The organism is Corallococcus macrosporus, from assembly GCF_017302985.1.
GTDB lineage: Bacteria > Myxococcota > Myxococcia > Myxococcales > Myxococcaceae > Corallococcus > Corallococcus macrosporus_A.
Map to the genome: position 1 here is coordinate 516,999 of NZ_JAFIMU010000006.1, position 57,255 is coordinate 574,253.

General features: G+C 69.7%; 47 protein-coding genes and 2 tRNA genes (2 of these 49 running past the window's edge). 17 read left to right on the forward strand and 32 right to left on the reverse strand.

The features are described 5' to 3' along the window. Positions 1-4,063 carry the 3' portion of a kelch repeat-containing protein gene (locus JYK02_RS11870; protein ID WP_207051035.1) on the forward strand. 920 nt of this gene lie to the left of the window's left edge, so 4,063 of the gene's 4,983 nt are visible here — the last part of the coding sequence; the start codon falls outside the window, past its left edge; its stop codon occupies positions 4,061-4,063. A gap of 110 nt (positions 4,064-4,173) precedes the next feature. Here the strand turns inward: JYK02_RS11870 and JYK02_RS11875 are convergent, their stop codons facing one another. Next, positions 4,174-4,947: an HAD family hydrolase gene (locus tag JYK02_RS11875; protein WP_207051036.1), complete on the reverse strand. Its 774-nt coding sequence runs from the start codon at positions 4,945-4,947 to the stop codon at positions 4,174-4,176. Between the two features lie 106 nt (positions 4,948-5,053). On the opposite strand from JYK02_RS11875, the gene JYK02_RS11880 reads away from it, so the two are divergent. Next, on the forward strand, positions 5,054-5,614 hold the full coding sequence (locus JYK02_RS11880) for a sugar O-acetyltransferase (RefSeq protein ID WP_207051037.1): 561 nt from the start codon (positions 5,054-5,056) through the stop codon (positions 5,612-5,614). 6 nt (positions 5,615-5,620) lie between these two features. Here JYK02_RS11880 and JYK02_RS11885 read toward each other — a convergent pair whose 3' ends face one another. Further along, positions 5,621-7,192: an FAD-dependent monooxygenase gene (locus tag JYK02_RS11885; protein ID WP_242588662.1), complete on the reverse strand. Its 1,572-nt coding sequence runs from the start codon at positions 7,190-7,192 to the stop codon at positions 5,621-5,623. A gap of 86 nt (positions 7,193-7,278) precedes the next feature. Here JYK02_RS11885 and JYK02_RS11890 point away from each other — a divergent pair, with 86 nt between their 5' ends. Further along, a complete protein-coding gene (locus JYK02_RS11890) occupies positions 7,279-8,034 on the forward strand; it encodes a TetR/AcrR family transcriptional regulator (protein WP_207051038.1) in 756 nt (251 codons plus the stop codon). Here the strand turns inward: JYK02_RS11890 and JYK02_RS11895 are convergent. The 3 genes from JYK02_RS11895 to tgt all read right to left on the reverse strand — a co-directional run bounded on the left by JYK02_RS11895 (position 8,006) and on the right by tgt (position 11,383). Continuing rightward, positions 8,006-8,713, reverse strand: coding sequence for a transglutaminase domain-containing protein (locus JYK02_RS11895; RefSeq protein WP_207051039.1), 708 nt, complete (start codon positions 8,711-8,713; stop codon positions 8,006-8,008). The genes JYK02_RS11890 and JYK02_RS11895 overlap by 29 nt on opposite strands. Positions 8,714-8,890: 177 nt before the next feature. Next, complete coding sequence (locus JYK02_RS11900) at positions 8,891-10,084, reverse strand: nuclease (protein ID WP_207051040.1); 1,194 nt, start codon at positions 10,082-10,084, stop codon at positions 8,891-8,893. 129 nt (positions 10,085-10,213) lie between these two features. Then, a complete protein-coding gene (tgt, locus tag JYK02_RS11905; protein ID WP_207051041.1) occupies positions 10,214-11,383 on the reverse strand; it encodes a tRNA guanosine(34) transglycosylase Tgt in 1,170 nt (389 codons plus the stop codon). Between the two features lie 234 nt (positions 11,384-11,617). Here tgt and JYK02_RS11910 point away from each other — a divergent pair, with 234 nt between their 5' ends. Continuing rightward, the gene (locus JYK02_RS11910) at positions 11,618-13,216 is read left to right on the forward strand and encodes an ABC-F family ATP-binding cassette domain-containing protein (protein ID WP_207051042.1); all 1,599 of its coding nucleotides are present in this window, start codon (positions 11,618-11,620) and stop codon (positions 13,214-13,216) included. A gap of 125 nt (positions 13,217-13,341) precedes the next feature. On the opposite strand, the gene JYK02_RS11915 is transcribed toward JYK02_RS11910, so the two are convergent. From JYK02_RS11915 to JYK02_RS40900, 3 genes are all read right to left on the reverse strand, one after another. Beyond that, positions 13,342-13,767, reverse strand: a complete 426-nt coding sequence (locus JYK02_RS11915; protein WP_207051043.1) for a hypothetical protein — start codon at positions 13,765-13,767, stop codon at positions 13,342-13,344. Positions 13,768-13,917: 150 nt separating this feature from the next. Continuing rightward, complete coding sequence (locus JYK02_RS11920) at positions 13,918-15,906, reverse strand: ATP-dependent nuclease (RefSeq protein WP_207051044.1); 1,989 nt, start codon at positions 15,904-15,906, stop codon at positions 13,918-13,920. A gap of 2 nt (positions 15,907-15,908) precedes the next feature. Continuing rightward, entirely contained in the window at positions 15,909-16,121 is a 213-nt protein-coding gene (locus JYK02_RS40900; RefSeq protein WP_207051045.1) for a KTSC domain-containing protein, read from the reverse strand. Positions 16,122-16,545: 424 nt separating this feature from the next. Between JYK02_RS40900 and JYK02_RS11930 the strand changes: the two genes are divergently transcribed. Next, a complete protein-coding gene (locus JYK02_RS11930; RefSeq protein ID WP_207051046.1) occupies positions 16,546-17,994 on the forward strand; it encodes a hypothetical protein in 1,449 nt (482 codons plus the stop codon). Here JYK02_RS11930 and JYK02_RS11935 read toward each other — a convergent pair. Further along, the gene (locus JYK02_RS11935) at positions 17,981-19,054 is read right to left on the reverse strand and encodes a protein kinase domain-containing protein (RefSeq protein ID WP_207051047.1); all 1,074 of its coding nucleotides are present in this window, start codon (positions 19,052-19,054) and stop codon (positions 17,981-17,983) included. The two genes, JYK02_RS11930 and JYK02_RS11935, sit on opposite strands and share 14 nt — an antisense overlap. Positions 19,055-19,156: 102 nt before the next feature. On the opposite strand from JYK02_RS11935, the gene JYK02_RS11940 reads away from it, so the two are divergent. The 3 genes from JYK02_RS11940 to JYK02_RS11950 all read left to right on the forward strand — a co-directional run bounded on the left by JYK02_RS11940 (position 19,157) and on the right by JYK02_RS11950 (position 22,385). Continuing rightward, on the forward strand, positions 19,157-20,839 hold the full coding sequence (locus JYK02_RS11940) for a serine hydrolase domain-containing protein (RefSeq protein WP_207051048.1): 1,683 nt from the start codon (positions 19,157-19,159) through the stop codon (positions 20,837-20,839). Between the two features lie 391 nt (positions 20,840-21,230). After that, entirely contained in the window at positions 21,231-21,851 is a 621-nt protein-coding gene (locus JYK02_RS11945; protein ID WP_207051049.1) for a hypothetical protein, read from the forward strand. A 48-nt stretch (positions 21,852-21,899) separates the two neighbouring features. Next, positions 21,900-22,385 carry a hypothetical protein gene (locus tag JYK02_RS11950; RefSeq protein ID WP_207051050.1) on the forward strand — a complete coding sequence of 162 codons (486 nt, stop codon included), beginning with the start codon at positions 21,900-21,902 and terminating at the stop codon, positions 22,383-22,385. Positions 22,386-22,442: 57 nt separating this feature from the next. On the opposite strand, the gene JYK02_RS11955 is transcribed toward JYK02_RS11950, so the two are convergent. From JYK02_RS11955 to rfbB, 5 genes are all read right to left on the reverse strand, one after another. Continuing rightward, a complete protein-coding gene (locus tag JYK02_RS11955) occupies positions 22,443-23,504 on the reverse strand; it encodes a YihY/virulence factor BrkB family protein (RefSeq protein ID WP_207051051.1) in 1,062 nt (353 codons plus the stop codon). A gap of 142 nt (positions 23,505-23,646) precedes the next feature. After that, on the reverse strand, positions 23,647-24,192 hold the full coding sequence (gene rfbC, locus JYK02_RS11960; protein ID WP_207051052.1) for a dTDP-4-dehydrorhamnose 3,5-epimerase: 546 nt from the start codon (positions 24,190-24,192) through the stop codon (positions 23,647-23,649). After that, positions 24,189-25,070: a glucose-1-phosphate thymidylyltransferase RfbA gene (gene rfbA / locus JYK02_RS11965; protein WP_207051053.1), complete on the reverse strand. Its 882-nt coding sequence runs from the start codon at positions 25,068-25,070 to the stop codon at positions 24,189-24,191. The genes rfbC and rfbA overlap by 4 nt, the downstream gene beginning before the upstream one ends. Further along, positions 25,067-25,981, reverse strand: coding sequence for an SDR family oxidoreductase (locus JYK02_RS11970; protein WP_207051054.1), 915 nt, complete (start codon positions 25,979-25,981; stop codon positions 25,067-25,069). The genes rfbA and JYK02_RS11970 overlap by 4 nt, the downstream gene beginning before the upstream one ends. Continuing rightward, positions 25,978-27,000: a dTDP-glucose 4,6-dehydratase gene (gene rfbB / locus JYK02_RS11975; RefSeq protein WP_207051055.1), complete on the reverse strand. Its 1,023-nt coding sequence runs from the start codon at positions 26,998-27,000 to the stop codon at positions 25,978-25,980. The genes JYK02_RS11970 and rfbB overlap by 4 nt, the downstream gene beginning before the upstream one ends. 153 nt (positions 27,001-27,153) lie before the next feature. Between rfbB and JYK02_RS11980 the strand changes: the two genes are divergently transcribed. The 5 genes from JYK02_RS11980 (at position 27,154) to JYK02_RS12000 (ending at position 34,046) form a co-directional block, all read left to right on the forward strand. Next, a complete protein-coding gene (locus JYK02_RS11980) occupies positions 27,154-28,767 on the forward strand; it encodes a glycosyltransferase (RefSeq protein ID WP_242588663.1) in 1,614 nt (537 codons plus the stop codon). After that, a complete protein-coding gene (locus JYK02_RS11985; RefSeq protein WP_207051056.1) occupies positions 28,754-29,209 on the forward strand; it encodes a hypothetical protein in 456 nt (151 codons plus the stop codon). The genes JYK02_RS11980 and JYK02_RS11985 overlap by 14 nt, the downstream gene beginning before the upstream one ends. 188 nt (positions 29,210-29,397) lie before the next feature. After that, a complete protein-coding gene (locus JYK02_RS11990) occupies positions 29,398-30,675 on the forward strand; it encodes a glycosyltransferase family 4 protein (protein WP_207051057.1) in 1,278 nt (425 codons plus the stop codon). Next, on the forward strand, positions 30,672-31,700 hold the full coding sequence (locus tag JYK02_RS11995) for a glycosyltransferase (RefSeq protein ID WP_207051058.1): 1,029 nt from the start codon (positions 30,672-30,674) through the stop codon (positions 31,698-31,700). The genes JYK02_RS11990 and JYK02_RS11995 overlap by 4 nt, the downstream gene beginning before the upstream one ends. A 21-nt stretch (positions 31,701-31,721) precedes the next feature. Next, positions 31,722-34,046, forward strand: a complete 2,325-nt coding sequence (locus JYK02_RS12000) for an HAD family hydrolase (RefSeq protein WP_207051059.1) — start codon at positions 31,722-31,724, stop codon at positions 34,044-34,046. 3 nt (positions 34,047-34,049) lie between these two features. Here the strand turns inward: JYK02_RS12000 and JYK02_RS12005 are convergent, their stop codons facing one another. From JYK02_RS12005 to JYK02_RS12040, 8 genes are all read right to left on the reverse strand, one after another. Next, positions 34,050-36,959, reverse strand: a complete 2,910-nt coding sequence (locus JYK02_RS12005; protein ID WP_347402470.1) for a glycosyltransferase family 2 protein — start codon at positions 36,957-36,959, stop codon at positions 34,050-34,052. A 63-nt stretch (positions 36,960-37,022) separates the two neighbouring features. Further along, entirely contained in the window at positions 37,023-38,375 is a 1,353-nt protein-coding gene (locus tag JYK02_RS12010) for an ABC transporter ATP-binding protein (RefSeq protein ID WP_207051060.1), read from the reverse strand. Continuing rightward, positions 38,376-39,155 (reverse strand): ABC transporter permease, encoded by a 780-nt coding sequence (locus tag JYK02_RS12015; RefSeq protein WP_207051061.1) that lies wholly within the window; start codon positions 39,153-39,155, stop codon positions 38,376-38,378. Between the two features lie 154 nt (positions 39,156-39,309). Then, positions 39,310-39,384: transfer RNA gene (locus JYK02_RS12020), tRNA-Gly, on the reverse strand. Positions 39,385-39,422: 38 nt separating this feature from the next. After that, a tRNA-Gly gene (locus JYK02_RS12025) sits at positions 39,423-39,497 on the reverse strand. A gap of 81 nt (positions 39,498-39,578) precedes the next feature. Then, positions 39,579-40,268 carry a CDP-diacylglycerol--glycerol-3-phosphate 3-phosphatidyltransferase gene (pgsA, locus tag JYK02_RS12030; protein ID WP_207051062.1) on the reverse strand — a complete coding sequence of 230 codons (690 nt, stop codon included), beginning with the start codon at positions 40,266-40,268 and terminating at the stop codon, positions 39,579-39,581. A gap of 11 nt (positions 40,269-40,279) precedes the next feature. Beyond that, positions 40,280-41,968: a tetratricopeptide repeat protein gene (locus JYK02_RS12035; RefSeq protein ID WP_207051063.1), complete on the reverse strand. Its 1,689-nt coding sequence runs from the start codon at positions 41,966-41,968 to the stop codon at positions 40,280-40,282. After that, positions 41,925-42,614 carry a lytic transglycosylase domain-containing protein gene (locus JYK02_RS12040; RefSeq protein WP_207051064.1) on the reverse strand — a complete coding sequence of 230 codons (690 nt, stop codon included), beginning with the start codon at positions 42,612-42,614 and terminating at the stop codon, positions 41,925-41,927. Before JYK02_RS12040 ends, JYK02_RS12035 begins: the two co-directional genes overlap by 44 nt. Positions 42,615-42,702: 88 nt before the next feature. Here JYK02_RS12040 and nadB point away from each other — a divergent pair, with 88 nt between their 5' ends. From nadB to JYK02_RS12055, 3 genes are read left to right on the forward strand one after another with little or no spacing between them, the layout of a single operon-like run. Further along, a complete protein-coding gene (gene nadB, locus JYK02_RS12045) occupies positions 42,703-44,286 on the forward strand; it encodes an L-aspartate oxidase (RefSeq protein WP_207051065.1) in 1,584 nt (527 codons plus the stop codon). A 6-nt stretch (positions 44,287-44,292) separates the two neighbouring features. Further along, on the forward strand, positions 44,293-45,060 hold the full coding sequence (locus JYK02_RS12050; RefSeq protein WP_207051066.1) for a rhomboid family intramembrane serine protease: 768 nt from the start codon (positions 44,293-44,295) through the stop codon (positions 45,058-45,060). 2 nt (positions 45,061-45,062) lie between these two features. Next, a complete protein-coding gene (locus JYK02_RS12055; protein WP_207051067.1) occupies positions 45,063-45,665 on the forward strand; it encodes a TIGR00730 family Rossman fold protein in 603 nt (200 codons plus the stop codon). A 27-nt stretch (positions 45,666-45,692) separates the two neighbouring features. On the opposite strand, the gene JYK02_RS12060 is transcribed toward JYK02_RS12055, so the two are convergent. From JYK02_RS12060 to JYK02_RS12100, 9 genes are all read right to left on the reverse strand, one after another. Then, a complete protein-coding gene (locus JYK02_RS12060; RefSeq protein WP_207051068.1) occupies positions 45,693-46,322 on the reverse strand; it encodes a hypothetical protein in 630 nt (209 codons plus the stop codon). Then, positions 46,319-46,894, reverse strand: coding sequence for an orotate phosphoribosyltransferase (gene pyrE / locus JYK02_RS12065; protein ID WP_120525531.1), 576 nt, complete (start codon positions 46,892-46,894; stop codon positions 46,319-46,321). The genes JYK02_RS12060 and pyrE overlap by 4 nt, the downstream gene beginning before the upstream one ends. Positions 46,895-46,897: 3 nt before the next feature. Beyond that, positions 46,898-48,397, reverse strand: coding sequence for a ParB/RepB/Spo0J family partition protein (locus tag JYK02_RS12070; RefSeq protein ID WP_242588664.1), 1,500 nt, complete (start codon positions 48,395-48,397; stop codon positions 46,898-46,900). A 61-nt stretch (positions 48,398-48,458) separates the two neighbouring features. Then, complete coding sequence (locus tag JYK02_RS12075) at positions 48,459-49,178, reverse strand: polymer-forming cytoskeletal protein (protein ID WP_207051069.1); 720 nt, start codon at positions 49,176-49,178, stop codon at positions 48,459-48,461. A 3-nt stretch (positions 49,179-49,181) separates the two neighbouring features. Further along, positions 49,182-49,505 (reverse strand): bactofilin family protein, encoded by a 324-nt coding sequence (locus JYK02_RS12080; protein ID WP_002636698.1) that lies wholly within the window; start codon positions 49,503-49,505, stop codon positions 49,182-49,184. Between the two features lie 64 nt (positions 49,506-49,569). Further along, positions 49,570-49,911 (reverse strand): bactofilin BacN, encoded by a 342-nt coding sequence (gene bacN / locus JYK02_RS12085; RefSeq protein ID WP_014397642.1) that lies wholly within the window; start codon positions 49,909-49,911, stop codon positions 49,570-49,572. A gap of 53 nt (positions 49,912-49,964) precedes the next feature. Further along, on the reverse strand, positions 49,965-50,801 hold the full coding sequence (locus tag JYK02_RS12090; RefSeq protein WP_207051070.1) for an alpha/beta hydrolase: 837 nt from the start codon (positions 50,799-50,801) through the stop codon (positions 49,965-49,967). Between the two features lie 12 nt (positions 50,802-50,813). Next, positions 50,814-52,706 carry a tetratricopeptide repeat protein gene (locus JYK02_RS12095; protein ID WP_207051071.1) on the reverse strand — a complete coding sequence of 631 codons (1,893 nt, stop codon included), beginning with the start codon at positions 52,704-52,706 and terminating at the stop codon, positions 50,814-50,816. Positions 52,707-52,711: 5 nt separating this feature from the next. Further along, complete coding sequence (locus JYK02_RS12100; RefSeq protein WP_207051112.1) at positions 52,712-55,210, reverse strand: ATP-binding protein; 2,499 nt, start codon at positions 55,208-55,210, stop codon at positions 52,712-52,714. Positions 55,211-55,662: 452 nt separating this feature from the next. Here JYK02_RS12100 and JYK02_RS12105 point away from each other — a divergent pair, with 452 nt between their 5' ends. Then, on the forward strand, positions 55,663-57,225 hold the full coding sequence (locus JYK02_RS12105) for a hypothetical protein (RefSeq protein WP_207051072.1): 1,563 nt from the start codon (positions 55,663-55,665) through the stop codon (positions 57,223-57,225). A 9-nt stretch (positions 57,226-57,234) separates the two neighbouring features. On the opposite strand, the gene JYK02_RS12110 is transcribed toward JYK02_RS12105, so the two are convergent. Then, positions 57,235-57,255: the end of a TlyA family rRNA (cytidine-2'-O)-methyltransferase gene (locus JYK02_RS12110; RefSeq protein WP_207051073.1), read on the reverse strand. It continues 720 nt past the right edge of the window; the window shows 21 of its 741 coding nt (coding positions 721-741); its start codon lies off the right edge, out of view — the gene reads right to left on this strand; the stop codon is at positions 57,235-57,237.

Consider the following 57,255-nt stretch of genomic DNA (forward strand, 5'->3'; position numbering starts at 1 on the left):
CGTCACCGGCGGCGCCGAGTTCCGCGCCTCGCCGCCGCTCGAGTCGGAAATCTATGACCCCGCCACCGGCACCTGGACGGCCGCGGGCACGATGAACGTCGCCCGGGAGAACCACACCGCGACGCTGCTGCCGAGTGGCAAGGTGTTCATCGCGGGCGGCTTCAACTCGGCCCCGGTCACGACCTTCTCCGCGACGACGGAGGTCTACGACCCCGCCCTGAGCCGGTGGTCCCCCGCGGGCGCCATGGGCACGCCCCGGACCGACGCGGCGGTGGCGCTGCTGCCCTCCGGCCAGGTGCTCGTCGCGGGCGGCCGCGGCCAGTTCACCTCGTCCGCCGAGGCGGAGCTGTACGACCGCGCGAGCAATTCCTGGAGCGCCCTGCCCGCGCTCGCCACCCCGCGCGAGCGCTCCACCGCCACCGTGCTGACCTCGGGGCAGGTGCTCATCGTGGGCGGCCGCAACACCAGCACCTCCACGGCCTCCGTGGAGCGCTTCGATCCGGCGACCAACACCTGGCTGCCCACCGCGGCGCTGCTGGGCACGCGGCACCTGCACACCGCCACGCTCCTGCCGGATGGCCGGGTGCTCGTCGCCGGTGGCCAGAGCAACACCACGGTGCTCGCCACCGCGGAGCTGTACGCGCCTGACACGAACACGTGGACCTCGGCCGGCTCGCTCACCACGGCGCGCGCCGGACATCGCGCCGTGCTGCTGCAGAACGGCTGGGTGCTCGTCGTCGGCGGACACGGCGGCGGCGGCCTGGAGCTGGCCTCGGCGGAGCTCTTCGACCCCGCCACCAACACCTGGGCCCCGGCGGCGAGCCTCGCGGGCGCCCGCGACGAGCTGACGCTGACGCTGCTGCCGTCGGGTCAGGTGCTCGCGGCGGGCGGCATCGCGGCCTTCGTGGAGCTCACGACCGCGGAGCTGTACACGCCCGCCACGAACACCTGGGCTCCCGCGGCGGCGCTCGCGCAGCCGCGCTGGCTGCACTCCGCGACGCTGATGCCTGGCGGCAAGGTGCTGGTCGCGGGCGGCATCACCACGAATGGGGACTACGCCAACACGGCGGAGGTCTACGACCCGACGATCGGCCGCTGGCTCAACGTCGCGGACCCCACCACCGCGGGCGGCCTGTCCGCCGTCGCCCTGCCCTCCGGAGAGGTCCTGCTGTCCGGTGGCCTCGCCACCCCCAACGCCGAGCTGTTCGACGACACGAGCGCCCTCCCCGCGTGGCGGCCCACCGTGACGAACCCGGCCACGCTCGTCGCCGGCTGCCCCACCGTCCTGGAGGGCCTGCTGTTCCGCGGCATCTCGGGTGGAAGCACCGGCAGCTACCTGGACTCCCCCACCGACTTCCCGCTGGTGCGGCTGCGGGGCGCCGAGGGCGGCCGCCTCTGGACGCTCCCCAGCAGCAACACGTCGGAGACCCGCGCGACGGTGACCGTCCCCGCCGGAACCCAGCTGGGCACCTACGGGCTGTCCGTCTTCGCCAACGCCATCCCCGGTGGACGCATGGTGACCCTCGTCGCCAACCGCCCCCCGACGGCGGCGGATCAGACGGTCACCGTGCCGAAGGACATCGCGGTGGAGCTCGCCCTGACCGGCACGGATCCGGACCCCGGCCAGGTGCTGACCTATACGGTCGTCACCCAGCCGCAGCACGGCACGCTCGGCACCAGCGCGCAGGGGATCCTCCAGTACACGCCCGCGCCCGGCTACGTGGGCACCGACAGCTTTACCTACCGCGTGCGGGACTGCGCCGACGACAGCAACGTCGCCACGCTGACCCTCAACGTGGTGGACGCCGTTCCGACGCTCACCTGCCCCGCGAACGTCACCGCGGAGGCGACCGGCGCGGACGGCGCCATCGTGAACTACGACCCCGCGGTGCTGGAGCCGGCGGGGCTGCCGGTGACCTACTCGCAGGCGTCGGGCTCGCGCTTCCCGCTGGGCACCACGACGGTCACCGCGACCTCCACGGGCCTCACCTGCACGTTCACGGTGACGGTGCAGGACACCACGGCGCCCGCGCTGACCTGCCCCGCCAACGTCCTGGTGGGTCCGAATGAGCCGGTGACGTTCGAGCCCACGGCCACGGACGCGGTGACGTCCCCGCCGACGGTGACGTCGTCGCCCGCGTCGGGCAGCACCTTCGCGCCGGGCGCCACGCAGGTCACCGTCACCGCGACGGACGCCGCGGGCAACACCGCGCAGTGCACGTTCCAGGTCCGGGTCCAGGCGGAGGTCGTGGAGATCGCCGGCGGTGGCTGCGACAGCAGCGGCGGCACCACGTCCGCGCTGGCGCTCCTCGCCGCGCTGGCGGCCTGGAGTCATTCGCGCCGCCGTCGGAAGCCGGCCCGGGGGAGCTGGGCGCTGGCCGCGCTGCTGGCCACCGTCGCCTCCCCCGCCGCCTTCGGACAGACCCCCACCAGCCCGTTGCGCCCGCTGGACCTGGAGCGCCTGCGCTTCCAGCCGGCGGCGACGGACTCGATGCTGGTGGACACCGGCCGCGTGCTCCCCGAGGGCGGCTACCGCCTGCTCCTCATGGTCAACTACGAGCGCGGCATCCTCCTGCTTCAGGGCAGCGACGGACTGGAGCGCTCCATCCTCCACTACCGCACCGCGGGCTGGCTGGCTGGCGCGTGGTCGCCGGTGGACCGGTTGGAGTTCTCCGCGAAGCTGCCCGTCATCATCGCGCAGGGCGGCCATGGCGCGGAGCAGCTGGTGGGCGTGAGCGAGCCGGACTCGTTCGGCCTGGGCACGCCGGAGCTGGGCGTGCGCTACGAGCTGCTGCGGCGCGAGGAAGGCGCGCCGGTGTTCCTGGGCCTGGGCCTGGACATCGGGCTGCCGGGCGGCTCGGCGGACGCGTTCGGCCGTCAGGCGGGCTGGGCGGGGTTCCAGTTCGCGCCGCGCGTGTCGGTGAGCCGCGAGCTGGGTCCCGTGGTGCTGGGCGCCAACGCGGGCGTGCGGATCCGCTCGAAGGAAGTGGAGCCGGGCCGCGACGTGGGCACCGAGCTGGAGCAGGGCGTGGTGGTGGCCACGCGCGGCAAGGGGCTGCGCGGTGAAATCGCGCTGCAGGCCGCCGAGTCGCTCGTGGAGTCCGACCTGGCGCTGGAGCTGCTGGGCGGCGTGCGGCTGCCGGTGGGCGCGGGCTTCGAGGCGTTCGCGCTCGCGGGGCACGGCTTCACGGACATCCCGGGCACGCCGTCGTTCCGCCTGGGTGCGGGCATCGCGTACGCGAACGAGCCCGAGCCCGTGGACCGCTGCCGCACCGGCCGCAGCCACACGCCGGAGCAGTGCCCCAACGAGGACGACGACGGCGACGGCGTGGCCAACAAGGACGACCGCTGCCCGCTGGAGGCCGGCTCCGTGGAGAACAACGGCTGCCCGGACAAGGACTCGGACGGCGACGGCGTGGTGGACCGCGAGGACCAGTGCCCGAACGAAGCCGGTACGGCGCGCGACCGCGGCTGCCCGGCGCCGGACGCGGACAAGGACGGCGTGCGGGATGACGAGGACGCCTGCCCGAACGAGGCGGGCCCCGCGTCCGAGCGCGGCTGCCCCGTGAAGGACACGGACAAGGACGGCGTGCCGGACAAGGACGACGCCTGCCCGAACGAGGCCGGCCCCGCGTCCGAGCGTGGCTGCCCCGCGAAGCAGCAGAAGCCCGAGGAGCCCCAGCCCCAGCCGCCTCCCGAGAAGCAGCCCGAGGAGACGACGTCGCCGCTGGGCCACATCGTCCAGTTCCCGGTGAACCAGTCCGAGTTCCAGGAGAACGAGCAGCAGCAGTTGGACGCCATCGCGGACTACCTGAAGGCGAACCCGAAGGTGAACATCCGGATCGAGGGCCACACGGACAACAGCGGTCCGGAGGAAGCCAACCGCACGTTGAGCCAGCAGCGCGCGAACCGCGTGCGTGCGTACCTCATCCAGAAGGGCATCGCGGGCTCGCGCATGGAGGCGAAGGGCTTCGGCCCCGACCGTCCGCGCGTGTCCAACGAGACGCCGGAAGGCCGCAGCGCGAACCGCCGCGTGGAGTTCGTGCCCGTGACGGAGCGCTGACCTCCGGAAGCCTCAACGTGACGCCGCTTCGTGGTCATCCACGGAGCGGCGCACGGGCCCCATCACCGTGCGCTGCTTCGTGTTCACCCACGAGGCGGCGCACGGTCGTTTCAGGCCTCTTCGGGTTGCAGCTGCACCAGCGCCGGCAGCTCCGCCGCGCGGTCCCGCAGCCGGACCTTGGGACGGATGGCCACCGGGACGCCGGACGCCGCGAGCAGGTCCAGGTCGAACACGTTGTCGCCGAAGGCGGCGTACAGCGGCCGGTCCGTGCGCTGCCTCAGGCAGGTCACCTTGCCGGGGCCATAGGGCACGGGCTCGAAGACGGACGTCCGCAACCGTCCACCCTCTTCCCTCGGCGTGCACGCCAGCACGAACTCGGGCGTGAGCCCCACCTCGCGCACCGCGGCTTCCACCACCGCGCGCGGCGACGCGCTGACCACGTAGCAGTCCACGCCCTGCCCTCGGGCCCACTCCAGCACGCGGCGGGCTTCGGGATGGATGCGGCGGGCCACGCCCTTGCGCGTCACCACCTCCTGGGCGAAGCCACGCACCTCCTCCGCGTGCCAGCCCGCGAAGATCCACGCCATCATCTCGTAGGTGTCCTTCTCCGGCAGCCGCCCGGCCTCGAACGCCTTGAAGAGCGCGTGCGCCAGCGTCACCGCGTCCGGCTGCGCGTCCACGCCGTGGCGGGCGCCCAGTTGCTCCAGCGCCGCGCGGGCCTCGGGCCGCACGCCGCCGTGCTCCAGCAGGGCCATGAACAGGTCATCGCCCACGTCCCCGCTCCACAGTGTGCCGTCCCCGTCGAAGGCCAGCACTCCGTCCGGCGTCCGCTCCACCTCGCGACGGATGCGCTCCAGCGTCTCCTCGACCCGCTCGATCCTCATGGCCGGCATCCTGGCTGGCCGGACCGTCCAGTGTCACCCGCGTCCGGGTGGCCGGCGCACGGGCTGTTCACCATCGCGACGTGAAGACGTGACTACACTCCCAGGCATGGCACGGACCGAGAAAGAGAAGATGCTCGCGGGGGAGCTGTACAGCGCCACCGATCCGCAGCTGATGGCCGAGCGGGCCCGCGCCCGCAAGCTCCTGCGCCAGTACAACGACTCCACCCAGGACGAGCTGCCGCAGCGGGCGAGCCTGCTCACCGAGCTGCTGGGCAAGGTGGGCGCCGGGACGTGGATCGAGCCGCCCTTCTACTGCGACTACGGCGAGCACATCCGCCTGGGCGAGCGCGTCTTCATGAACTTCCAGTGCGTCATCCTGGACTGCAACACGGTGACGATTGGCGACGACGTGTCCTTCGGTCCGGGCGTGCAGGTGTACGCGGCCACGCATCCCCTGGATCCGGATGAGCGCATCAAGGGCCCGGAGCTGGGCCGCGCCATCACCATCGGCTCGAAGGTGTGGATTGGCGGCGGCTCCATCATCTGCCCGGGCGTCACCATTGGAGAGGGCACCACCATCGGCGCGGGCAGCGTGGTGACCCGGGACATTCCCCCGTACGTCTTCGCCGCCGGCAATCCCTGCCGCGTCATCCGGAACCTCCGGTAGCGCGGCTCAGCCCAGGCGCGTCGCTGATGCGCACTTCGCCAGGGCCTCGCGGAGCGCATCGGCCGGCGCGTCCGGCAGTTCGACCGAGCGCCACGCCACGTAGCCATCCGGGCGGATCAGCGACGCGCCTCCGGCCTTCAGCCCGAACGCGCTCTGGAACGCCCCGGCCTCCACCGGCCGCACGTCCCCTCCGATGCGCACGCACTCCAGCGCGATGCCAGACGCCCTGGCGACCTGGGCCGCGGCGGGCATCCATCGCTCGTCCTCGGTGAAGAGCACCCAGCCCCGCTGGAGCAGGTCGAGCGTCGACGCCCGTTCACCGCCCTTCTCCACCCAGAGATGCGGCGCGCGCGTGCCGGGCTGGCCGGTCCACTGGTCGGGCCGGGCCGCGGGCGGCAGCGTCGCGTCCGCGCCCAGCACCGCGTCCGAGCGGTAGAGCTGACCGAACTCCATGGCCGCGTCATCGAGGATGGGCGCATCGCTGCCCGGCGCCGCCATGGGCTTGAAGTCGTCACGCGCGAAGATCTGCTGGTGCCTCAGCCACGCGATGGGCCGCCGCTCAGCGTCATACGTGTCGAGCAGCCGGGGTGACGCCACGCCGGAGTGCACCGCTGCCAGCTTCCACGCCAGGTTGTGCGCATCGTCAATGCCGGTGTTCGCCCCATAACCGCCACGGTTGGGCGGCAGCGTGTGCGCGGAGTCTCCGGCAAGGAACACCCGGCCCGAGGCGAAGCGGTCCGCGATCAACGCGCTGATCTCCCAGCGGCCCGTGGTGACTACCTCGACCGGCACGTCGTCCCGGCCAATCGCCCGGGCAATGACGGCCCGCAGCTCGGCGTCCGTGAGCTCGCGGTCGTCCCGGTGGATCAGCAGCCAGCGGCCGTCGCCGTACGTGGTGAGGAACGCCTCGAAGCCCGGCTGCGCGATGTTGAACTGGGAGACTCCGGCCTTCAAATACTCCTCCAACGGCGCCCGGAAGATGACGCTGCGAGCGGTCCGCATGTGGCCCCGCCCGCTCCGGCCAATGCCGAGCGCCTCGCGGACCGGGCTGCGATGCCCGTCCGCCGCGATCAGGTAATCGGCCCGCAGCATCTCCTCCTGACCGTCACGCCCGCGGATCCAGGCGACGACGCCGTCGGCGCCCTGCTCGAACCGGACCAGCTCCGTCCCCAGCCGCAGGTCCGCGCCCAGCGCGAGCGCCTGCTCCCGGAGGATGGGCTCCAGGCGATCCTGCGCGATCGCGGCGCCCCGGCACAGGGAGAACTCCACGTCAGGCACGTTGCGGTCCTCCGGCGTCCAGGAGGACTCCTCGAACCACTGTCCGCTCAGGCTCTCCGCCCGGACCCGCCGCAGACGGATTCCAGGAGGGGCCTGCGGGATGCGCGCGCCCAGGCCCACGGCGCGGAACAGCTCCAGGCTCCGGGGCGTGAAGCCAATGGCCCGGGGATGGGGATGGCTCCCCAGGTGCCGCTCGACCACCACCGTCGGAACGCCGCGCCACGCCAGGAACATCGCCGCGGACAACCCCACCAGGCTGCCGCCCACCACGAGCACCGCCGTCGACTTCGTCTCCATCATGTCCTCCGATTCGACGTATCCATCGATACAGTGTATCGGAGGATACGGGTTGTCAACGTGATCGGGAATGGGCAAGACGGAGGGCGATGCCCCCTGGACGCAAACCGAGTGCGAAGAAGGCCCCCGTCGTATGGGAGCGCCCCGAGCCCGCCCGCCGGCCTCCACCCGTGCCGCTGAGCCGGGAGGCCATCGTGCAGGCCGCCGTGGGCCTCGCCGACAAGGAGGGGCTCGACGCCGTGTCGCTGCGCAACGTGGCGGCCGCGCTGGAGGCCGGCCCGATGCGGCTCTACGGCTACGTGGCCACGAAGGAGGAGCTGCTCGAGCTGATGGTGGACGAGGTCTACGGCGAGATGGCCGTGGACGGCCGGCTCCGGGGGGACTGGCGCAAGGCCCTGCGCGCCGTCGCCCACCGCATGCGGCGGGCCTCGCGCAAGCACCCGTGGTTCACGGGGCTGCTGGGCGGCCGTCCGCACCTGGGCCCCCACGCGCTCGCGCACATCGAGGCGTCACTGGCCGCGCTGGGGGACACGCCGGGTTTCGAGGACATCGACACCGTCATGCACGCGCTCCGGACGGTCAACGCCTACGTCATCGGCGCCATCCAGAGCGAGGCCAGCGAGCTGCGCTCCGAGGTCCAGAGCGGCAAGACCCAGGAGGAGTGGCAGCACGCCACGGGGCCCTACCTCCAGCGGATGCTCGACACCGGCGAGTTCCCGATGCTCGCGAGGGTCATGAAGGACGCGACGCACCCGCCCCTGGACGTGCTGTTCGATCAGGGACTGGAGTGCGTGCTGGACGGGATCGCGGCGCGGCTCAGCCCACGGCCTGGTGGGTCTCGGTGATGCCCTGGTACTTGTAGGCGCCGCCGTCGTACGGGGTGATGGCGTCGTCGGCCTTCTTGGTGCAGGCCGCGGCGGTGGGGTCGAAGGCCTGGAACTGGCCCTTGTCGTCCTTGAACTCCACCCACGCGTGAAGGCCCTGGTCCGTGTTGCCGAAGGCGACGCGTGCCTCCACGCCGGCCTGCTCGAAGCGCTGCTCGGCCTCGATGGCCATGTCCACGCAGACGCCGGACTTGGACGCGTCGAAGTTGCCGGCGTTCTTCATGGCCGCATCCCACGTCTTGCCGCCCGAGTAGTCATACTTCCAGGACGTGGCCTCCTTCGCGATGTCCTGGGCCACCTGATCCGCGCTCTTGCCGGAGGACGGGCCCTTCGCGGCCTGCGGCTTGGACGGCTCGAAGCTGTCGCGGTTGCGGTTCTGCTGGAAGCTCTGTGCGTGGGTGGGGGGCTTCGGGGCCTGGCCCTTCGCGCCCTCACCCTTCAGCAGGGACTCCCGGGTCAGGCCCAGGTCCGTCAGCAGCTTCGCGAACTCCTGGGGCTGCTTCGCGGAGTCCACCGTCTTCACCGGCTTGCCATCCGGGGTGACGACCTTCACCACGACGTTCCGAGGCGCCTGCGCGGCTTCGGAAGGACGCATCGCGCAAGGGTTCGAGGAAGGACGCGGCAGGGAGGAGATCGCCATGGACAGGCCTCTAGGAAACAGCGGGGATGCCTGTCCCATGAGCACGGCGTGTGCCAGCGCTCGTGCAACTGGGGGTGAGCGCCAAACCCCTGTGTTTCCAGGTCCCGTGGGCCCGTCCTCGTCAGCGAAGCCCCGCGCCGCTGATGACTGTCGTTGGAGGGGTGATGGCCGGCGTCATCACCCTGCTGGCTCAGCGGCGCCGTCAGGCTCCGGGATCTCCGGCTCCTCCGGGCCCTCCACGGTGCGCTCCAGCGTGCGCGCGAGCGCGGCACGGGCCTCCGCGGCCTCCTCGAAGGGCTCATCGCTTCCGGCCCGAGGCGGAACAGGCACCGTCGCGTCCAGTTCCTCCGGATGCAGGCGGAACCACTTCGCGACGAGCATCAGCTCCTGGGCCTCCTGCGCGCGCAGGCCCATCGCCTCCGGCTCCGGCATGGCGAAGATGTCCCGCACCCGCGCCTCCAGCGCCGCCTGCTCCTCCGGCGTCCGGGGCGTGGGGACCTCCGCGCGGATCCGTCCCCGCCGGATCACATAGGTCCGGTCCTCACCGCCGTGGCCGCGCGCCGTGTAGACCAGCGACAGCCGCCGCAGCGTGCGCCCCAGCTCGACGATCCACGCCTGCACGTTCTCCAGCCGCTCCGCGCGGTCGCGCAGCTCCGCCGCGTACTCGAACTGGAGCCGCCGCGCCGCCATCGCCATGCGCTCGCGCAGGATGACCAGCGGCCGGTCGGACTCGCCGTTGAGGAACGCCCGCGCCAGCGCGACCTGCGCCAGGTACTCCGCCGTCGTGCAGCCGCCCGCGCATGGAGACAGGCACCGCGCGGTCTGTCCGCGCATGCACCGAGGGTCGTCCTTCATGGGGAAGAGCTGGATCTGATCCGCCAGCCGCATGGGCGTCTCGGACGGGCAGTCGCGCAGCTCCAGCAGGTCGTTCACCGCGCGCACCACGTCCGCCATGGTGTGCCGGCCGTGGAAGGGCCCGAAGTACTCCGCGCTCCCGCCGCCGCTGGGCTGGCCCACCACGCGCAGCCGCGGCACGGCCTCGCGCGTGAGCTGGAGGAAGCAGTGCGCGCGGTCGCGCTTGTGCTCCACGTTGTAGAGGGGCCGGTGGCTCTTGATCAGCCGGAACTCGTGGAGGAGCGCCGCGAACTCGCTGGCCGTGTACTCCCACTCCACCTGGTGCGCCTGGGAGACGATCTCCCACGCCTTCTCGCCCTCGTCCGCGCGGAAGTAGGACATGAGCCGCGTGCGCACCCGCACGGACTTGCCCACGTAGAGCAGCTCGCCGGCGGGACCGAAGAACCGGTACACGCCGGGCCGGTTCTCCGCGCTCGCGCGGACGTGACTCAGAAGGGTGGCGGCGCGCGGGTCCATGCGGCGAAGGCGCCGGGCCTGTGCGCCCGGGCACCGCAGGCTAACCCGCTCCGTCCCGCCGCACCGCCGTTCGCGCCGGGCCTTTTCCAACCCGGCCGGAGGGCGGCCAGCGGAACGCGCGCCCGGACTTCAGCCCACGTCCTTCAACGTCATCGCGGTGGCGGCGGCCTCGTCCTTCAGGTCCTTGGGCGTGGCGATGGCCGACTTCAGCTCGCGGTACGTCTGCGCGTAGCCGTTGCGCGAGATGCCCTCGCGGATGCGCTCCATGAGCTTCTGGTAGTGCCGCACGTTGTGCACCGACAGGAAGCGCGAGCCCAGGTGGTGCTTGCCGCGCATCAGGTGCTGCAGGTAGCCGCGCGAGTACTTCTTGCACACGTAGCAGTCGCACTCGGGGTCGAGCGGGCCGTCCTCCAGCCGGTACGCGGTGCGGGTGATGCGCACCAGCCCCTGGAACGTGTACGCGTAGCCCTGCTGCGCCATCTTCGTGGGGATGATGCAGTCGAACATGTCCACGCCGCGCAGCACCGCCTCCAGCAGGTCCGTGGGGGTGCCCACGCCCATGAGGTAGCGAGGCTTGTCCTGCGGCAGGGACGCGGTGGCGCGCTCGGTCATCGTGTCGCGCTCCACCTTCGTCTCCCCCACCGCCAGCCCGCCGATGGCGAAACCGTCGAAGGGCAGCTTCGTGAGGAACGCGGCGCTCTCGTCGCGCAGGGCCGGGTGCACGCCGCCCTGGACGATGCCGAACAGCGCCTGGCCCGTGGCGCGCTTCTCCTTCGCGGCCAGGCTGCGCACGGCCCAGCGGTGGGTGCGCTCCATGGCCTCGCGGGTGCCGGCCTCGTCCGTGCGCGAGTCGATGCACACGTCCAGCACCATCATGATCTCCGAGTTGATCGCCTGCTGCATGGCGATGCTCGACTCGGGGCTCAGGAGCTGGCGGCTGTTGTCGTAGAAGCTGCGGAAGTGCGCGCCCTTCTCCGTGATGAGCCGGTCCTCCGGCAGGGAGAAGATTTGAAACCCGCCCGAGTCCGTCAGCACCGCGCCGTCCCACCCCATGAACGGGTGGATGCCGCCGAAGCGCTCAAACACCTCCGGGCCGGGCCGGAGCATCAGGTGGTAGGTGTTGGCGAGGAGGACCTTCGCCCCCGTCTCCTTCACCTCCTCCATGCCCAGGTGGCGGAAGCCGGCGTGGGTGGCCACCGGCATGAACATCGGCGTGGGGAAGGACCCCTTGCGGGTGTGCAGGATGCCCGTGCGGGCGCCAGTGGGGTCGGTATTCAGGAGTTCGAAGCGGACGGCCATTGTCGGGCCTTATACCCAGCCCGCCCGTCCGGCCGCACCCGCTTCCTGGGGGACGCCCGCCTGGTCTCCAGGAGGCCGCTCCGCCTCGGGGACGCCGGTTTCCCTACCCCACCCCCGGGGACGGGGCCGGAAGCCGGCATTTCCGGGGCGTGTCGACGGTTACATTGGGTCCTCCAGTCACCGATTCACCGCGCGTCTTGGGTCGCCGCGCCATTTCCGTTACAAGCCGCCGCCATGTTCAACGTCATCAACGTCTCCAAGGCCTACGGGCCCAAGAAACTTTTCGAGGAGGTCAACGTCGCCTTCTCGCCGGGCCGTCGCTACGGCCTGACCGGTCCGAACGGGGCCGGCAAGTCCACGTTCATGAAGATCCTCGCGGGTGACGAGGAGCAGGACATGGGCGAGATCATCCGCCCCCGCAAGCTGGGCATCCTGCGCCAGGACCACTTCCGCTACGAGAACGACCGCGTCATCGACGTGGTGCTGATGGGCAACCGCCACCTGTGGGCGGCCATGGATGAGAAGAACAAACTCCTGGCCAAGGCGGACATCACCGAGGAGGACGGCAACCGGCTGGGTGAGCTGGAAGGCGTCATCGCGGAAGAGGACGGCTATTCGGCGGAGAGCGACGCGGCCACGCTGCTGGCGGGTCTGGGCATCGAGGAGTCCTTCCACGAAGAGCCCATGCGCCAGCTCACCGGCGGCCTGAAGCTGCGTGTGTTGCTCGCGCAGGCGCTGTTCGGCAAGCCGGAAGGACTGCTGCTGGACGAGCCCACGAACAACCTGGACATCGATTCCATCCGCTGGCTGGAGAACTTCCTCCATGCGTATGAGGGCGTGCTGATCACCATCAGCCACGACCGGCACTTCCTGAACTCCATCTGCACGCACATCGCGGACATCGATTACGAGACCATCATCCAGTACACGGGTGGTTACGACGACATGGTCCGGCAGAAGTCGCAGCTGCGGACCCGGGTCGAGTCCGAGACGGCGGAGAAGAAGAAGAAGATCGCCCAGCTGCAGGACTTCGTGGCGCGCTTCCACGCGGGTACGCGTGCGTCGCAGGTGCAGAGCCGCATCAAGCAGATCGACAAGCTGAAGACGGAGGACCTGAAGCGCTCGAACATCGCGCGGCCGTTCATCCGGTTCGACCAGAAGGTGATCAGCGGCCGGCAGACGCTGATGTTCGAGGGCCTGAAGAAGTCCTTCGACGGGCAGCAGGTCATCAAGCCGTTCAAGGCGCTGGTCTGCAAGGGCGAGCGCATCTGCGTCATCGGCCGCAACGCCGTGGGCAAGTCCACGCTGGTGAAGATGCTGGCGGGACAGCTGGAGCCGGACGCGGGGACCATCACCTGGGGTCACCAGGCGACGGTGGGCTACCTGCCGCAGGACCACCACGGCGTCATCCACAAGGGCACGACGTGCTTCGGCTACCTCCGGGAGATCAGCGAGAAGCTGACGAACGAAGAGATCTCCGGCGTGCTGGGCCGGATGCTCTTCTCCGGTGAGGAGCGGATGAAGCCCACGGACACGCTCTCCGGTGGTGAGACGGTGCGCGTGCTGTTGTCCAAGCTGATGATCATGCAGGACAACGTGCTGATCCTGGACGAGCCGACGAACCACCTGGACCTGGAGTCCATCGCGGCGCTGGCGGAAGGCCTGTCCAAGTTCGACGGCACGGTCATCTGCGTGACGCACGACCAGGAGCTCATCTCCGAGGTCGCGACCCGCATCTGGAGCCTCGAGGCGGGCAAGGAAGTCCTCGACTTCAACGGCCCCTACTCCGAGTTCATGGAGAAGCACGCGGACGCGGCGCAGAAGCGCCGGTAGTCACCGAGTCACAGCTGTAGGCAGTGCCAAACGCCGCCCGTTTCCGGTCCGTCCGGAAGCGAGGCGGTGTTTGTTTCTTCAAGGGCCTGATGGAGGCATCAAGGCGGGCTATTTGCCTCGCTCATTTACCGGCGAAGTGCGCTGCGCTCACACTGCCGGGTCTCGGCGTCGAGGGGGACACCTTTCTTGTGCTGATAGATATAGAACCCGGCAGCGCTGCTTCGTCCCAGCACGCGGACGGTGCGTGTGTCTCCGCTGGTCTTGTCCGGAGTGAAAATCTCTTCAGCAGTCTTGCCAGCCTCCACCAGTTCGAGAAGTTCCAACAACGCTTCTCGCTTTGTATCAGCATTGACGACGTAAGGACCATTCCAACGACCGTCGGAGAAGTGCTGGAGTTTGAACGACGTCCAAGCAGAGCGATAGGAGTGGTTCGTGGTGCATCCACACAACTGGGCGCATTGGACGCCATTTCCATGAATCCACGTCCGGATCGCTTGGATAAATGTTTCGAAGCTGGAGTATCTCTTCACCTCAAACGCAACAGAGGGCATGACTCAATGCTCCTTCAGTTCGTCAACCGATCTTGTCTTGTGCTCTGGGGTCAACGCACCTTCGATTGAAGCACGCCAGTCAGCGCCTCCATGAACGAGGGGGCGCCGTACCAAAAAGCAAAGTGCTCGCAACCACAATAGACTCGATGCTTATGAGGTCACCGAAGTAGGCGGAGGGGATGTAACCTGAAGCTTTGGCCCCTCTCGCCCAGTCGCACTGGCCGCAAAAGCACAGATCGACTTACAAAGACGCTCCAAAGACTGAGAACGCCTTCCTTTATCCCAAGCATGACTCAGGCAATACGCCAAAAACAAGGTATGCTTGTCAACGCTCGGCATGTAGATCGAATACTCCTTTCGAATACTATCTTTGATCAACTGCCATTCACTCAGGCCGATTTCGCTCTCAATCTCACCTTGAATCTCGGTTTTCCACATCACGTGATCTACGGCCCAGAATGTACTCTGAGGAAATGGCTCCACTCCCTGAGACGAGCAAATCTTCAAGAGTTCTCTATTGTCTTTCTCATGCCTCGACCTATTAAGAAGCCCCTGCTCATGGCCGTCCGAGTCAAAGACAACAAAAGTCGGAATCTTCAGCCCCTTAGCAACAATTGCGGGTTCAGCAAGCCGGCTTTTCCCTCCACAGGGAACAAAATGACAGCCAAGCCTGATGAAATCATCATAGAGCCCCATAAGCTCAAGATAGGTCGTTATACATGCCACATCTTCAATCCCCTCGACAAAAACAACAACTTCAGAAAAGAACATCTCATTTATCGAGGGCTGGAGAATCTGTTCAAGCCTCACAAGCGCACTGTTGCTATGAGAGACGGATCTTGAAGTGTATGCACTCAGGGTCGTCCTCAGATGCTCAAGCGTAAGGGAACTTACATAGGCATGCTTTTGAGCGGCATCCCTTCGAACAACTCTGACATCTTCAAATCCTCGTGCCGAAACAAAATGCGGACTGTGGGTGCAGGTAATTATCTGATACGAAGAGCCTGCCAAGGTCTGAAGCACCTTGGCAAGATGCTTTGCTTGCGACGGATGCTGATAGAGTTCTGGCTCCTCACATCCAAGTATCAATGTTGTCTTGGATGTGTCTTTCGCGCTAGCAAGTTCCTGCAGAAGCGCAATCAGAAATGCTCGCTGAAGGCCATGGCCGAATCGCGCCATGTTTCCTGAAAATCGGCTCTCTCCCGCGATTATTCTCGCAACGGGATCTTGTATGCTGACGTAGTTCTCTGGCGTATTGAGCCATTCAACCTTAAGGTTTGCATCGGATTGAACTAGGCGCCGAATTCGAACATCCAGTGCGGACGACAGGTCTTGGAGTAGTGCTTGCTTCTTGGAGAGAAGTTCACGGTATTTACTCTCGGCTTCCCGTCTCAACTCGTTCAATTGGGCGTCAAATGTCGCGCCGACTTGCAAGGCACGCTCCAGTAGAGCGCTAAGCGCTGATCGTTTCGATTCAGTTTGCTCCAATGTCGCGTCTTTTACTGCCGGAAGATAAATCCAATGGACATGGCGCTGGAGTCGGTTGGCGCCCTTGGTGACACCATAGAACTGATCTTGGCTTGGGACTGGCTCACAAAGCTCCGGATGCGACGTCTCATAGTTGGAGAGTTCGTCATGCATCTCCTGCTTGACCTTTACGGGCTTTAACTGAGGTATTTCCAGCCTCAACTTCTCGTAAACCTCTCGAAGGACCGGTACCTTTTCCCCTTCATTGTATTTTGCAAAAAATTGCTTAAACCTCTTCATTACCCTGCGCTGCCCGAACTGAAGTACTTCGGCCTGCTTTAGGTCAGGGTCCCATTTGGCCACAGCGGAAATAATCAACTCACCCTGCCTGTAGTAGTCTCGGAAGTCCTCCTGCGCCGCATCGGAAAGGTCTTTAAAGGTGAGGGTTATTCTTATTGGAGTATTCGTATCTCTATTGTGAAAGTCCTCCTCATCCAGATGGGTAATGTTGGTGCTTGCTCCGCTCTGGTCGCGAAAGAAGATATTAAGTGCAGTCAGGATCGTAGATTTTCCGACCCCATTTGTTCCAACTATGCACGTGTAGTCGTTTAGACTGATGGTTTCATCGCGGTAGGAGCGGAAGTTCTCAATTCGGATTGACTTGATTTTCATTCTTACTTGATTCTTTCAAACACGAACTTGTCTTTTATGCACTTGGCAAGAAAGGCGCCTTTAGAGGTCGCCTGCATAAGACTCGTGTGAAGCGGCAGGGGAACCTTTGAATACGAGTAAATACTGAAATCATTGAACTCCACTTCCAGGGTCGACGTGGCTGAGTCATGCCCTATAGATCGGATATTGCTCGATTTGACAGGAACTCTGTGCATAGGTCGTACATCGTCCCGTGCGCTTGTTGGCGACTGCAATCCTGAAACTTCGTTCAGCGGCGGGTCGACATTGCCCGATATGGTGGTGTGGTAAGTTGCAAGTAGTTCGGCCTATCAGGCATGACGGCTTGATGCAGGCTGGATGAATGGATCTTGTCCCGTGTAAGGGTGAGGAAAGTTACAGGAGCCACTACCGGAAGACTCGTGGCCGCGCGGCCAAGTGGCCTTCTCGCGCGATCATTGAATCCTCGATTTCAAGCACTCACGACTCCATGCATTGCAGGCCTATCCGCATCTGGGACGACTGAGGCAGTATGGCAATGAGACTGGCTCCAGGGCTCTCGTATGCAAGGTGGAGCAGGTTCAGCAGGTTCGCCCGCTCAATGCCGCTTACCGGCTCTTCCGGTGGGTATGATGCGGGGCCATGTACCCGAGACGCCGTCTCCTGGCCCGTGGACCGTGGCTGTTCGATCTCAGACCGCAGCGGCTCATCGTCTTCCACGGCGCTGAAGGCGTGCGCCGGGAGGTCAGTGGAGACGTGCCGGAGTACCCGTCCGCGCCCGTGGTGCTTGCCTCGCTCAACGGGTCTCAGGACGTCTGGGTGGGAAGCGGGGACCGGCGTGTCTTCTCTGTGGGGCCCGGCACGAGCGCTCCCGTGCAGGCCCTTCCAAAGGAGTGCTTCGATCTCACCACCGATGGGAACCGGTTCATCGGCACGGTGGTGGACGGTGCCCTCAAGCTCACCACCCTCTTCACGACCGATGGATCCGGGCAGCAGTCGGAGCCCATGCCCCTGCCCAAGCCCGTGCGCGCCAGGCACGGGTATGGGTATGCCAGCGGACGCCCCCAGCGTGAGCCCCCCGATGGGGCGTTGCTCGACACGAGCCCCTTTGGCATCACCGTCGTGGAGAAGGGCCGGGGCCGCGTCTATGTGCTCCGCTCGGGGGCGGATCGGCCGGAGGGGGCGCTCCAGATGGAGCCGGGCGGTGAGCAGGACACCTGGCGGGCTTTGGCCACTCCGCATGGCGTGCTTCTCCTGCTCGTCATCAACTACCGGCAGACGGCGCTCCTCCACTTCGCGCTCGACGGCACCCTGCTTGGCTCACTCCCGGGGAGGGATGATGACGATGATGAGGAAGAGGAAATGATCTGGGGCGGTGCCGGGGTTTGCGTCCTCGACGCGTCCCGGGCGCTCCTCTTCGTGCAGGACAAAGCCCTCCTGGTGTCCCTGCCCGGGCTCCAGGTGATGGAGACGCTCGTGGGGGAGTGGCCTGCCTTCGTGGCCGTGACGCCCGCGGGGCCTGACCGGTGGTGGGTGGGCGCCGAGGACCGGGACTCGCTCTTCCTGCTCACCGCCGAGCCCGGACACCCCTTGCGCCTTCACGCCTCGAACCGTCCGGTGAGCTCGGGCGCGCCGCTCATGCACGTGGGCTACAAGACTCCCGCGTTCCAATGGACCGAGCACTCCTCCGAGCCGCTGGCCGTGTCCGCGCCCGTGACCGAGACGTGGCGCGCGGTGGTGCGCAATGACGGGACCGCGTGTGAGGCCGTGCGGATCCGGGTGTCCGGGGCGCTCGTTGGCGCTCGCGTGGTGGACGTCAGCGTGCGGTATCGCGGTCAGTTGCTTCCGATGGTCGGTGAGCAGCGCGTGAACGTCGTGGGCGTTACCGCTGGGCTGGAGGCAGGAGCCACCGCGGAGCTGGAGGTGAGCTTCAAGCCCCGGAGCGAGGGCTCTGGACCGATGACCGTCACCGTCGAGCCGTGCTCCTGGCAGGCGCAGCCCAGAGAATGGCAATGGGAGAAAGAGCAGCCTCGCATCCTCGCGGTGACGGGCCATGCGGCATCCGCCCAGTTCCCGCTCACGGTGGAGTAGCGCGAACCTTCTCGGGCTCGGGCGCGGCGCTCATCTTCCAGAGCAGGGCGCCGCCTCCGAGCACGACCGCCAGGCCCACTGCCGCCGCGAGAATCCAGCCTCGTCCCAAGCGGGGCCGTGCCTGGGCCTCCGGGGCGTCGCTCGCGGTGACCTGCTGGACGAGCCGGGCCACCTGCCGCGATGTCACCGGCTCACCCTCCGAGCGGATGAACGCCTCCAGGTCCTTCCGGAACGCGTGGCAGTCCGGGTAGCGCTCGTCCAGATCCTTCGCGAGCGCCCGGTCGAGGATGGCTCGCAGGGCGTCGGGCAGGTCCGGGCGGTGCCGCTCGGGGGGCACCATGGGCTCGGACAAGATGGCTTGAAACAACTCATAGCCGGGCTTGCCCTCAAAGGGCTTTCGCGTGGTGAGCAGTTCGTAGAGCACCACTCCGAGCGAATAGACGTCCACCCGCCGGTCCGCCGACAAGCCCCGGATCTCCTCGGGCGCCATGTACACGTGCTGGCTCAGGTCGGGGGAACCGTAATGGGGGATGGGGGTCCACCGGGACCGGAAGTAGTCGACGCCGAGGTCCACCACCTTGGCCGTCCCCTGGCGCGACAGGAGGATGTTGTACGGCCGGATGCAGCGGTGGATGAGCCTCAACGACTGGTTCGTCTTGGGGTCGGTGAGGTCGTGGGCATAAGCGAGCCCCTCGCAGGCTTGCGAGATGATGCGCGCGCACAGTGTCGCCGGCAGAGCCATCCGCTGGACCGCCACGTGCTTGATGACCCTGCGCAGGCTGGGCCCGTCGATGTGCTCCCTGGCGAGGAAGTACGAGCCGTCCGCCTTCCCGAAGTCGACGACCCGCACGAGGTGCGGATGCGTCAGGCGGGTGGCCCTCTTCGCCATGTCGAGGAACATCTGCGCGAACTCCACGTCCTCGGCCATGTCCGGCCGGAGGCACTGGAGCACCCGCGTCTTCTCGATGCCAAATGGGCCGGCGGCCTTGGCCAGATGGTCCTCGACGATGCCACCGGCGAGCAGGCGGATGCGCTGGTATTTGCCGACATGGGATGTCACGGAGCGTATGAATAGTCGTATAGCGTCATCAAAGCCATGACCCGTTACCGCACCCTTGGGCTTCTGCTGGCGCTGCTTCCTCTCCATGTCGGCGCTGTCCCCATGCCCGCGGATCCGTTGGTGGGCATCTGGGGAAGTGAGCGCGTCCTCGGGCCTCAAGTCCGCGGAGAGCTGACGCTGGTGCGGGATGGGAACGCCTGGCGCGCGCGCATCGCGGGCTTCGATGTTCCTGCCCGGAACGAGGGCAGGAAGGTGTCCATCGCCTTCCCCGGAGGCGAACTCCGCGCCACGCTTTCGGAGAACGGCCAGAGCATCACGGGTCACTGGATCCAGCCTCCCGTGCTCATGAGCGGCATGAAGTTCGCCACGCCGGTGGAGCTGCGCTCGCTCCAGCCGGGTGTCTGGCGCGGGAACGTGGCGCCACTGGAGGACCGCTTCTCTCTGTATCTCGTCGTCCAGAAGCAGCCTGACGGCTCCGTGACGGCGTTCATCCGCAACCCGGAGCGGAACTTCGGCAACCGGATGCAGTTCCGGGTGGAGCTCCAGGACCGCACCGTCCGCTTCACGTCCCTCAAGGGCGATACCCGGTTCGAGGGCACGTTCAACGCGGAGGCCGGACGGCTGTCCCTGCCCTACCCTCCCTTCGACACGACGTTCGACTTCACCCGCCGGGACCGGTCGCAGGCCGTGGGCCTCTACTCACGCACTCCCGCTCCGGGACCCTACGTCCACCAGAAGCCCATCGCCGAGGACGACGGCTGGACCACGGCCTCCCCCGCGGATGTCGGCATGGACGTCCAACCGCTCCAGCAGCTCGTGCAGCGCATCCTCGATCAGGAGCCGAGCGCGGAGTCCGTTCCCGCCATCCAGGGTCTGCTCATCGCTCGCCACGGGAAGCTCATCCTCGAGGAGTACTTCCAGGGGTTCGACAAGGAGCGTCCCCATGACCTGCGCTCCTCCTCGAAGTCCTATGCCTCCCTGCTGATCGGCATTGCCCTGGACCAGGGGGCGCCCTTCACCGTGGACACGCCCGTGGCCTCACTCTTCCCCGAGTACAAGGGCAAGCTCGCCCACCTGGATGCGCGCAAGCGCAAGCTCACGGTCGCGCACCTGATGACCATGTCGACAGGGCTCGCCTGTGATGACGACGACCCGGAGTCACCCGGCAACGAGGACCGGCTCGAGGACTCCGTACCGGATTGGTACAGGTACACGCTGGACCTGCCCATGGTCCGCGCGCCGGGCGAGAAGGCCGTGTACTGCTCGGCGAACATCAACCTGCTGGGCGGCGTCCTCCGCAACACCACGCGCACCTGGATCCCCGAGTTCTTCACCCGGAACGTCGCCACGCCCCTCCAGATGCGCGGCTACCACCTGGACCTCATGCCCAATGGCGAGCAGTACCTGGGCGGCGGCATCTACATGCGCCCCCGCGACGCGTTGAAGCTCGGGCAGCTCTATCTCTCTGGAGGCACGTGGAACGGCAAGCGCGTGGTCAGCCAGCGCTGGATCGAGCGCTCCGTCGCGAAGCAATCCACGATGGGGGATGGCAGGACGTATGGCTACACGTGGTGGCGCCATGAGCTCCGCGTCGGCGACCGCGTGTATTCGCAGTACGAGGCCAGCGGCAACGGGGGCCAGCTGGTGATGGTCGTCCCGGAGCTGGACCTGGTCGTGCTGTTCACCGCAGGCAACTACAACCACGTCGCCCTGTGGCGGAAGTTCCGTGAGGAACTCCTGCCACAGTACATCCTGGCTGCGGCGTCAACGCCGCCGCGGCCTTGAGCCGCGCTCAGTAATAGCAGCGCCAGTAATCGTAGCCTTCCCCGTCGCAATAGCAGAAGGCATGGCCCACACCCGTGGGGAGGATACACGTACGCGGGTTGGCCCCAGTCGAGGGACAGGCCATCCCATCCAACACGTCACACTGGAGAATCGCCGAGGAGGAGACTTCAGGCGCCGTCGGGCTTTCCACGTCGCCCATGGTCTCGGACTCCATGGCACCACCACAACCCACGAGCAGCCCCATCACCAACGCAGAAACAAATCCTCGCATGTACACCCTCCCGGTTGTGAATCATTGCGATGATAACCGCTACTCGGAGGGGCTCAAAAATTCCGCGACACCCCGCAGGGTGTCCTTGGCGACCTGAAGCGGGTAGCGTTCGCGACCCTCATGAAAACGCCCTGTCTGATCCTGGTGGCCCTGTCGTGCACCCTCTTCCTCTCCGCGTGTGGTGAGTCCGAGTGCACTCCGGAAAGCTGCGCGAACGGCTGCTGCACCGTGAGCAATGTGTGTGTTCTGGATCTCGGTGACGCTCAGTGCGGATCCAACGGCGCCATCTGTGAGAGCTGTCCCGAAGGCAATGTCTGCCGGCTCGACACCGGGGCCTGCTACACGGGCGTGATGCGGACGCGGGTGCAGCCCCGCCGGGCCGTCATCGCGGAAGTGGACCCGGACAACGGTGAGGACTGGGACTCCGACGGTTCCCCGCCCGACGTCGTCGTGGAGATGCGCTGCCCCTCCGCTCCAGAGCGCTCCCGCACCGCCGAGGACGAGGACTGGGAGCCTGAATGGAGCACCGGGAGCTGCGAGGTCATCACCTCCAACCTCCTGCGCTTCCCACTCGAAATCTCCATCTTCGACAACGATGACTTCAGCCTCGACGACGAGTTTGGCGGCATCTCCTACGAGGTCACGCGCGCGGACCTGAACCGGGGCCGCATCGAGCTGGCCTTTCCGCCCATCGTGGAGATCCTGGTCATCAACCTGTCCCACACCTATTCGACCCAGTGAGCGGGCGGCCGCTGTAACCGTCCCGGCGTCCGGCGCGTAGCCCTGTGCATGCGCCCCTTCGCCCTGCTCCTGCCGCTCCTGTTCGCCAGCGCCTGCGGTCCCTCCTCCTCCGTGGACGAGGGGCTCGGCGTCATCCAGCAACTCGACACGTCCGAACAGGGCATCACCGCCTTCGTGCGCTCCGGCCAGTACACGTCCTGGCTCGCGGAGCCCTCCGTGCACGACACGCGCGCCCCGCACGGCAGCAAGGTCCGCGTCTTCTTCAACGACGTCGTCGCGCGCTCACTCCGGGAAGGCAATGCCATCCATCCCGTGGGCAGCATCCTCGTGAAGGAGCTCTACGAGGACGACGGGAAGACGCTCCGGGGTCACGCACTGGACGTGAAGGTCTCGGAAGGCGCCGGCAAGGACACCTGGATCTTCTACGAGGGCTTCGGGCCGACCTACGCCAACAACTACTACGGCCGTGCCCACTCCACCTGTCATGGCTGCCATTCCGACGGGCAGGACTACGTCACCTCGCCCCTGCCCTGAAAACACAACGGGCGGCCCCCTCGCGAGGACCGCCCGCCGTTCCAGGCCTTGCCGGGCCTACCGCGCCGCGGACTTGCGGCGCATCAGGAACACGCCCAGGCCCACGCCCGCGGCCCACTTCGCCGCCGCGGCCAGGGGCGTCTTGCTCAGCGCCACCGGGCGGACCTCGTAGCGCGGCTCCGGCGGGACGGGACGGAAGTCCGTGGCGCCCGGCAGGTTCGCGCCCTGCTGCTCCGCCTCGGTCTTGGTGATGTTCGGTCCCGGCTCGTCCGGGTCGCGCGCCCCCGGCGCCTTCCCGTCCGGCGACTTGTGCTCGAGGATGCCGTTGATCTCCGCGCCCAGCAGCACGACCATGCAGGAGATCTGCATCCACAGCAGCATCACGATGACACCGCCGATGGCGCCGTAGTTCACGTCATACGAGCCGAAGTTCGCCACGTACATCGAGAAGCCCCACGAGGCGATGACCCAGATGACCACGCTCACCACCGAGCCCGGGGTGATGAACTTGAACTTCTGCTTCACGTCCGGCAGCACGTAGTAGAGCACCGCCAGCAGCACCATCATCAGGATGCCGGCCACCGGCATGCGCAGCCACAGGACGATGGTCGACAGAGGCTCGCCCAGCTTGTCCGCCACCGCCGGCGTGACGATGGCGACGATGGCCGCCAGCACCACCGTGACGGCCGTGCCCAGCGTCGTCAGCAGCGCGATGCCGCGCTTCTTCCAGAACGGGCGCTTCTCCTCCACGCCGTAGACGGTGTTGAGCGACTCCATCAGCGCCACCACGCCGCCCGACGCCGCCCAGATGGCACCCACGCCACCGATGGTCAGCAGCCCCACCGGATTGCTGGTCGCCAGGGCCTCCAGCCGCTCACCCAGAATCTTCGTCACCTCCTGGGGCGCGACCTTCGACAGCTCCTGGATGAGCTGCTGCGCCTGGTGCGGATCAATCAGCACACCGGCCAGCGACACGAGGAACAGCAGGAACGGGAACAGCGCCATGATGGCGGAGAACGTCAGCGCGCTCGCGACGTTGCCGACCTTGTCGCGTCCCCACTCGTCCTTGAGGGACTTGAAGAACTCCTTCCAACTCATTCCCTTGCCGGGCCAGACCATGCGTCTCCTCCTTGGAGGAGATTGGGCATTCCATCCCCAGGCTGGCTTCCTCCCTGGGGACGTTGCCTGGCCCCCTGCCTGCTTGGCGCGCAGCACCCGTGAAAAGGCAAGGCCCCCTTCACGCCCGCCCGGCCGCCTTGAATCAGTAGGAAGGCAACACTTGCGCGTCTTTCAACCGGGGCGCGCGCTGATCCTTCACGGATAGCAGCGGCTCCTTCACGGGCCAGGGGATGGCCAGGTCCGGATCATCCCAGGCCACGCTCCGCTCGGACTCCGGGGCGTATTGCGCGGTGCACTTGTAGAAGAAGTCCGCGGAGTCGCTCAGCACGCAGAAGCCGTGCGCGAAGCCCGGGGGGATCCACAGCTGCCACTTGTTGCCGGACGACAGCTCCGCGCCCATCCACCGGCCGAACGTGGGCGAGCCCTTGCGCACGTCCACCACCACGTCCCAGACCGCGCCCGCCAGCACCTGCACCAGCTTCCCCTGCCCGTTGGGCTCCTGGAAGTGCAGGCCGCGCAGCGTGCCCCGCACGGACCGGGACAGGTTGTCCTGCACGAAGGCGCTCGGGATGCCCGCGGCCTCGTAGCGCTGGGCGTGGAACGTCTCCACGAAGAAGCCCCGCGAGTCCCCGAACACGCGGGGCTCCAGCAGGAGGACGCCGGGAAGCTCCGTCGTCTGCACCTTCATGGCGCCGTCCCCCGGTTCCCCAGGAGGGCCTTCAGGTACTGGCCGTAGTCGTTCTTCAGCATGGGCGCCGCGAGCGCCTCCAGCCGCGCCTCGTCGATGTAGCCCATGCGGTAGGCGATCTCCTCCGGGCAGGCGATCTTCAGGCCCTGCCGGCGCTCGATGATCTCGATGAACGACGACGCCTGCATCAGCGACTCGTGCGTCCCGGTGTCCAGCCACGCGTAGCCGCGCCCCATCAGCTCCACCGTGAGCTGGTCGCGGCGCATGTACTCCGCGTTGACGTCGGTGATCTCCAGCTCGCCGCGCTTGCTGGGCTTCAGCGCCGCGGCGATGTCCAGCACCTGGTTGTCGTAGAAGTACAGCCCCGTGACGGCGTAGTTGGAGCGGGGCTTCGCGGGCTTCTCCTCGATGCTGATGGCGCGGTTGCCCGGCGCCAGCTCCACCACGCCGTAGCGCTGCGGATCCTTCACCTGGTAGCCGAACACCGTCGCCCCGGATGAGCGCCGCACCGCCCGCCGCACCAGCTCGCTCAGGCCGTCGCCGTAGAAGATGTTGTCCCCCAGGATGAGCGACACGGCGTCGCTCCCCACGAAGTCCCGGCCGATGACGAACGCCTGCGCCAGGCCTTCCGGACGGGGCTGCTCCGCGTACCGGAAGGACATGCCCCACTGCTCGCCGTCGCCCAAGAGGTCGCGGAAGCGCGGCAGGTCCTGCGGCGTGGAGAGGATCAGCACCTCCCGGATGCCCGCCAGCATCAGCGTGGTCAGCGGGTAGTAGATCATCGGCTTGTCGTAGACGGGCAGCAGTTGCTTGCTCACCACGAGCGTCAGCGGATACAGGCGCGTCCCCGAGCCTCCCGCGAGGATGATTCCCTTCATCCCGCCTCCCCGGCCCGGGCCTCGAGCCAGCTCGCATGGAAGCGCCGCAGGGATTCCGCCAACGCCAGCGGCTTCTCCGACAGCTGCTCCCGCGCCTTGTCCGTCACCAGCCCGCTCTTCAACGGCCGGGGCGCCGACAACTTCAGGTCCGCCATCCGCGTGGGGACCACCAGGCCCGCGTCAAAGCCAAACACGTCGCACAGCGCCCGCCCGAAGGCCACGCGGTCCAGCACCGTGCCGCCGCAGGTGTTCCACGTCCCGCCCAGCCGCCGCTCGCCCAGCTCCACCAGCATCGCGGCGACGTTGTCCGAGAAGCTCGGGGACACGACCTGGTCCTCGAAGAGCTTCACCGGCTGCCCCGAGGACAGCGTCTTCACCAGCCACGCGCCGAAGTTGAGCCGGCCCTCCACCGGAGGCCAGCCGTACACCACCGCGGTCCGCGCAATCGCGCAGCCGGGCGAGAGCACGCGCGCGGCCTGCTCGCCCATGTGCTTCGTCACCGCGTAGACGCCCCGAGGGTTCGGCACCGCGTCCTCGGCATAGGGACCCGCGTCGCCGTCGAAGACGTAGTCGGTGGACACGTGCACCAGGTGCGCGCCGGCCTCGCGCGTCCAGCGGGCCACCGCCGCCGTGGCGGTGACGTTTGCGGCGTACGCGGCCTCGGGCGCCTTCTCGCACGCGTCCACCTCCGTCATCGACGCGCAGTGCAGGACGACCTCCGGCGCCAGCCGGGTCAGCACGGGCGCCACGTCCCGCTCCTGCGTGAGGTCCAGCGCCTCGTATTCGAAGGCCCCCGCCACGCGGCGCGGCCCCCGTCCCAGCCCCACCACCGCGTGGCCCCGCGCGGCCAACTGCGCGCACGCGCGGCGGCCCACCAGTCCGTTCGCTCCTGTGACGACGAAGCGGCTCATGCTCCGTGACCTCCATGCGTCAGCGTCACGGTGCGGCGGTACTCACCGCTCAGCACGCGCTCCCACCACTCCGGGTGCTCCACGTACCAGCGCACCGTGTCCGCCAGCCCCGCTTCGAAGGAATGCGCGGGCGTCCATCCCAGCTCACGGCGGCTCTTCGCCGGGTCGATGGCGTAGCGGCGGTCGTGTCCCGGCCGGTCGGTGACGAACTCGATGAGCGACTCCGGCTTGCCCAGCGCCGCGAGGATGCCCTTCACCAGGTCCAGGTTCTTGCGCTCCGCGCCGCCGCCCAGGTTGTAGACCTCACCGGCCCGGCCGCGCTCCAGCGCCTGGAGCAATCCCTGACAGTGGTCCTCCACGTGCAGCCAGTCGCGCACGTGCTGGCCGTCGCCGTAGACGGGGAGCTTCTGGTTCCTCAGCGCGTTCACCACCATGCGGGGGATGAGCTTCTCCGGGAACTGGTAGCGCCCGTAGTTGTTCGAGCAGCGCGTCACCACCACGTCCAGCCCGTAGGTGTGGTGGTACGCCAGGGCCAGCAGGTCCGCGCCCGTCTTGGACGCCGAATAGGGGCTGGAGGGCTGCAAGGGCGAGGTCTCCGTGAAGGCCCCGGACGGCCCCAGCGAGCCGTAGACCTCGTCGGTGGAAACCTGCACGAACCGGCGGAGGCCCCGCGCCCGGCAGGCCTCCAGCAACTGCTGGGTGCCCAGGACGTTGGTGGTGACGAAGACGGCGGGGCCCTCGATGGAGCGGTCCACGTGGCTCTCCGCGGCCAGGTGGAGGACGCAGTCGATGGCGTGCTCCTGGAGCACCCGGTCCACGCAGGCCCGGTCGCCCACGTCGCCGTGCACGAAGACGTGGCGGGCGTCGTCCGCGAGGTCCGCGAGGTTCTCCAGGTTGCCCGCGTAGGTGAGGCGGTCCAGGTTGACGACCTTCCAGTCTGGCCGCTCGCGGAGCAGGTAGCGCACCAGGTTGGACCCGATGAAGCCGCAGCCACCCGTGACCAGGACGTTCGTTGACATGGACCCAACCTCGGGGGACGGCGTGGGCCGCCCTGGGTACTGTGCGGAGGCCCCTCCGTCAAGGCACGTCGGGCGCTCTTGTAAGGGCGGGCTGGACGGTTGTAAGGGAACGCGCGCGTGTCACCGCGACCTCCTCTCGGCCCGGGCGGACCCTTGCACATCCATCAGCTGGTCACCCGCCTGGCATGGGGTGACGCGATTGGCAACCAGGTGCGCTACCTCCAGAGCCTGCTGCGCTCCTGGGGCCACACCTCCGAAATCTACGCCGACTCCTGGGACGACGCGTGCCGCGACCAGGTGCACGCCGCCAGGAACTACCCGCGCGAGGCCACCCGCGACTCCGTGCTGCTCGTGCACCACAGCTTCGAGTCGAAGCAGGTGCCGCTCATCGCCCGGTCGCGCGGCCGCAAGCTGCTCGTCTACCACAACATCACCCCCGCCCGGCTCTTCGAGGGCTACGACCGGGGCGCGGTGCTCGCGTGCGACGCCGCCCGCCTGGAGCTACTCGCGCTGCGCCCGCACGTGGACGGCGCCTTCGCCTACTCGCGCTTCAGCGCGGAGGAGCTGGTCGCCGCGGGCTACCCGCGCGTGGACGTGCTGCCCTTCGCCATTGACTGGAACGCGTTCGACACGCCGCCGGATCCGGCGCTGATGGCGGAGCTGGATGACGGCTGCGCCAACATCCTCTTCGTGGGCCGCGCGGTGCCCAGCAAGTACGTGGACGACGTGCTGCGCGTCTTCACCGCGTACCAGCGGCTGTACCAGCCCAAGAGCCGCCTGCTCATCGCGGGCAACATCCACCGCGACGCGCCCTATGGCGGCTTCCTGCACGGGCTCAAGGACCTGCTCGGCCCGGACCGCATCCAGTTCCTGGGCCGCGTCAACGCCGCGCAGCTGTCCGCCTGCTTCGCGTCCGCCACGGCCTACCTCTCCATGAGCCGGCACGAGGGCTTCGGCGTGCCGCTGCTGGAGGCCATGTACCGCGACGTGCCCGTTGTCGCGTATGGCGCCGCGGCCGTCCCGGAGACCATGGGCGGCGCGGGCCTCACGACGTTTTCGCGCGAGCCCATGGACGTGGCGCAGCTGCTCGCGGTGCTGGAGCGCGAACCCGCGCTGCGCCAGCAGGTGCTCACCGCGCAGCGCGCCCGCGTGGCCGCCCTGTCCCAGAAGGCCGTGGCCACCCAGGTGCGCGACACGCTCCTGCGCTGGCTGGGAGGCAGCGGGCCCGGCCCGGTGGAGGCCGCCTCGCGGACGCCCGCCATCGACCTGGTCTGCCCCGGCTTCTCCTCGCGGCCGGAGGCGCCCATGTCGCGGCTCGCCCGTGAGCTGCACCGCCGCCTGCCTGACTCCCGCATCCTTGCCCTGCGGGGGCGCGGCGAGGAGCCCGTCCTCTCGCTCGGCCCCCAGCCGGAGGGAGGAGCGCCCGTCTGGCACTTCACCCCCGACCAGCCCGTCGGCCCCGCGCCCGAGCCGCTGCCCGGCTCGTCCTCGCTGGAGACGGCGGTGCGGGCCTCTTCCGGGAAGGTGGTGCTGCTGGGCACGGACACCGCCGCCGCCCAGGCGCTGATGGCCAGCGTGGGGCGACGGAGCTGGGGTGTGCGCGACGCGGCCGTCGCGTCCGACGAGGCGGCGACGGAGGCGGCCCGGCACCACCTGGGGCCGCGCCTGGTGGAGCTGGACCGGACGGACCCGGACGCCGTGGCCAACGTCCTGGTGCAGGCCCTGACATCGAAGAAGAAGCGAGGAGCCCGCGATGCACGCCGCTGACCTGCTCACGGCCGAGCCCTCGGCCCAGGCCGTGGCCGCCGCCACCCAGCGGCTCCCCGAGCCGTCCGCCGCCGCGCGCGACCACCTGCGCCGCACCCTGGCCGCGTCGCTGCGCGCCCCCGTCGCGGGCAAGTGGCCGGCGCTGCTGCTGGAGGCACGCTCCAAGGCGGACGTGCGCTATGTGGAGCCCGCGACGTCGCACCGCCCCGTCCTGGGGCCCGTGCTCGTGTTCGCCAAGCGGACGTTTCGCGGCGCGTTCCAGCCGTTCATCAACGAGGTGCTGCGCCGCCAGGTGCACTTCAACGAAGCCATCCTGGACGCACTCACCGTCGTCATCGAGAACCAGCGCGAGCACGCGCGGACGCAGGCGCTGTGGCGGCGCGAACTGGAGGCACGATTGAAGCAGTTGGAGAAGGATCCGCCGGGGCCCTCTTCACCCTGAGCGCATGGCTGCCTGCTCGACGGACGGCGACCCCGCCGGGCGTTGACGCAGGAACCTCCTCCGCGCTACATCGGCCCCTCGCTTCGCCTGCCTCGTCGTCCTGAGGGGGATGCCACGGGGAGAATCAACGGCGGCGGCGAATCGTTTCCTCCGGGCCGCATCCAGCCCACGACGCGAGTTGCCAAGGCATGAAGATCGGGTTCCTCGTTGGGGACATCGCCAATATCTCCGGTGGGTCCAACGTCATCCTGGAGTACGCCTCGCGGCTCCAGGACCTCGGCCATGAGGCCGTCCTCATCACCCCGGGCCCCGTCAAGCTGACGTATCCCCTGTGGCACCCGCGGCTGGCGGACCTGCCGCGCCGGTCGCTCGCGGAGGCCGAGGGCGAGTCCTTCGACTTCGCGCTGGCCACGTGGTGGATCACCTTCTACGACCTGTGGCGCGTCAACGCCCGGGTGTACGGCTACCTGAACCAGAGCCTGGAGTCGCGCTTCCACGCGGAGCGCCACTACAAGCTGCTCAACCGGCAGACGTACTCGCTGCCGCTCTTGTTCGTCACCGAGGCGAAGTGGCTGGTGGAGTTCATCCAGACGCTGCAGCCCGAGGGGCGCACGCTCTACGTGCAGAACGGCCTGTCCCGCGACCACTTCCCCTGCGTGCAGGCCCCGCCGAAGCGCGACGGCAAGCTGCGCGTGCTGGTGGAGGGCCCGTGGGGCGTGGGCTTCAAGGGCGTGCCGGAGACGTTCGAGGTCCTGGAGCTGGCGGCGCAGGCGGGCGTGCAGTTCGAGACGGGGTGGCTGGCGTCGTCGTCCGGCGGGCAGAAGCCCACCGTGGGCGGGCAGCCGGTGCAGGTGCACGAGCGCATCCCCATCAACCAGGTGCACCAGGTCTACGGCCAGTACGACGTGCTGCTGAAGCTCTCTCGCGTCGAGGGCATGTTCGGCCCGCCGCTGGAGATGTTCTCCCAGGGCGGCACCGCCATCACGTACACCGTCACCGGCACCGACGAGTACATGGTGCACGGGCAGAACTCGCTGATGGTGGAGCCGTACAACCACCGGCAGATCGTCCAGTTCCTGCGCCTGTTGAGCACGCAGCCCGCGTACCTCGCGCACCTGCGCACGAACGCGCTGGCCACGGCGAAGGCGTTCACGGACTGGGAGTCCAGCACGCGCCAGGTGGCCTCCGGGCTGGAGGCGCTGCACGCGGAGGGCTGGACGAACTCGCACCTGCGCCCCGCGCTGTCCGCGATGTCCACCATGCACGGCCACTGGCTGGACGACGTCTGGCGCGCGGAGCGCGGGGGCCACTCGCCGCTGCATCCGTACGTGGGCCCCGGCGAGCAGGTGCTGCTGGAGCGCTACCGCCAGTTCAAGAAGTCCCGCCCCGTCCGCGCGCTGCAGAAGCTGGTGTCGGACGACCTGAAGAAGTCCCTGCGCGCCCGCCTCACGCGAGTCCTGTCATGAGAGTCCATCCGCCCTCCCCTTCCGTCCAGCGCGTCGCCTTCGTGGGCGAGCCGGCCTTCGAGCCGCACGTGCCCGTCCAGGCGGCGTGGGCCCAGGTCCGCTTCTTCCCGGTGACGGCCGGCCAGTGGGAGCCCGCGCTCGACGCGGCCCGGGCCTGGGATGCGAACGCGACGCTCGTGTTCCGTCCGCAGGACCTCACGCCGGAGCTGGCGGCACAGGTGCCCGGGAGCATGCGCATCGGCGTCATCCCCGCGCCGCTGTTCAGCGCAGAGGAGATCGAGCGGCTCGCGCGCATCAGCGGCCCGGACGTGAAGGGCTTCCGCTGGCTCACGTATCTGGAGACGCCCACGTCGCCGGAGCTGGCGCGGCTGCCGCTGCTGCAGACGCTGCCCCTGCCGGTGGACACCGCGCGCTGCCCCACGGGCCCGCGGCTGGACGTGCGCCGGATGCTGGTGGCGGACTGGGCCAGCCCGTCGCAGGAGGCGCTGGAGCACCTGCGCAAGCTGGGGCCGGTGGACGTGCTGTCCTCGCACGCCACGCCGGAAGAGGTGTCCCAGGCGCTGGAGAAGGCCGGCACGCTGGTCTACGCGTCGCGCGACCTGATGGGCCGCTTTGATCCGCTGCCGCTGCTGGCCATGGCGCACGGGCTGCTCGTCATCGCCGACACGGTCTTCGCCAGCGAGTGGAACATCGAGCCGGAGGACGAGTTCCTCTACCGTCCGGACGGCCAGTGGGCGCGCTCGCTGGACGAGGTCTTCCGCATGCCGGTGTCCTTCCGCGCGGTGCGCATCCGCGCGTGGCAGAAGATGCGCGAGGCCTTCGACGCGTCCTCGTGCTTCCAGCGCGTGCTGCACGACGCGCACCTGTTCGCGGACCCCGTGGCGCACCTGGCGTCGCTCGTGTCCCCGCGCCCCCCGGTGGCCGCCCCCGTCGCCGTGGAGTCCGCCGCGACGCCCGCCCCGGAAGCCCTGGGCGCGGAGAAGGTCACGCGTCTCACCCGCGCCCGCGCGGCCGTCCCCAACTAGAGCCAAGGACACCGGAAGCAGATGACTGCCCGCCGTGAACCCGCAGCGGCCGCGCTGCTTCCCGCCCTGCAGCGCTGGGCGGTGGAGACCGCGCGCGACCTGTACCTGACGCAGAAGGGCGCCCCCGCCGCGACGAAGCACCCGCGCGCGACGCCAGGCGAGCGCATGTCCGTCATCGCCTCGGAGGCCCTGCCGCCCAACGTGGTGGAGGGCCTGTCCCAGGCCTCGCGCCTGTTCCGCGCGGGCGACGCGCCCCCGATCGAGTCCTCCCCCTTCGCCACGCTGCGCGAGCGGCTGCTCACCGCGACGGCGGGCTACGACGTGGTGGGCTTCGACGTCTTCAACACGCTGGTGGTGCGCAGCGTGGAGGGCGAGTGGCTCAAGACGGCCGTGGCACGCGGCTTCCACGCGCGGCTGAAGGAGCTGGTGCACCCCAAGGCCCTGCCCACGGTGGCCCAGGTGCGTCAGCGCCGCTTCGCCCTGGAGATGGAGATCGCCGGGGAGCAGGTGGCCCAGGGCCGCGACAACGAGGTGGACTTCGAAGCGCTGCTCCAGCGCTGGGCGGGCAGCTGGGTGCCCCGCGAGCCGATGCGCTCGCGCATGGCCGGGGAGCTGCGCGCGCTGGAGCTGGAGCTGGAGAAGCTGGCGCTGCGTCCCGCGCCGGGCATCCCGGAGGTGCTGTCCGCGCTGAAGGCCCAGGGCAAGCGGCTCATCTTCGTGAGCGACATGTACCTGTCGCAGCCACTGCTTCGCGAGCTGCTGCGGCACTGCGGCCTGGAGCAGTACTTCGACGCGGGCTACGTCTCCATCGACGAGGGGCTGCGCAAGGCGTCCGGCCGCCTCTTCCCGCGCGTGCTGGAGCGCGAGGGGCTCAAGCCCGAGCAGCTCTTCTTCGTCGGCGACGACGAGAACGCGGACAACGTGCAGCCGCGCCGGCTGGGCATCTCCACCCTGCGCGTGGAGGACCCGGACGAGAAGCAGCGCCGCCGCCGGCTGGAGATTGCCCAGAAGGCCGTGGAGCAGAACCCGTACTGGGCCGCGCACTACGTGGACGTCGTGCTGGGCAACGAGGCCCGCCACGTGCGCCCGCCGGATGACGACGCCAGCTACCAACTGGGCCGCACGCTGGCGCCGGGCATTGTCGCCTTCGTGGTGGACGTCATCGAGCGCTCGGAGAAGCTGGGCATCGACCACGTCTACTTCCTGGCGCGCGAGGGCCTGACGCTGCTCAAGGTGTTCGCGCTCCTGAAGGACTCCGGGCTGTTCCGCCGGGTGCCCCAGGCGCACTACCTGTTCGTCAGCCGCGCCTCCACCATCCTCGCGTCCATGCGCGAGCTGAGCTGGGAGGAGGTGCACCGCTTCTGGCGCCAGTACAGCCGCCAGTCGCTGCGCGGCCTGCTCAAGAACCTGTCGCTGCCCCAGGACGAGTTCATCCGGCTGGCCGCCGAGTGCGGCCTCACCGACCCGGACCGGCCCATCGTGGAGCCCACGAAGGACGCCGCCTTCCAGCGCTTCCTCGCGTCGCGCCGCGTGCGCGTGGCCTTCCACCAGCGCCGCGACGAGGCGAAGGCGAACCTGTCCCGCTACCTGGAGTACCGCGGGATGATGGGCCTGGAGCGCACGGCGCTCGTGGACATCGGGTGGAAGGGCAGCATGCAGGACAACCTGATGCGCGCCTTCGAGCACGACGCGCGCTTCCCGGAGCTGCACGGCTTCTACCTGGCCTACGTGCCGGACGGTCAGCCCCTGGCGAAGAAGTCCTTCAAGTACGGCTACCTGTCGGACCTGCGGCGGCGCGACCTGGAGGAGGCGGACTTCCTGCGCAACACCGCCATCTTCGAGATGATCACCACGGCGAACCACGGCAGCACGGTGCGCTATGGGAAGAACCCGTGGGCGCCGCACCTGCCCATGCCGGAGCTGCTGCACCACGACCAGGAGAAGGACAACAGCGCCCGCTTCTTCCGCCGCGTGCAGGAGGGCATGTACGACTACGCGCGGGACTACGCGCGCCTGTCTCCCCTGCTGCGCTTCACCGCGGACGAGCTGCAGCCCGGCACGCTCCAGGAACTCTTGCGCTACACGCGCTACCCCACGGAGCAGGAGGCGCGCGAGTTCCTCAAGTACTCGCACGTGGAGAGCTTCGGCGTGCACGAGATCACCACCTTCGGCCTGAAGCTGGAGCTGAAGAAGCTCGCGCAGGTGGGCTCGGTGAAGGGGGCGCTCAAGGAGGCGTGGAAGGCCTTCGAGACGAACCCCTGGCGCGACTCCGTGGTGCGCCGCAGCGGCGTGCCGCTGGCGAACCTGGCCTACGACGCCTGGTTCACCTGGCGGGCCATCCGCTAGCCGTCACTTCGGCGGCCGTCGCGCGCTGGGCACCTCGTGGGCCAGCGTGCGCACCGCCAGCGCCTCGCCGTCCTCGGGGTGGCGGCGCAGGTCGCAGTCCCCCGACAGCAGCGTGAGGTTGGGGTTGTAGTAGGGGTCGCCCTTGAGCAGCCACGGCCGGTACGACGTGAAGGAGCGCCAGTAGTCCGGCTCCGGAATCGCGTCCGTGCGGCGGCTGGCGGACTCGTGGTGCACCACGCGCGCGAAGGGCGTGCACACCACGCGCAGGCCCCGGGCGTGCAACCGCAGGCCCAGGTCCACGTCGCTGCCGCACAGGAGGAAGCGCTCGTCGAAGCCGCCCAGCGCGTCGAAGAGGGGCCGGCGGATCATCACGCACGCGCTGGTGACGGACAGCCAATTGCGCACCCACTCCGTGTGGCCGAAGGGCGTGACGATGGGCCCGTCCGGCAGGCGCCAGAAGGGGTGGCCCGCCATGCCCGTCATCCCCACGACGATGCCCGCGTGCTGCACGGTGCCTTCGGGGAACAGGAGCTTCGCGCCCACCGCGCCCACCTCCGGGCGCTGCGCCTGGGACACCAGCTCCGTGAGCCAGCCGGGGTCCACCACTTCCATGTCGTTGTTGAGGAACAGCAGCAGCTCGCCCGTGGCCTGCCCCGCCGCCCAGTTGTTGATGGCCGGGTAGTTGAAGGGGAAGTCCCAGGTGCGCTTCACCACGCGCGCGTCAGAGAGCGTGTCCAGGAGCGCGAAGGTCTCCGGGCGGACGCTGTTGTTGGACACGAGCACCAGCTCGAAGTGCTTGTACGTCGTGCGCTCCAGCAGCGTGTCCGTGAGCGTCTTCAGCAGGTCCGGCCGGTCCTTGAACGGGACGATGATGGACACCTTCGGGGTGCCCCGGACGGCGTAGCGCACGCGGTAGCGGCCCGGCCCTGGCACCGTCACCTCGGCGTCCTCGCCCCGGCGCGCCAGGTGCTCCGCGAGCGCGCGGCGGCCCTCCTGGGACACCTGCCCCACGGCGCCCAGGCGCCGGTGGTAGAGCAGGTGCGGCACGTGGCCGATGCGCTCCGACGCCTCGCTGAGGCGCAGGAAGAGGTCGTACTCCTCGGCGCCCGGGAAGCCCTCGCGGAAGCCGCCCAGGGACTCCACCAGCGAGCGGCGCGCCATGACGCCCCGGCCCAGGTAGTCCACCGAGCGCAGCAGGTCCGGGGACCAGTCCGGCTTGAAGAACGGGGCCGTGCGGCGGCCGCGCGTGTCCAGCCGGTCCTCGTCGCCGTAGACGACGTCCAGGGCCGGGTCCGCGCCCAGGGCCCGCGCCACTTCCGCCAGCGCATGGGGCGCGAGCGTGTCCTCCGCGCCCAGCACGCCCACGAAGTCACCGCTCGCGGCCTGGAGGCCCACGCGCAGGGCGCGGGCGAAGTCGGTGGGCCCGGAGAGCGTCACCCGGCGGATGCGCGGCTGGCGGCGCGAGGAGCCCCAGGGCTCCGGCAGCGCGGGCCCGTCCTCCGGCCCCACGAGCACCAGCTCCCACTCCGGGTACACCTGGGCCTCCACCGACGCGAGGCACTCGCGAAGGTGCGCGGGACAGGCCCCGGCGGTGGCGACGAGGAGCGACAGCCGGGGACGGCGCGGCAGCAGGGCCACGGCCTCGCGGGCGGCGTGGATGTCCCCGGACTCGCGAAGCGTGCACCAGTGGTGGAAGTCCTCCAGCGCGGGCACGGGAGGAGGCGGCGTGCGCACGCCGAGGATGGCGGCCAGCGCCACCACCGCCTCGCCGTTGAAGCGCGACTGCCGGCGCAGCACCTCGCGCCACAGCGGCGCGGAGGCCCGGATGCTCCGGGGCAGTCCCGGCCGGGCCAGCGGAGACGCCAGCGCCACGAGCCGCGCCACCCGGTGCGTGGCGTCCAGTGGATCCAGGGTGCCGGCCCCCGGAGCGGCGGCGACGGACAGCAGCGTGTCGCGCATCTGCGCGTTCCACTCCGCCTGGCGCTCGAGCAGCGGCTCCAGCACGGGCCGCATCGCCCGGCGCCACGCGCTCCACGCCAGCTTCCACGCCATGTCCACGGGAGCGAAGCCGCGCGGCTTGCGCCGCTCACGCGGTCCAACCGAGGCCCCAACGTCCACGAAGTTCAGCGTGCCGTGCGGCACAGGTGCCGCTGCCGACGAAGCGCCCTCGGTAGAGCCTCGCGCTTCCTGCGGCTCGCGGACGGCTCCCGAGGCCGCGCCAGAGCCACGAGCATCATGCCTTTCACCCGAGGCACCCGGCGGCGGCGGCGTGCCGGGCCCTCCTGCCGTCTGCAACGCGCCCGCAGCGCCCGTGCTGGAGCCTCGCGCTTCCTGCGGCTCGTGACGGGGGCTCGGCGGCGTCAGCGTGCTGGCCCCTCCTGCCGCCGCCTGCGACGCGCCAGCGGCGCTCGTGCCGGCGCCTCGCGCCTCATGCGGTTCGCGGCGGGCACCCATCGCAGCGCCCTGCCCGGCCCCTCCGGCGTCGAACTGCTCTCGGACCCAGTCGGTCAGGTCCTCGCGGGAGCCCTGGTCGCGGCGGGCCTCCAGCCGCTCCAGCACGCGCAGCACGCGCTGGTTGAAGGCGGCCTGGGGCTTGAGCAGTTCGACGTGGAGCGGCCGCAGGCCCAGGACGAAGGCGCGCTTGGCGGCCGTCACCCACTGCCCTCCCGACGCCCGGTGCGACGGCGGCACGGAGAAGTCGAACGGGACGGCGAGCCTCGCCGCGGCGAGCAACGGCGACAGGGGCGTGTTGGCCGGAGGCACCAGCCGGCGCAGCCGCTCCGTCAGCGCCGCGAGCTCCCGGGCGTTGGCCGCGGAGGGCTCCGCGCGCAAGGCGGCGATGCGCTCGGCGAGCTCTCCGGCGGACGTCGCGGCCTGCCCCCCCTCGGGCACGGTGTGGAACAAGGTGCTCACTTCCCAGGCGCCTCCCCTTCTTCAAGGCCCCGGGCCGCGGCGCGCGGGAGGCCTCCCTCCCCCTCAGGAGGCCGCGGCATGCTTGGACACGGAGACCGCCTGGACGGGAGCGGCCGGAGCCTCCTCCACCACCCAGGTGTGCTCCGGCCGGAAGACCCCCCGGTCGTCGTGCTCCGTGGACACGGAGAAGGTGCAGCGGGCCTCCCGGCCCGGCTCCGGATTCGCGTTGTTGCCCGTCTTCAGCTCCACGCTCAGCACGTAGGAGCCCCCCAGCAGTCCCAGCCGCGGAAGCACGAAGCGCAGCCGCCCCTGCGGCGGCAGCGGCACCGGAAGCGCGACCCGGTCCGTCCGGGTGCTCGTCACATACAGCACCGCCCCGTCCGCGGAGGCCAGCGTGAGGACGAACTCCACGTCCTCCACCGACTCGCGCGCCACGTAGTCGATGCAGACCTCCGCGCGCGTCTCCGTGGTGAGCAGTCCCAGCTCCTCGCCCCGGGGCCCGCTCAGCCACACCCGCGACACGGCAATCGGCGGCGACGCCGGCGGCTCGTCCCGCACCACCGCGGCGCCCTCCGGCAGCGACGGCAGCGCCCCGCCCCCTTCGGTCAGGGCCGGCGGGGTGAACACCGTGGAGCGCGCCTCCGCGAGCGACACGGCCTGCCGGTACTCCGCGGCGATCTCCGCCGGGGTGCCCACGCGGCGGATCCGCCCGCCGTCCAGCCACGCCGCCTGATCACACCAGCGCTCCACGGTGGACATGTCGTGCGTGACGAGGACGATGGTCTTCCCCAGCCGCTTGAACTCCGTCATCTTCGCGAGGCTCTTCTTGCTGAAGTGCTCGTCGCCGACGGCGAGGATCTCATCGATGATGAGGATGTCCGGGTCCACGTGCGTGGCCACGGAGAACGCCAAGCGCATGTACATGCCGCTGGAGTACGTGCGCACCGGCTCGTCGATGAACTCCCCCAGCTCGCTGAACGCGATGATGTCGTCCATCTTCGCGCGCACCTCGGCCCGCGACATGCCGAGGATGATGCCGTTGATGAGGATGTTCTCCCGGCCGGAGAAGTCCGGGTGGAAGCCCGCCCCCAGGTCCAGCAGCGCGGAGATGCGGCCGTTCACCTGGATGGTGCCGGACGTGGGCGCGTAGATGCCGGTGATGAGCTTCAGCAGCGTGCTCTTGCCGGAGCCGTTGCGCCCCAGGATGGCCACCGTCTGGCCCTTGGGGATGCGCAGGTTGACGCCGCGCAGGGACTCGATGAAGCGGCCGCCCTGCGAGGCCGCGTTGCGTTGCCCGCGCAGCCAGCGCACGAGCTCCGACTTGAACGTGGTGTATTCCCCCCGGATGGTCTTCTTCCGGAAGTTCTTCACCACGTCCTGGATGACGATGGCGTCCTCGGTCGGTGACTGGACCATCTAGATGGACTCCGCGAACTCCTCGCGGCGGCTCTCGAAGATCTGCGTGGCACCCCACAGCAGCACGATGGAGACGCCCAGGAGCGACACGAGCGGCACCGCGTCCGGCAGCCGGTGCTCGTAGAAGATGGCCTGGTACGAGGTGATGAGGATGGACATCGGATTGAGCACCTGCAGCACGCGCCGGTACTCCTCCGGGATGGTGGACAGCTTGTAGAGCACCGGCGTCATGAAGAACCACAGCGTCATCAGGTTCATCACGATGTGCTGCAGGTCCCGGAACGTCACGTTGAAGGCGCTGACCGCGTACACCACCGCGAAGGTGAAGCACATCTGGATCAGCACCACGACGGGGAACAGCAGCACGTGCCAGGTCGGCACCACGCCGAAGATGAGCCCCAGCGCCACCATCAGCGGCAGGGAGAAGATGAAGTTGCAGAAGTTGGTGGCCACCACCGTCGCCGGCAGCACCTGCGCCGGGAAGCGCACCTTGGTCATCAGGTCGCGCCGGTCGCTGATGGCGCTGGCCCCCGCGGACACGGAGGTGGAGAACCAGATCCACGGCAACAGGCCCACGAACATGAAGTAGGCGTAGTGCGGAATCTGGTTCTTCATGAACACGCCGAACAGCAGCGCGTACACCAGCATGTGCAGGGTGGGGTTCAGGAACGTCCAGAAGAAGCCCAGCACCGAGCCGCGATAGCGCGCCTTCAGCTCGCGCTGCACCAGGCTGAGGAGGAGCCCCCGGTACGAGTAGAGTTCCCGGAAGTTGCGAATCATGCGCCGGTATCCATACCGCAAAGGGTCCGCCGGTGGCGAACGCCCTGGAACAGCGGACCGCCGGCCCCTTGCGTGCCCGCCTGCCACGGCCCGCCGTGGCGGCGCCGATGGAGCGAAAGAAAAAGGCCCCCTGGTTTCCCAGGGGGCCTTCGATTGGAGCGGGAAAAGGGATTTGAACCCTCGACCCTCGCCTTGGCAAGGCGATGCTCTACCGCTGAGCTATTCCCGCGTGAGGTGCTGCTGGACTGCCGTGCTGCGAACTGCTTTTGGAGCGGGAAAAGGGATTTGAACCCTCGACCCTCGCCTTGGCAAGGCGATGCTCTACCGCTGAGCTATTCCCGCATCTCGGTGCCGCGTGCTGCCTACCGCCCGGTCCGTGCCGCCCCGGAAGTGGGGCGGATATACAGAGGCCTCCCGGGCACGTCAAACACTTTTCGCGTCCGGATCCGGGCCTCCCCGGCGGGCGAGCATCCCGAGGAACGCACGGAAGTACACGACGGCGCTCCACACGGAGAACGCACCCGACAGGTACACGAGCACCTTGCCCACCTGGTTGTAGTCCACGGGCACGGTGCGGAAGCCCAGGTCCAGCGGGTGCACGTAGTGGACGCACAGGGAGATGATGCCCACCAACTGGAGGGACGTCTTCCACTTCCCCTCCTGCCCCGCGGCGATGACCATGCCCTCGCTGGCGGCGATGGTGCGCAGGCCGCTGACGATGAACTCGCGGGCCAGCAGCACGATGACGACCCACGCGGCGATGCGGCCCAGGCGGACCATCATCACCAGGGCGGCCATGGCGATGAGCTTGTCCGCCAGCGGATCCATGAACTTGCCTACCACGGTGATGAGGTTCCAGCGCCGGGCCAGGTAGCCGTCCACCACGTCCGTGATGGCGGCCACCGCGAACACCAGGCCGGCCAAGAGCGAGTGCAGCGGGTCCGCGTCGTAGGTGAGCCAGACGAACACCGGGATGATGAGGATGCGCCCCAGCGTGAGCATGTTGGGCAGGTTCCAGAACTCCTGCACCAGGATGCTGGGACGACGGGAGGCGCGGCGGCGGGCGCGCTCCTCGCGCTTGCGCTGCTTCCTGAGGGCTCGCTCGGTGGCCATGGGCGCGCGTTCTACCGGACCCCGAGTGCGATGAGGGCAAATCCTTCACCGCCCAGCTCCACCGCCCCCCGCAGTGTCTGCCCGCCAGCGGACGCCACCAGGGGCACCACGCGGGGGGTGAGGTTGCCCACCCAGCCCACCAGGTGCGTCAGCGGCACCGTCACCGGCAGGTCCATGGCCACCGGCACCGAGCGCAGCGGGCCCGTCAGGCTGAGCAGCACCCGCCCCTGCCCGCGCAGGTGCACCAGGTCCAGGTCCTGGGCCAGCTCCGACGGCACGCGGCCGTTCTCGAAGACGACGGGCTCCTCGAAGGCGAAGACGCACGCGTCGCGCAGGTAGACGGACTCGTCGTCCAGCACCACCGGCACCAGCTGCCGCCCGGTGAGCGGCTCCAGGTGCAGCGTGCCCTGCCCGCGCGCGCGCACCATGGCCTGGTCGCCCTCGCCAAAGGGCTTGTCCGTGGCCCGGCCGCGGAAGCGCTTCATCTCCGGCTGGAAGGCGACCTGGCCGCGCACGGCGGCCAGCCCCTCCAACCGGGTGAGCAGCTCGCCGTTCACCGCCAGCGTCACGCCCGCCGGGCCCTGGGTGAAGGGCTGTCCCGGCGTCGCGCCCGGCAGCGCCACCGTGGGAACCCACTCGGTGAGCACGGGGGGACTGACGCCCGGACCGCCGGCGGGAATGGAGGCCGACTCGGTGGGCCGGGCCATGGACGCGGGCTCGCTCTTCGCCAGCGCGTCGAAGGTCTCCGCGAAGGCGGCGCCGGGCTCCGACTCCAGGTCGGACGCGAGGACGGGCGGCTCCTCGGAGACTTCGATCTCCTCCGACACCGGCGTGGGGGGCAGCTCGTCGGCGACCTCGACGTCGGAGGTGTCCGCGTCCGTGGTGGCGGCCAGCTCCGCGTCTTCCCCGTACGTGCTCTCGCCAGCGGCGAGGCTCGGGTCCTCGTCCTCCCGGACCGCGGGCGCGCCGCGCAGGGTGAAGGCGTGCTCGTCCGTGGGCGCGGGCGGGCCCTCGTCCTCGGCGAAGCGCAGGTCGTCGTCCGGGGGCTTGGGCGACGCTGCGGCGCGGGAGCTCCGGGGCGCTTCATCCAGGCCGAACTGGGCGCCCCAGTCGCTCTCACCGGAGCCGGACGGGGGCGCGGCGGTGCTCCCCTCCTCCTCGCGCGAACGGGGCGGCGTGGCGGGGGCAGGGGGCGCGGGCGGGCGGCTGTAGCCCTCCCCGGCGATGGCGCGCGACATCTTCTCCGCCATGGCGTCGCTGCCGGACAGCAGGAAGTGCTCGCGCGCGCGGCCGTACTCACCCATCTGGGCGAAGGTCAGGCCCAGGTAGTTGTGCGCCTTCTTGTGGTCCGGGGCCAGGTCGGTGGCCGTCTCGAACTCGCGCGCCGCGCGCTGGAGCGCGTTCGTCTTCAGGTAGACGAGCCCCAGGTTCACGCGCAGCGTGGGGTCCACGGGGTTGTCCCGCACGAGCATCTCGTACAGGTCCGCGGCGCGGTCGAAGAGGCCCAGCTTGAAATACGACAGGCCCAGGAGGTTCTGGGCCTTCTCGTGGCGCGGCTGGAGCTGGTGCGCACGCTCCAGGAAGTCCTTCGCCTCGGTGACCTTGCCGGCGCCCAGCAGCTCCGCTCCACGGTGGAGCTGTTGCTGGAACTCCTCTTCAGCGGGGCCCGGCTCCTTCGTCCCCTTCGTGCGCGTCGTCATTCTCGGGTGTGGGCTCACGGCTGCTGGCCTCGGCCTGGGCGAGCCGCTCGCGCTCCTTGTAGTGGTAGTAGAGCTGGAGGACCTTGCGCACGTACTCCTGCGTCTCGGCGTACGGCGGCACCTGGCCTCCGTACTTCTTCACCGCGTCCGGCCCGGCGTTGTACGCGGCGACCATCTTCACCATGTCGCCGTCGAACATGTTCGCCAGCACGCGCAGGTAGCGCACGCCGCCCTCGATGTTGTCCTTCGAGTCGAAGATGTCCTTCACGTACATGTCCGACGCGGTGCCCGGCATGAGCTGCATCAGCCCGCTGGCGCCCTTGTGGCTGAGCGCGTTGGGGTTGAAGTTGCTCTCCGTGTGCATGATGGCGCGCACCAGCGCCGGCGGGATGCGGTAGCGCAGCGCCGCGGTGGTGATGTGCGGATCCAGCTCCGCGGGCGTGCGCGAGCGGCCCCGCACGGGCGCGGACTTGGCCGGCGCGGGCGTGAAGGTCCCGGACAGCTTGCGCGCCTTGCGGGCGCCTCCGGGCGGCACGTTCGTGTAGACGATGGTGCCGTCCTTCTCGACGTAGCTGTAGATGCCGTCGGAGGCGTACGCCGGGAGGGCGGCGGTCAGCAGGACAACGAGGGCGGTCAGGACACGCATGGCGGCGGGCGAAACCTTAGACAACGCCCGGAAAGTCCTCAAGAAAACGCCTTGTTTCCAGCACTTACCGCCATTAAGGCTGTTGGCCATGCCCCATCGGTTTGATTTCCTGGTCATGGGCGGCGGCGTGGCCGGGCTGTCGTTCGCCCTGCAGGCGGCCCGGCACGGCACGGTCGCCGTGCTCACCAAGCGCGAGCGCGGCGAAGGCAACACGGCCTACGCCCAGGGGGGCATCGCCAGCGTGCTCGCCCCCACGGACAGCTTCGATGCGCACATCGAGGACACGCTCGTCGCGGGTGCGGGCCTGTGCCACCGGGACGCGGTGGAGGTGACGGTGCGCGAAGGGCCCACGCGCCTCAAGGAGCTGGTGGCGCTGGGCGCGGAGTTCGACCGGCACGGCGGCGAGTTCGACCTCACCCGCGAGGGTGGCCACTCGGCCCGCCGGGTCATCCACGCGGGTGACATCACCGGCCGCGAGGTGCAGCGCGCGCTGCTGGCCGCGTGCGACGCCGAGCAGAACATCACCTTCTTCGAGAACACGGCCGCCATCGACCTCATCATGGACCGCCGGCCGCACGCGCCCTCCAGCCGGTGCGTGGGCGCGTACGCGCTGCTGGAGAACGGCGCCATCGAGCGCTTCCTGTCCAAGGTGACGGTGCTGGCCACGGGCGGCGCGGGCAAGGTGTACCTCTACACGTCCAACCCGGACGTCGCGACGGGCGACGGCGTGGCCATGGCGTACCGCGCGGGCGCGCGCGTGGCGAACATGGAGTTCTACCAGTTCCACCCCACGTGCCTCTTCCACCCGGAGGCCAAGAGCTTCCTCATCAGCGAGGCGCTGCGCGGTGAGGGCGGCAAGCTCAAGCTCAAGGGCGGCCAGACGTTCATGGACCGCTACCACCCCATGCGCGACCTGGCCCCGCGCGACGTGGTGGCGCGCGCCATCGACGCGGAGCTCAAGCGCACGGGCAACGACTGCGTCTACCTGGACATGACGCACCTGGGCCGCGCGTACCTCACGGAGCGCTTCCCCAACATCTACGCCACCTGCAAGGCCTTCAACATCGACATGGCGGTGCAGCCCATCCCCGTCGTGCCCGCGGCCCACTATCAGTGCGGCGGCGTGGTGACGGACCTGCACGGGCGCACCAACGTGCCGGGCCTCTACGCCATCGGCGAGGTGTCCTGCACGGGCCTGCACGGCGCCAACCGGCTCGCGTCCAACTCACTGCTGGAGGGCCTGGTGTTCGGCCACCGCGCGGTGCAGGTGGCGGCGGAGGAGCTGTCCTCGCTGTCGCTGCCCAAGGAGGACCCGCCGGCCTGGGACTCCGGCAGCGCGGTGGACTCCGACGAGAGCGTGGTCGTCACCCACAACTGGGATGAGATCCGCCGGCTGATGTGGAACTACGTGGGCATTGTCCGCACGGACAAGCGGCTGATGCGCGCGCGGCGGCGGCTGGAGCTGCTGCGCGAGGAGATCCGCGACTACTACTGGCGCTTCAAGGTCACCCGCGACGTCATCGAGCTGCGCAACATCGCGGAGGTGGCCCACCTCATCGTGGACTGCGCGAGCCGCCGCAAGGAGAGCCGGGGCCTGCACTACACCCTGGACTACCCCCACACGGACGAGCACCAGGGCACGCGCGACACCGTCCTGTCCCGGGAGCTGTGAGCCGCCATGTCCCGTCCCCGCCGCATGCTGGATGACCTCCCGGGCCCGCAGGGCCTGGGGGACGAACAGGGCACCCCTCCGCGCGAGCAGGACGGGGACGGTCCACCGCCGGGCCCCGGGCAGCCCCGGCCCCCGCTGCCCACGCCCTACGTCAGCTACGCCATCATCGCGGGCGCGGTGGTGATGTTCTTCCTCAGCAGCTCCCTGGGCCGGGAGCTGGTGACGCCGGAGGGCGGGCGCTACGGCGTCGTGGGGCCGCTGGCGCTCTACGGCCCGTGGATCCGCGACGGCGAGTACTGGCGCCTGCTGGGCATGGTGTTCGAGCACGGCGGCCCGCTGCACCTGCTCTTCAACATGTCCGCCGTGTACTCGCTGGGCGCGTCGCTGGAGCGCGGCATCGGCAGCTGGCGGTTCCTGGCGCTGTCGCTCGTCACGGCGCTGGGTGGCTCCGCGTTCGCCCTCTTCTTCAACTTCGACACCGTGACGGTGGGCGCGTCCGGGATGATTCTCGGCTGGGGCGGCGCGATGCTGCCCATCCTCACCCAGCAGGGCCGCCGCGAGCACATGTTCTGGCTGGTGCAGGTGGCGGTCATCAGCCTGCTGCCCGGCGTGAGCTGGGCGGGGCACCTGGGCGGCTTCGTCTTCGGCCTGCCGTGCGGCCTGGCGCTGCGCCAGGGCACGAAGTTCTACTCGCGCGCCATCCCCGTCCTGCTGTTCATCGCCGCGGCGCTGGCCGTGGTGGCCGCCCACCCGAGCCGGTACGGAAACTTCTGACCATGGCTGAGAGCACCGTGCGCAGTGTCTGCGTCTTCTGTGGCTCGCGCTCCGGCGTGCGCGCCGAGTACCGCGAGGCCGCTTCCAAGCTGGGCGCCGCGCTGGCGAAGCGCGGGCTGACGCTCGTGTACGGCGGCGCCAGCGTGGGGTTGATGGGCGCGGTGGCGGACGCGGTCATCGCCAACGGCGGCAAGGCCGTGGGCGTGCTGCCCCACTTCATGGACGCGAAGGAGCTGGCCCACCCGCGCCTGACGGAGCTGCACCGGGTGGACTCCATGCACGCGCGCAAGGCGCTGATGGCCGAGCGCGCGGACGCCTTCCTCGCCCTGCCCGGCGGCTTCGGCACCCTGGACGAGCTCTTCGAAATCATCACCTGGGCGCAACTGGGCCTGCACCGCAAGCCCATGGGCCTGCTGGACGTGGACGGCTTCTTCCAGCCGCTGCTCGCGCTGGTGAACCGGATGGTGGAGGCGGGCTTCGTCCCGGAGTCGCAGGGGATGCCCTTCGCGGTGAACCCCTCGCCGGACGCGCTGCTGGACCGGCTGCTCGCGGGGCCCACGATGCCGCTCACGTCGAAGTGGCTGAAGGACGGCCAGCAGACCTGAGGTCCGCGGCCGTCCCCTGCGTCCACGTCAGCGCGCGTGGACCTTCAGCTCCGCGTTCCCCAGCGACGAGGCGACGCGGAGCATCACCTGCTCGGTGCCCTCGGGGATGACGGGCTGGCCGTTGGCGAACGCCTTGGGGAAGCGCACGCGGTACGTCACCCAGAAGAGGCTGGCGTACGGGTAGTAGGCGCGCACGTTGAGGTCCGACCGGCCCAGGCGGCGGATCTCCATGGGGGTGATTTCCCCCGCCGACGTCACCAGCGCGATCCGCCAGATGCTGTTGCGGTGGGCGAAGTCGTCGTAGCGGTAGTCGTTGACGTGCACCGCCAGGAAGAACTCGTGGAACTTCTCCGCCTCGGACATCTCCTCCGCGAGGAGCTGCTCCACCTTCGCCGCGGGCAGCGTCTGGAAGATGGCGCGGCGGTGGATGCGGGCCTCGCGGAAGGTGGGCGTCTGGAGCGTGGCCCCCGCGAAGACGCGCGTGTCGAAGCCGTCGTAGATCTCCTTGCGGTCCGAGTACCGGTCCAGCACGGAGAGGTAGGCGGACTCCTGCTTCGGATCATCCAGCGTGGGCGCGGGCTCGCCGACACTGGGCGGCGTGCTGGCGCAGCCCCCCAGCATGCCCAGAAGCACCGCGGCCACCAGCAGCCTTCTCACGGGATGAAGTCCTTGCGCGTGAACAGCGTGGTGAGGCGGTGGCCGGCGGCCTCCACGGCCTCGCGTCCGCCCTCCAGCCGGTCCACCAGCGCGAAGGCGCCCAGCACCGTCAGGCCCTCCAGCTTCGCGCGCTCGATCGCCTTGAGCGTGGAGGCGCCCGTCGTGACGACGTCCTCCACGATGGCCACCGGGGCGCCGGGCCCCAGCGCGGACAGGCCCTCAATCCACTGGCCGGTGCCGTGGCCCTTGGGCTCCTTGCGCACGATGAACGCGTGCAGGGACTTCTGGCCGCCGCCCTCCAGAAAGCTGGTGAGGCTCACCGCCGACGCGAGCGGATCCGCGCCCAGCGTCAGCCCGCCCGCGGCCACCGCCGACGGAGCGTCCCGCCGGATGGCCTCCAGGAGCAGCCGGCCGATGAGGTAGTGCCCCTCGGCGAGCAGCGCCGTGCGCTTGCAGTCGATGTAGAAGTCCGACTCCTTGCCGGAGGAGAGCACCACGCGCCGGCGCTCGAAGGAGCGCTGCGTGAGCACCTCCAGGAGCCGGGCGCGGTCGCGTTCGAGCGTGTCCGCCATGGCCTACAGACCCTCCAGGTACGCGACCAGCTGCGCCGAGTAGCGCAATTGCATCAGCAGCTCCGCCTTGCGCGATTCATCCAGCGCGGCGAACACGTCCGCGAGCAGCGAGAGGTCCTGGTTGAGGGCGCCCATGCGCTGCGCGACGTCCACCGCCAGCTCGTCGGCGTCGATCTCTTCCTCGACGCCCTCCGGCGCCAGCGTCTCCTCCGTGGCGAGCGCCTTCTCCAGCATGTCGCGCACGGGCGCCGTCAGCCGGCCTTCGGCCTCCAGCGACTCGCGCTTGGCCTCCAGCACGTCGTGCTCCACCGGCGAGGCGTGGATGGCCTCCGCCAGGGACAAGAGGAGCGCGTCCTCGTCGGACAGCTCCTCGTGCACGCGGACCTGGACCTGGTCGCGCTTGAGGAAGCGCAGCGCCGCCACGCGCCGGAAGCCGCAGATGAGCTGGTAGCGGTCCTCGCCGCGCGGCCGCACGTCCACCGGGAACAGCTGGCCCAGTCGCGCCAGGTCCGTGGCCAGCTCGGACACGTCGCCTTCGTCGCGCAGACGGAAGGTGGTGTCCTCCTCCAGTCGCTCCAGCGGCAACACCATCGCCGTCACCTGTCCCATCACGCGCGGCTCGATGGCCTCCGCGTGGGGCTCCCCTTCCCGGGTCGCCGCGTCTTCGTTGGAGCTTGCTTCCGGACTCGCGTCTTCCTGGCTCGCGCGGCTCGCCACGTCCCAGATGCCGGCGCCCAGGAGCGCGTCGTCCGCGCCCGACACCGGACCGGAGCGCGGCTCCGCCAGCACGTCCTTCGCCTCGCCGCCGCCGTCACTGCCCATCCCCGAGCCGTCCTGCACGCGCTCGCCCGAGGCCAACTCCACGTAGCGCCCCGGCCCCGTGGAGGCGTCCTGGCTGGAGCCCTCGGCCTGGGCTTCCGCCCCGGCGCCTGCGTCGCGCGCCTCGCTGGAACTTGGTTCGCCCGAGGCGCCACGGCCCTCGTCGCCGGCCTTGCCGGCCTCGGAAGCGTTCGCGGAGCCGCTGCCTTCGCCCTCGGCCTTGTTGGCCTCGGAAGCATTCGCGGAGCCGCGACCTTCGCCGCCGGCCATGCTCGCCTCGGACGCGCTCTCGGAGCCGCTGCCTTCGCCGCCGGACGCACTTGCATCGGGGCTGCGCCCGGAGCCGCTGCCTTCGCCGCCAGCCTCGGAGGCGCTCACGGAGCCGCTGCCCTCACCGGCAGCCTGGCCGGCCTTGGTCGCGCTCGCGGAGCCGCTGCCCTCGCCGGCCTCGGACGCCTTCTCGGAGTCCCTGCCTTCACCGCCGGACGCGCTCGCATCAGCGCCGTGCGACGCGCTGCTGCCTTCGCCGCCGGCCTCGCGGGCCTCCGTGTCACTTGCTGTGGTGCTCATGGTCTGCCCACCCTCGCCGGGCAGGTCCGTCTGGGCGGAGCCTTCCGGCGTCGCGTTCTCCCCAGGCGTGCCCGGCATCCCTTCCTGTCCCTCGGCCCTGTGCTCGGCGTCCATGGTGGCACCCCCGGTTGTTCCACCCCCGCGCCGCCGGAAACGACGGCGCGGCGGGCGGGCTCTAGCGGGACTTCTTCACCACGACCTTCTTCTTCGCGCCAGCACCCATCACGCGGGGCACGGGCGCTCCGGCACTGCTCGCCTGCTCAGTAGTGGACGCCGGGCGCGGAGGCTCCGGAGCCCGGGCCGTGGTCGCGGCGGGCGGCGGGGGCGGCGGCAGCGGCTTGGCCGACGGACGGGCCACGACGGTGGCCGGCGCCGTCGTCGCGGCCGGGGTGCGCGCGGGAGGCGGAGGCGGCGTCGGGGCGGCGCGCGTCGGGGCGGCCGGCGGCGTCGGAGGACGCGGCGGGGTGGCGCCCGGACGCACCGTGGGACGCGTCACCGCCTGGGGACGGGCCACGGCGGGGCGCTCGGACGGCAGGCGGCCCGGCTCCACGTCGCCCATGTCCACGCGGCCGCGGAAGCTGGCGCCGTCCACGATGATGACGCGGGGGGCGCGGATGTCGCCCACCATGCGGCCCTCGCGGGTGAGCTCCACGCTCTCGGTGGCGTTGATGTTGCCCACCACCACGCCGCTGACGATGGCGTTCTTCACCGCCACGTTGGCCTTCACCACGCCGGACGGCTCCACGATGAGGGTGCGGCTGAGGGTCAGCTCACCCTCGACGCGGCCGCGGACCGTGAGGTCCTCGTCACCCGTGAGCCGACCGCTGATGAGGATGGAGGGCCCCACCACGGTGTTGTCGACGGTGTTGCCTGCAAGCTCCTTGGCGGTGGCCACGGATCAGCGCTCCTTCATGTCCATGTCGACGTTGCCCTTGAAGGACGCACCGTCGGCGATGAGGATGCGCGGGGCCTTGATGTCGCCCACCACGCGGCAGTCCGTCTTCAGCTCCACCTTGTCGCTGGCGACGATGTTGCCCGTCACGCGGCCGGCGATCTCCACGTTCTGCGTCTCGATGTCCGCCTCGACGACGCCCGAGCCCTCCACGTAGAGGCTCTCCTTGAGGGAGATCTTCCCCTTCACGGTGCCCTGGATGACCAGGTCCTCGTCACCGGAAATCTCCCCGTCGATGACGATGCTCGAACCAATGACCGTATTCGCCATGAGTGTTGTCCGCCTTGCTCGAAGCTGTGCGCATGGGGGGCCGTGAGACGGACCCCGGTGGATGCTAGATGTCGTCCGGCAACTTCACGTCCATCTCGATGGAGCCGTTGAACACGGCGCCGTCCTCGATGATGACCCGCGGGGCCTTGATGTCGCCCGCCACCTTCGCGGAGGCGTTGATGGCCACGCGCGTGGAAGCGTCGATGTTGCCGCTCGCCTCGCCGTTGATGGTCAGTTCCTCGGCGCGGATGTCCGCCTGGACCTTGCCGGTGCCTTCGATGGTGAGGTGGTTCTTGAGGGCGATCTGCCCCTCCACACGCCCTTCGATGACCAGGTCCCCTCCGCCCGTGAGGTTGCCCCTGATGACGATGCCCTTGCCAATGATGCCCGTTTCACCCTGTGCCATGAGGTGATCCTCGCCAGCGCCTGCTCCAGTGGGAGCGGGGCGACCTGATTATGTCAGAGATGCGCGGAGATCCAGCCGGAGATGTCCTGGAACACCGTCGCGCGGTCCCGCTCGTTGAGCGGCTCGTGCCGCATGCCGGGGTACTCCTTGAACTTCTTGTCCGCCGTCCCCGCCGCCTCGAAGAAGGCCCGCGCCGCCGCCGGCAGCGCCACCCCGTCCTCCTGGCCGCACAGCACGAACAGCGGCACTTGAATCTTCGGCGCCAGGCCGAGCGTCTGCGCCTGGGCGGCCGTGGACTCCACGAACCAGCGGGGCGTGGCGAAGGGCACGTACAGCGGGTCCGCGGTGACTGCCTTCTGGATTTCCGGGTCGGTGCTGAGCATGTCCGGGGCCAGGCCCGAGGGGACCTTCATCCACGGCACCAGGCTGCCCACCATGCGCGCGGCCAGGACCTTCGCGGCGGGCGGGCTGATGGCCAGCTTGAGGTAGGGCGCGGAGAGGATGGCGCCGGACAGGCCCTCCAGCCGCCCGGTGAGGGCGTGCGCGGCCATCAGGCCGCCGTGGCTGTGGGCCAGGAGGAAGATCTTCTGGTCGCCCGCGGCCTTGCGCACGCGCTGCCAGAAGCCGTCCAGGTCATCCAGGAACTCCGTCCACTTCGCGGCGTAGGCGCGGCGGCCGTCCGCGCGGCCGTGGCCCCGGTAGTCGAAGCCGTGCACGGCGAAGCCGTCCGCCACCAGCGCGTCGATGACGGGGCGGTAGCGGCCGATGTGGTCGCCGTAGCCGTGGACGATGGCGACGTGCGCGCGGGGGGCTGAGTCCGGCAGGTCCAGCGTCCAGAACAGCCGGGTGTTGTCCTTCCCGGTGAAGAAGCCTTCGTCGTGGCGGGCCATGAGCCCGGGACCTTAGCGGCCCTGCGCCGTCGAGGGTAGCGCCTTCCACTTGCGCTCCAGGGAGGTGCGCTGATCCGCCGGCTCGGCGGCCTCCGGCTCCAGCGTCAGCACCTCCAGCGCGCGCTTCCAGACCCGGGCGGCCTCCGGGGCGCGGCCCGCCTTGAGGTAGGCGTCCCCCAGGTGCTCCAGGATGGCGGGGTCGTCCGGGGACAGGTCCACCGCGCGCTCCAGTGCCTCCACGGCCTTCCGGGCCTCGCCGCGCTGGAAGTGCACCCACCCCAGCGAGTCCACGAAGGCGGCGTTGTCCGGCTGGAGCGCCAGCGCGCGGCGCACCAGCCGCTCCGCCTCGTCCAGGTCCCGGCCCCGCTGCGCCATCACGTAGCCCATGAAGTTCAGCGCCGAGGCGTGGTCCGGCTTCAGCGCGAGCACCGCCCGCATGCGCAATAGCGCACCCGCCACGTCGCCCTGGCGCTCCAGCAGGGTGGCCAGCGCGAACTGCAGGTCCTGGTTCTTCGGGGCCTTCGCGACGGCGTCCCGCAGGAGCGCGAGCGCGTCCGGCGCCCGGCCCTGGCGCTCCAGCAGGGTGGCCAGGGCGTCGTACGCCATCGCCCCACCCTGCCCCGCCAGCGCCTCGCGCAGCACCCCTTCGGCCGTCGCCGCCGCGCCGCTCCGCTCAAGCGCCCGGGCGTAGCCGACGCGCACCTCCACGTCGTCCGGGGCCTCCGCCATGGCGGCGCGGTAGAGCGCCAGCGCGCGCGGATGGTCTCCGGCCAGCGACAGGCAGCGGGCCTGACGCTGCCGGGCGTCGGGGTACACCTCCGAGTCCGGGGGCACGCCCGCGAAGTCCTGGGCCGCGACGGAGAAGCGCCGCGTCCGCTCCGCGACGAGGCCCGCGTAGTACGCCAGCCGGGGCTCGTCCGGCGCGTCCTTGCGCGCGGCGTCCAGCACCTCTTGCGCGGCGGCGGGCTCGCCCGAGGCCAGGTAGCTGAAGGCCACCCGCACGGCCAGCTCCGGCGACGCGGACAGCGACAGCAGCCGGTCGAAGTACGCCCGCGCCCGCGTCACCGACCCGCCCTTCAGCGCGGCGCGGCCCGCGGACAGCAGCACCTCGCGGCTGTCCGGATCCGCCTCCAGCGCGCGGGCCAGCGCGTCCTCCGCGTCCTTCGCCCGGCCGGCCTCCTCGTGGATGCGGGCCAGCGTGGACCACACCTCCACGTCGCCCGGGTCGCGCTCGGCGGCCTTCACCAGCAGGCGCTCGGCGCGGGCCGCGTCGCCGCGCTCGGCGAAGACGAGCCCCAGCCGCCGGTACCCGGAGGGCTCTCCCGGCAGCGCGTGGGCCAGCGCCTCCACCACCTTCACGGCCTCGTCGGGGTCCTTCGCGTCGAGGTACAGCTGCGACAGGACGAGGTACGCCTCCGGGTCGCGGGGACGCAGGGCCACCGCGCGGCGCAGGTGCTGGCGGGCGCGCGGCACACGGCCGGACTCCATCAACACGCGGCCCAGGAGCACGTGCGCGGCGTAGTGCGTGGGGGCCCGCTCCACGGCGCGGCGCAGCTCGCGCTCGGCGCGCTCCAGGTCGCCCAGGCGCGCGTACTCCTCGCCCAGCTGGGTGAGGAGGTTCGGGTTGCCGTCGTCGGTGGCGAGCGCCAGCCGCAGCTCGTCCACGGCGCCCCGGTGGTTGCCCTCCAGGTGCATGAGCCGCGACTGGAGGTAGTGCGCGTAGCTGGCGGACGACGCGGACGGCTCGTCGTCGCTGGAGTCCATGGCCTCGCGCATCGCCTCGCGGTCGACGTGCGGGGCCGGAGCCCTCGCCGGGGCCTTCCTCGCGGGCGCGGCCCCCGAACCTCCGGCGGCCAGCGCGAGGCACAACACGGCGGCACGGCTGAGGAGCGGGAGCGGGCGCACGCGGGCTAGTGGACCTCGGGCGGAGGCGCCCCCAGCTTCTCCAACAGCTTCTCCACCGGATCGCTGTCCTGGCTGACGTCCGCCATGGCGGCCCGGTACTCGATGGAGGTCACCTTCTCCACGTCCGGCATCAGGCGGTTGATGACCGTGCGCGCCGCGTCGGCGTTGCACTCGGGCAGCACCACCGCGAAGACGCCCAGGCCCAGGTGGGCGATGGAGTCCGGATGGCGCACGCGCTTGCGCATCACGTCCCCCATGTTGGACGGCATCTCCTCCAGGTCCCGGTCCGGACGCAGCACCGCCAGCGTGAGGGCGCGGTGGTAGCGCCGGCTGCGGGCCACCTCCTGCTCCAGGCGCAGGAGCAGGCCGCGGCGGTCGAGCAGGCCCGTCACCGGATCACTGCCGGTGCGGCGCTGGAGCGAGTTCGTCTTCTCCTGCTGGTCCTTCTCACCCTGGCGCAGCTTGAGCGCGCGCTCGGTGCGGTTGAGCAGCTCCACCGCGTTGAAGGGCTTGGCCATGTAGTCCACCGCGCCCAGGTTGAGCGCGCGGACCTTGTCGGCCACGCCCTGGTGGGCGGACAGGAGGATGACGGGGATGTGCGCCGTGTCCGACGAGGACTTGAGCGCCATGGCCGCGTCCAGGCCGTCCAGCTTGGGCAGGAACACGTCCATGACCACCAGGTCCGGCCGGGACGCCCTCGCCTTCGCCAGGCCCTCCGCGCCGTCGCGCGCCACCTCCACGCGGTACTTCGAGCGCAGCACCTCCGACAGCACCGCGGCGATTTCGGGCTCGTCCTCCACCACCAGCACGCGCGGCTGCTCGGGCGCGGCACCGGGCGCGGGCTGCGGCCGGGGGTTGCGCGCGGCCTCCTGCGCCAGGGGCAGCGTGAAGACGAAGGTGCAGCCGCCGTCGGCCGGGCTCTCCGCCCAGATTTCGCCGCCGTGCAGCTCCACGAACTCCTTGCAGATGGCCAGCCCCAGCCCCGTGCCCTTGGGCCCGTGGCGGTAGCGGTCGAACACGAGGTGCAGCTCGTCCGGGGGGATGCCCACGCCGTTGTCGCTGACCATCACGCGCACCGCGTCGCCGTCCGGACGGGACAGCCGCTGCGTGCGCACCACGACCGAGCCCGGGTCGCTGGCGTGCTGGATGGCGTTGCTGATGAGGTTCTGCAGCACCTCGTGCAGCTTCACCTCGTCGCCAATCAGCATCAGGCTGTCGGGGCACTCGGAGCGCAGCGCCACGGCCTTCTCCGCCGCCAGGATTTCCAGCTCCGCCACGGCATCGCGGCACAGCTGCGCCACGTCCAGCACGCGGGGCTCGATGGACAGCCGCGCCGCCTCGCCCTTGCCCTTCTCCAGCAGGGACTCGACCAGGGTGAGGATCTTCCGGCCCTGGCGGATCATCGCGTCCGCGGACTGCTTCTGCTGCGCCTCCAGCGGCCCTTCCAAGAGCAGCCGGCCGTGGCCCAGCAGCACCTGGAGCGGCGCGCGCAGGTCGTGGCTGCACACCGCGATGATCTCATCCTTGAGGCGGTTGAGCTCCTTCAGGCGGCGGTTCGCGTCGGTGAGCTCGCGGTAGCGCTCCACGTACGCCAGCTCCATGTCCTCGCGCTTCTTCTTCACCGCCGTGTGCAGGCGCGCGTTGCGGATGGAGTTGGCGAGCACGCCCGCCACGGCCTCCGCGAACTCCTGCTCGTCGCGCCCGATGGACGCCTCGCCCTTAGACACGCGCAGGAAGAGCGCGCCCAACAGGTCGTCCTGGCAGATGAGCGGCTGCACCAGGATGGACTTCACGCCCTGCGGCAAGAGTGACGTGCGCACCTCCGCCATCAGCGGGTCGCGCTGCGCCTCTTCGATCAGCACCGGCTGCCGCGTCTCCAGCGCGCGGCGCAGCTCCGGGTAGCGCGCCACCTCGATGTCCAGCTGGACGAGGCTGGGGTCCTCCTGCGTCGCGACGACCGTGGCCGTGCGCGCGTGGCTGCCCTCCACCAGCACCACGGAGCAGCGGTCCGTGCCGGTGACCTGGCCGACCTTCTCCACCGCGATGCGGAGGATCTCCTCCAGCTCCAGGGAGCTGGTGGCCGCCTGGGTGATTTCGAGCAGCATCCCCATGCGCATGCGGATGCGCTCCTCGCGCTCCTTCAGCCGCCAGGCGCGCAGGGCGGACTCCAGCCGGGGCACCAGCTCATCCGCGCCGCGCACGAAGTCATCCACCGCCAGCCGCTTGAAGGCCTCCGCGGAGCGGGCACGGCCCTGGTCCACCAGCACCGGCAGGCGCTGGAGCTTGTCCGTCTTGCGCACCGTCTCCAGCAGCTCCGCGGCCCGCTTGGCCGTCACCGCCAGGAGCACCACCTCCGGCTGGAGCTGGTCCACCATCTCCGCCAGCCCGGTCTCCCGTTCGGTGGAGGCGCACTGATAGCCACTCGCCGTGAGCCGCTCCACCAGCGCGTCACCCGCGGCCTTCGCCGCCAGGACGAGCACCCGCCCCCGCTGCTCCGACGACAACATCTCGATCCTCACGGCGCGCCTCCGCCCCGCCCATCCAGGGAACGACGTCGCGGAAACCCGTTGGGTGCGTAAGGGGTCATGGTCGATTCCGGATCATGCCGTCTAACCCGTCCGCGGGCCAGCGGATGGACGGGGCTCTCCTGAGCGAGAGGGGTGAGAAAAGGCGCGCGACGTATACCCCGGTCCGGTGTCCTTCCTCCGGAATCCCGCACGCGCATGACGGTCCGGTGACCGGCTTTGCCTGCCCGGTCCCGGGTCGGGGTGTAACACCGCGAGAACAGCCACGCTGTCACTTTCTTCCCTTACCACTCTTCGTGCCGGACGGGAGGCAGGGCGGGCAGGCAAGCGGCGGTGGGGGTCCTGGGCGGCTTTCGCGATCAGGATTCCGGGGAAGGCGGTGGTGGGTGACCGCGCCCGCTTCCTGAGGGAGCGCGGTAGAGTGCGAAACCATGCACTCCGTCCCTTCGCGCCCATTCGTGTCACGGGCCTTGCTGGCCTCGCTGACCCTCTGCGCTTCCGTGTTCGCCGCCTGTGGCGGAGACAAGCCGCCGCCCACGCCGGATCCGCCGGTGGTGACCCTGACCGTGCCGCAGCCGAACACGGCGGCGCCGACGCTGACGGTGCGGGTCATCGTGTCCGGGTGTGACTCCGTGGCGCAGGTGGACATCTACGACCGGGACACGTTCCTGAAGACCGTCCCCTACACCAGCGGGTCCATGGACTTCGAGCTGGCGTCGAATGAGATCAAGTACACCCGCGGCCTCGCCGTGGGCCTGTCGCTCAACGCGCGGGCGACGTGCTCGGACGGCCGGACCAACGTGTCCCAGCCCCAGGCGGCCACGTTCCTGCCGGTGACGAAGGTGATCAAGGACCCGGACCCCAACGGCCAGGTGGTGACGGACTTCTTCATCGCCGAGGGCAGCGGCACGAACGTCGCCTTCCTCGGGTGCGGCAACCCCACCACCGGCTCCGGCACGCTCTTCCGCGTGGACGCGACGGGCGCGGTGCGCAACTCGGTGGAGATGGGCATCCCGTGCAGCGTGGACACGGTCATCACCAGCGTGAACCCGCAGAGCGGCAAGCGGTGGGTGTGGACGCCGGGCATCGGCGCGGTGGCCATCGACAACAACTTCGTCATCTCCGGCCGGACGGCGACCACCTACAAGCCCGAGCGCCTGTCCGTCATGGACAACGGCGATGCGCTGGTCATCAACGGCATCAACGTGTCGCGGCTCAAGCACACGTCGACGAACGGCGATTTCCAGTGGACGCACCAGTCGTCGTGGCGGCCCGTGGGCCCGGCGCAGCAGAAGGGCGCGCAGGTCATCTTCCCCATGTCGCGCGTGCCCAACCAGGCGTCCCCCAACCTGCTGGAGCTCGTGATCGTGACGCTGGCCGTGGAGGCCTCCGGGGACAAGGTGCCCTTCGTGCACGAGCGGATCATCACCCAGTACCAGGGCGACTCCGCCTCGCCGCCTCCCATCGCGCTCAGCCCGGATGGCGGCTCGGTCTACCTGGCGCTCGCCTTCGCGAACAACCAGTCGCGGGTGCAGGCGTGCTCCACGGAGGTGGCGGGCTGCGAGGGCTCCGCGCTCAAGTGGATGAGCGTCGTGCTGCCGGTGCCGGTGAACTTCCTGCTCCCCTTCTCCGCGGGCTCGAAGCTGGCGGCCATCGGCACGCAGCGCGTGTGGTTCCTGGATACGGGGAGCGGCCTTGTGGCCAACAAGGGCGGCATCTCCGTGGACGCGTCCGGACAGCTGCGCATCCGCCAGGTGCAGCTGGGCCTGCCGACGAGCCCGGAGTTCTACCTGCTCAACGGTCCGGACCGGGCCGGCGCCCTGCCCGTCGAGATCGTCGCGGTGGACTCCGCCGAGAAGGGCGAGCTGTTCCGCTACGAGGTCTCCAGCAGCCTGTCCTGCTCCGTGGATGACAGCGGGCGGCTGTGGATGCGCGTGGGCAACAACCTGGTCCAGGCCCTGCCGCTGAGCGACTACCGCGCCGTCAAGCCGTGACGGTGGCCATCAGGGCCTGTCGGCGACGAG

Coding starts and splice junctions, on each gene's coding strand:
- JYK02_RS11990 (WP_207051057.1), top strand. CDS start 29,398: ATGAAGATCGGGTTCCTCGTTGGGGACATCGCCAATATCTCCGGTGGG.
- nadB (WP_207051065.1), top strand. CDS start 42,703: ATGCCCCATCGGTTTGATTTCCTGGTCATGGGCGGCGGCGTGGCCGGG.
- JYK02_RS12055 (WP_207051067.1), top strand. CDS start 45,063: ATGGCTGAGAGCACCGTGCGCAGTGTCTGCGTCTTCTGTGGCTCGCGC.
- JYK02_RS11880 (WP_207051037.1), top strand. CDS start 5,054: ATGGCACGGACCGAGAAAGAGAAGATGCTCGCGGGGGAGCTGTACAGC.
- pyrE (WP_120525531.1), bottom strand. CDS start 46,894: ATGGCGGACACGCTCGAACGCGACCGCGCCCGGCTCCTGGAGGTGCTC.
- JYK02_RS11920 (WP_207051044.1), bottom strand. CDS start 15,906: ATGAAAATCAAGTCAATCCGAATTGAGAACTTCCGCTCCTACCGCGAT.
- JYK02_RS11875 (WP_207051036.1), bottom strand. CDS start 4,947: ATGAGGATCGAGCGGGTCGAGGAGACGCTGGAGCGCATCCGTCGCGAG.
- JYK02_RS11910 (WP_207051042.1), top strand. CDS start 11,618: ATGTTCAACGTCATCAACGTCTCCAAGGCCTACGGGCCCAAGAAACTT.
- rfbC (WP_207051052.1), bottom strand. CDS start 24,192: ATGAAGGTGCAGACGACGGAGCTTCCCGGCGTCCTCCTGCTGGAGCCC.
- JYK02_RS11900 (WP_207051040.1), bottom strand. CDS start 10,084: ATGGACCCGCGCGCCGCCACCCTTCTGAGTCACGTCCGCGCGAGCGCG.
- JYK02_RS12070 (WP_242588664.1), bottom strand. CDS start 48,397: ATGGACGCCGAGCACAGGGCCGAGGGACAGGAAGGGATGCCGGGCACG.
- bacN (WP_014397642.1), bottom strand. CDS start 49,911: ATGGCACAGGGTGAAACGGGCATCATTGGCAAGGGCATCGTCATCAGG.
- tgt (WP_207051041.1), bottom strand. CDS start 11,383: ATGGCCGTCCGCTTCGAACTCCTGAATACCGACCCCACTGGCGCCCGC.
- JYK02_RS11895 (WP_207051039.1), bottom strand. CDS start 8,713: ATGGCGATCTCCTCCCTGCCGCGTCCTTCCTCGAACCCTTGCGCGATG.
- JYK02_RS11955 (WP_207051051.1), bottom strand. CDS start 23,504: ATGGTCTGGCCCGGCAAGGGAATGAGTTGGAAGGAGTTCTTCAAGTCC.
- JYK02_RS12015 (WP_207051061.1), bottom strand. CDS start 39,155: ATGATTCGCAACTTCCGGGAACTCTACTCGTACCGGGGGCTCCTCCTC.
- JYK02_RS12105 (WP_207051072.1), top strand. CDS start 55,663: ATGCACTCCGTCCCTTCGCGCCCATTCGTGTCACGGGCCTTGCTGGCC.
- JYK02_RS11950 (WP_207051050.1), top strand. CDS start 21,900: ATGCGCCCCTTCGCCCTGCTCCTGCCGCTCCTGTTCGCCAGCGCCTGC.
- JYK02_RS11915 (WP_207051043.1), bottom strand. CDS start 13,767: ATGCCCTCTGTTGCGTTTGAGGTGAAGAGATACTCCAGCTTCGAAACA.
- JYK02_RS11885 (WP_242588662.1), bottom strand. CDS start 7,192: ATGATGGAGACGAAGTCGACGGCGGTGCTCGTGGTGGGCGGCAGCCTG.
- JYK02_RS12010 (WP_207051060.1), bottom strand. CDS start 38,375: ATGGTCCAGTCACCGACCGAGGACGCCATCGTCATCCAGGACGTGGTG.
- JYK02_RS12090 (WP_207051070.1), bottom strand. CDS start 50,801: ATGGCCCGCCACGACGAAGGCTTCTTCACCGGGAAGGACAACACCCGG.
- rfbA (WP_207051053.1), bottom strand. CDS start 25,070: ATGAAGGGAATCATCCTCGCGGGAGGCTCGGGGACGCGCCTGTATCCG.
- JYK02_RS11970 (WP_207051054.1), bottom strand. CDS start 25,981: ATGAGCCGCTTCGTCGTCACAGGAGCGAACGGACTGGTGGGCCGCCGC.
- JYK02_RS40900 (WP_207051045.1), bottom strand. CDS start 16,121: ATGCACAGAGTTCCTGTCAAATCGAGCAATATCCGATCTATAGGGCAT.
- JYK02_RS11995 (WP_207051058.1), top strand. CDS start 30,672: ATGAGAGTCCATCCGCCCTCCCCTTCCGTCCAGCGCGTCGCCTTCGTG.
- JYK02_RS12040 (WP_207051064.1), bottom strand. CDS start 42,614: ATGCGTGTCCTGACCGCCCTCGTTGTCCTGCTGACCGCCGCCCTCCCG.
- JYK02_RS12000 (WP_207051059.1), top strand. CDS start 31,722: ATGACTGCCCGCCGTGAACCCGCAGCGGCCGCGCTGCTTCCCGCCCTG.
- JYK02_RS11985 (WP_207051056.1), top strand. CDS start 28,754: ATGCACGCCGCTGACCTGCTCACGGCCGAGCCCTCGGCCCAGGCCGTG.
- JYK02_RS12080 (WP_002636698.1), bottom strand. CDS start 49,505: ATGGCGAATACGGTCATTGGTTCGAGCATCGTCATCGACGGGGAGATT.
- JYK02_RS11930 (WP_207051046.1), top strand. CDS start 16,546: ATGTACCCGAGACGCCGTCTCCTGGCCCGTGGACCGTGGCTGTTCGAT.
- JYK02_RS11890 (WP_207051038.1), top strand. CDS start 7,279: ATGCCCCCTGGACGCAAACCGAGTGCGAAGAAGGCCCCCGTCGTATGG.
- JYK02_RS12050 (WP_207051066.1), top strand. CDS start 44,293: ATGTCCCGTCCCCGCCGCATGCTGGATGACCTCCCGGGCCCGCAGGGC.
- JYK02_RS11940 (WP_207051048.1), top strand. CDS start 19,157: ATGCCCGCGGATCCGTTGGTGGGCATCTGGGGAAGTGAGCGCGTCCTC.
- rfbB (WP_207051055.1), bottom strand. CDS start 27,000: ATGTCAACGAACGTCCTGGTCACGGGTGGCTGCGGCTTCATCGGGTCC.
- JYK02_RS11945 (WP_207051049.1), top strand. CDS start 21,231: ATGAAAACGCCCTGTCTGATCCTGGTGGCCCTGTCGTGCACCCTCTTC.
- pgsA (WP_207051062.1), bottom strand. CDS start 40,268: ATGGCCACCGAGCGAGCCCTCAGGAAGCAGCGCAAGCGCGAGGAGCGC.
- JYK02_RS12035 (WP_207051063.1), bottom strand. CDS start 41,968: ATGACGACGCGCACGAAGGGGACGAAGGAGCCGGGCCCCGCTGAAGAG.